Annotated in this window: 37 protein-coding genes, 1 tRNA gene and 1 pseudogene; 19 read left to right on the plus strand and 20 right to left on the minus strand. The window is 62.3% G+C overall.

Going from position 1 to position 42,230, the window contains the following annotated elements; all coding sequences use genetic code 11:
- Positions 1-131 precede the first annotated feature (131 nt).
- Entirely contained in the window at positions 132-863 is a 732-nt protein-coding gene (locus B4E36_RS21805) for a helix-turn-helix transcriptional regulator (protein ID WP_345900823.1), read from the minus strand.
- Between the two features lie 407 nt (positions 864-1,270).
- Positions 1,271-3,595 (minus strand): NADP-dependent malic enzyme, encoded by a 2,325-nt coding sequence (locus B4E36_RS21810; protein WP_292053075.1) that lies wholly within the window; start codon positions 3,593-3,595, stop codon positions 1,271-1,273.
- A 238-nt stretch (positions 3,596-3,833) separates the two neighbouring features.
- Between B4E36_RS21810 and B4E36_RS21815 the strand changes: the two genes are divergently transcribed.
- Both B4E36_RS21815 and B4E36_RS21820 read left to right on the plus strand, forming a co-directional pair.
- Positions 3,834-4,223: a DoxX family protein gene (locus tag B4E36_RS21815; protein ID WP_292053079.1), complete on the plus strand. Its 390-nt coding sequence runs from the start codon at positions 3,834-3,836 to the stop codon at positions 4,221-4,223.
- Positions 4,224-4,355: 132 nt separating this feature from the next.
- On the plus strand, positions 4,356-5,651 hold the full coding sequence (locus tag B4E36_RS21820; RefSeq protein WP_292053168.1) for an alpha/beta fold hydrolase: 1,296 nt from the start codon (positions 4,356-4,358) through the stop codon (positions 5,649-5,651).
- A gap of 52 nt (positions 5,652-5,703) precedes the next feature.
- Here B4E36_RS21820 and B4E36_RS21825 read toward each other — a convergent pair whose 3' ends face one another.
- The 3 genes from B4E36_RS21825 to B4E36_RS21835 form a co-directional block, all read right to left on the minus strand.
- Positions 5,704-6,987 (minus strand): GGDEF domain-containing protein, encoded by a 1,284-nt coding sequence (locus tag B4E36_RS21825; protein WP_292053081.1) that lies wholly within the window; start codon positions 6,985-6,987, stop codon positions 5,704-5,706.
- Positions 6,988-7,097: 110 nt separating this feature from the next.
- Positions 7,098-7,808: an RlmE family RNA methyltransferase gene (locus B4E36_RS21830; protein WP_292053084.1), complete on the minus strand. Its 711-nt coding sequence runs from the start codon at positions 7,806-7,808 to the stop codon at positions 7,098-7,100.
- The gene (locus B4E36_RS21835; protein WP_414673813.1) at positions 7,809-9,323 is read right to left on the minus strand and encodes a Ppx/GppA phosphatase family protein; all 1,515 of its coding nucleotides are present in this window, start codon (positions 9,321-9,323) and stop codon (positions 7,809-7,811) included.
- 405 nt (positions 9,324-9,728) lie between these two features.
- Here B4E36_RS21835 and B4E36_RS21840 point away from each other — a divergent pair.
- The 9 genes from B4E36_RS21840 (at position 9,729) to B4E36_RS21880 (ending at position 19,133) form a co-directional block, all read left to right on the plus strand.
- Positions 9,729-9,802, plus strand: a tRNA-Gln gene (locus B4E36_RS21840).
- A gap of 172 nt (positions 9,803-9,974) precedes the next feature.
- The gene (locus tag B4E36_RS21845; protein ID WP_235726873.1) at positions 9,975-10,643 is read left to right on the plus strand and encodes an SGNH/GDSL hydrolase family protein; all 669 of its coding nucleotides are present in this window, start codon (positions 9,975-9,977) and stop codon (positions 10,641-10,643) included.
- Between the two features lie 122 nt (positions 10,644-10,765).
- Positions 10,766-11,500, plus strand: coding sequence for a FadR/GntR family transcriptional regulator (locus B4E36_RS21850; protein ID WP_026173886.1), 735 nt, complete (start codon positions 10,766-10,768; stop codon positions 11,498-11,500).
- A gap of 431 nt (positions 11,501-11,931) precedes the next feature.
- Positions 11,932-13,095 carry a mandelate racemase/muconate lactonizing enzyme family protein gene (locus tag B4E36_RS21855; protein WP_292053092.1) on the plus strand — a complete coding sequence of 388 codons (1,164 nt, stop codon included), beginning with the start codon at positions 11,932-11,934 and terminating at the stop codon, positions 13,093-13,095.
- 345 nt (positions 13,096-13,440) lie between these two features.
- Entirely contained in the window at positions 13,441-14,379 is a 939-nt protein-coding gene (locus B4E36_RS21860) for a tripartite tricarboxylate transporter substrate binding protein (RefSeq protein ID WP_292053095.1), read from the plus strand.
- A 54-nt stretch (positions 14,380-14,433) separates the two neighbouring features.
- Positions 14,434-14,943, plus strand: coding sequence for a tripartite tricarboxylate transporter TctB family protein (locus B4E36_RS21865; RefSeq protein WP_292053097.1), 510 nt, complete (start codon positions 14,434-14,436; stop codon positions 14,941-14,943).
- A gap of 9 nt (positions 14,944-14,952) precedes the next feature.
- The gene (locus B4E36_RS21870; RefSeq protein WP_292053099.1) at positions 14,953-16,443 is read left to right on the plus strand and encodes a tripartite tricarboxylate transporter permease; all 1,491 of its coding nucleotides are present in this window, start codon (positions 14,953-14,955) and stop codon (positions 16,441-16,443) included.
- A 28-nt stretch (positions 16,444-16,471) separates the two neighbouring features.
- Positions 16,472-18,211 carry an L-arabinonate dehydratase gene (gene araD, locus B4E36_RS21875; RefSeq protein WP_292053101.1) on the plus strand — a complete coding sequence of 580 codons (1,740 nt, stop codon included), beginning with the start codon at positions 16,472-16,474 and terminating at the stop codon, positions 18,209-18,211.
- A 13-nt stretch (positions 18,212-18,224) separates the two neighbouring features.
- Positions 18,225-19,133: a dihydrodipicolinate synthase family protein gene (locus B4E36_RS21880; protein ID WP_292053103.1), complete on the plus strand. Its 909-nt coding sequence runs from the start codon at positions 18,225-18,227 to the stop codon at positions 19,131-19,133.
- A gap of 134 nt (positions 19,134-19,267) precedes the next feature.
- Here B4E36_RS21880 and B4E36_RS21885 read toward each other — a convergent pair whose 3' ends face one another.
- The 3 genes from B4E36_RS21885 to B4E36_RS21895 form a co-directional block, all read right to left on the minus strand.
- Entirely contained in the window at positions 19,268-20,806 is a 1,539-nt protein-coding gene (locus B4E36_RS21885; RefSeq protein WP_292053105.1) for a tripartite tricarboxylate transporter permease, read from the minus strand.
- On the minus strand, positions 20,806-21,279 hold the full coding sequence (locus B4E36_RS21890; protein WP_292053107.1) for a tripartite tricarboxylate transporter TctB family protein: 474 nt from the start codon (positions 21,277-21,279) through the stop codon (positions 20,806-20,808). The genes B4E36_RS21885 and B4E36_RS21890 overlap by 1 nt, the downstream gene beginning before the upstream one ends.
- Positions 21,280-21,360: 81 nt before the next feature.
- Entirely contained in the window at positions 21,361-22,332 is a 972-nt protein-coding gene (locus tag B4E36_RS21895) for a Bug family tripartite tricarboxylate transporter substrate binding protein (RefSeq protein ID WP_292053109.1), read from the minus strand.
- 262 nt (positions 22,333-22,594) lie between these two features.
- Here B4E36_RS21895 and B4E36_RS21900 point away from each other — a divergent pair, with 262 nt between their 5' ends.
- A complete protein-coding gene (locus B4E36_RS21900) occupies positions 22,595-22,921 on the plus strand; it encodes an NIPSNAP family protein (RefSeq protein WP_292053111.1) in 327 nt (108 codons plus the stop codon).
- 102 nt (positions 22,922-23,023) lie between these two features.
- Here B4E36_RS21900 and B4E36_RS21905 read toward each other — a convergent pair whose 3' ends face one another.
- Both B4E36_RS21905 and B4E36_RS21910 read right to left on the minus strand, forming a co-directional pair.
- Positions 23,024-23,929 carry a dihydrodipicolinate synthase family protein gene (locus B4E36_RS21905; RefSeq protein WP_292053113.1) on the minus strand — a complete coding sequence of 302 codons (906 nt, stop codon included), beginning with the start codon at positions 23,927-23,929 and terminating at the stop codon, positions 23,024-23,026.
- Positions 23,930-24,012: 83 nt separating this feature from the next.
- Positions 24,013-24,729, minus strand: a complete 717-nt coding sequence (locus tag B4E36_RS21910) for a GntR family transcriptional regulator (protein ID WP_292053115.1) — start codon at positions 24,727-24,729, stop codon at positions 24,013-24,015.
- Between the two features lie 229 nt (positions 24,730-24,958).
- On the opposite strand from B4E36_RS21910, the gene B4E36_RS21915 reads away from it, so the two are divergent.
- The 5 genes from B4E36_RS21915 (at position 24,959) to araD (B4E36_RS21935) (ending at position 30,553) form a co-directional block, all read left to right on the plus strand.
- On the plus strand, positions 24,959-25,174 hold the full coding sequence (locus B4E36_RS21915; protein ID WP_292053171.1) for a hypothetical protein: 216 nt from the start codon (positions 24,959-24,961) through the stop codon (positions 25,172-25,174).
- Positions 25,175-25,247: 73 nt separating this feature from the next.
- Positions 25,248-26,153, plus strand: a complete 906-nt coding sequence (locus B4E36_RS21920; protein ID WP_292053117.1) for a 5-dehydro-4-deoxyglucarate dehydratase — start codon at positions 25,248-25,250, stop codon at positions 26,151-26,153.
- On the plus strand, positions 26,153-27,109 hold the full coding sequence (locus tag B4E36_RS21925; RefSeq protein WP_292053119.1) for a 2-hydroxyacid dehydrogenase: 957 nt from the start codon (positions 26,153-26,155) through the stop codon (positions 27,107-27,109). The genes B4E36_RS21920 and B4E36_RS21925 overlap by 1 nt, the downstream gene beginning before the upstream one ends.
- 34 nt (positions 27,110-27,143) lie before the next feature.
- Positions 27,144-28,820 (plus strand): thiamine pyrophosphate-dependent enzyme, encoded by a 1,677-nt coding sequence (locus tag B4E36_RS21930; RefSeq protein WP_292053121.1) that lies wholly within the window; start codon positions 27,144-27,146, stop codon positions 28,818-28,820.
- Positions 28,817-30,553: an L-arabinonate dehydratase gene (gene araD / locus B4E36_RS21935; RefSeq protein ID WP_292053123.1), complete on the plus strand. Its 1,737-nt coding sequence runs from the start codon at positions 28,817-28,819 to the stop codon at positions 30,551-30,553. Before B4E36_RS21930 ends, araD (B4E36_RS21935) begins: the two co-directional genes overlap by 4 nt.
- A gap of 236 nt (positions 30,554-30,789) precedes the next feature.
- On the opposite strand, the gene B4E36_RS21940 is transcribed toward araD (B4E36_RS21935), so the two are convergent.
- The 6 genes from B4E36_RS21940 to B4E36_RS21965 are packed head-to-tail and all read right to left on the minus strand — an operon-like array spanning position 30,790 to position 37,644.
- Positions 30,790-31,794 carry an ABC transporter ATP-binding protein gene (locus B4E36_RS21940; protein ID WP_292053125.1) on the minus strand — a complete coding sequence of 335 codons (1,005 nt, stop codon included), beginning with the start codon at positions 31,792-31,794 and terminating at the stop codon, positions 30,790-30,792.
- Positions 31,787-32,794 carry an ABC transporter ATP-binding protein gene (locus tag B4E36_RS21945; protein WP_292053127.1) on the minus strand — a complete coding sequence of 336 codons (1,008 nt, stop codon included), beginning with the start codon at positions 32,792-32,794 and terminating at the stop codon, positions 31,787-31,789. Before B4E36_RS21945 ends, B4E36_RS21940 begins: the two co-directional genes overlap by 8 nt.
- Positions 32,791-34,218, minus strand: coding sequence for an amidase (locus B4E36_RS21950; RefSeq protein WP_292053130.1), 1,428 nt, complete (start codon positions 34,216-34,218; stop codon positions 32,791-32,793). The genes B4E36_RS21945 and B4E36_RS21950 overlap by 4 nt, the downstream gene beginning before the upstream one ends.
- Before the next feature lies 1 nt (position 34,219).
- A complete protein-coding gene (locus B4E36_RS21955; protein WP_292053132.1) occupies positions 34,220-35,095 on the minus strand; it encodes an ABC transporter permease in 876 nt (291 codons plus the stop codon).
- Between the two features lie 2 nt (positions 35,096-35,097).
- A complete protein-coding gene (locus tag B4E36_RS21960; RefSeq protein ID WP_292053135.1) occupies positions 35,098-36,039 on the minus strand; it encodes an ABC transporter permease in 942 nt (313 codons plus the stop codon).
- A gap of 33 nt (positions 36,040-36,072) precedes the next feature.
- A complete protein-coding gene (locus B4E36_RS21965) occupies positions 36,073-37,644 on the minus strand; it encodes an ABC transporter substrate-binding protein (RefSeq protein ID WP_292053137.1) in 1,572 nt (523 codons plus the stop codon).
- Positions 37,645-37,846: 202 nt separating this feature from the next.
- Here B4E36_RS21965 and B4E36_RS21970 point away from each other — a divergent pair, with 202 nt between their 5' ends.
- Complete coding sequence (locus tag B4E36_RS21970) at positions 37,847-38,752, plus strand: LysR family transcriptional regulator (protein ID WP_292053139.1); 906 nt, start codon at positions 37,847-37,849, stop codon at positions 38,750-38,752.
- A 104-nt stretch (positions 38,753-38,856) separates the two neighbouring features.
- On the opposite strand, the pseudogene B4E36_RS21975 reads toward B4E36_RS21970, so the two are convergent.
- Positions 38,857-38,949: pseudogene (locus tag B4E36_RS21975) on the minus strand (transposase); the annotation flags it as partial.
- Between the two features lie 88 nt (positions 38,950-39,037).
- Positions 39,038-39,598, minus strand: coding sequence for a phosphatase PAP2 family protein (locus B4E36_RS21980; protein ID WP_345900824.1), 561 nt, complete (start codon positions 39,596-39,598; stop codon positions 39,038-39,040).
- A 268-nt stretch (positions 39,599-39,866) separates the two neighbouring features.
- Between B4E36_RS21980 and B4E36_RS21985 the strand changes: the two genes are divergently transcribed.
- Complete coding sequence (locus B4E36_RS21985; RefSeq protein ID WP_292053143.1) at positions 39,867-41,054, plus strand: helix-turn-helix domain-containing protein; 1,188 nt, start codon at positions 39,867-39,869, stop codon at positions 41,052-41,054.
- 21 nt (positions 41,055-41,075) lie between these two features.
- Here the strand turns inward: B4E36_RS21985 and B4E36_RS21990 are convergent, their stop codons facing one another.
- Together B4E36_RS21990 and B4E36_RS21995 are read right to left on the minus strand one after the other, a co-directional pair.
- Positions 41,076-41,285, minus strand: a complete 210-nt coding sequence (locus tag B4E36_RS21990; RefSeq protein ID WP_292053145.1) for a hypothetical protein — start codon at positions 41,283-41,285, stop codon at positions 41,076-41,078.
- A gap of 64 nt (positions 41,286-41,349) precedes the next feature.
- Complete coding sequence (locus B4E36_RS21995) at positions 41,350-41,601, minus strand: hypothetical protein (protein WP_292053147.1); 252 nt, start codon at positions 41,599-41,601, stop codon at positions 41,350-41,352.
- Positions 41,602-42,230 lie beyond the last annotated feature (629 nt).

Raw genomic sequence — 42,230 nt, forward strand, 5'->3', positions numbered from 1 at the left:
GGCAACGCGCTGCTCGAAGGCCCCCAGATCGAGGTCGGCGGCAATGACCGCTATGTCTCCTATTGCCGCCTGCACTGGAAGGAGAAGACCGGCCGCCGATAGCGCGTTTCCTGCTGCGCCGCTCGGCGCGCTTATTCGATCAGCTTGAGACGGATCGCCTTTGCCACCAGCTGGGCCCTGTTGACGCATTCCATCTTGCGGATCGCGTTCGCCAGATAGGCGTTTATGGTGTGGTCGGAGAGGTTGAGGATCCGGCCGATCTCGTGCGAGGTCTTGCCCTCGGCGGTCCATTTGATGACCTCCAGTTCCCGTGAGGACAGGCTCTTCAGGTGGTGGGCGGAAACCGGACGCAACTGCTCGAACCGGCGGCAGGCAGCAACCGCCAGCCGGTCGAGCTCCGCCTTTTCCGCGTCGTCGAGCGGTTCGCGATCCCCGAACAGCAGAAACGCCAAGGGCTCCGGCTGACAGTCCGGCGCCGTGAAGACAACCCCCATGCGGACATGGATCGTCTTGAGGCGCTGGCCGAAAGCCGCCTCCGTGTCATCCAGTTCGAACTGGTCGATATCCCACTCGATCGGCGAGGTCGCCGCTCTCCACGACCGGACGAAGGCTGAATTTTGCAGGATCTCCGCCTGGTCATAGGCCGCGATGAGGGGATAGGGAAGCGAGGTAAAGTGAATCAGCGACTGCAGCAGCGCGTCCCTGCTCTGGGGAATGTCAGTCAACGTAAAGTGGTTAAAACCAAAGGTTGATGTAATTTCTCCAAGCGCTACGATAAGCTCTGTGGTTGTGTCCGAACGCGCGACCCGCGCCCGCAATTCCAGAATTCTGGATCCGTCCATCATCATCGCTATTTCTGCCATAAATTGGTTGATCTAAAGCATTTTCTGCATTTCAGTCCAAGGCGGCCGATGAAGGTGGCGACCTCCCGAGGAAGCATGACGGGAATAATGTTCGTGGATTATTCCCTCATGAGTTGACGCGGAAACTCTTTGCAGGTGAACATTGTCCTTAGTTTGATAAACCTCTCGACATGTATAAATCAAGCTTAGGTTGTAAAATGAATTGTGAATATCCCTGTTCGGGCTGCGATCTGCCCATGGTTTGATGGTGCGGAGGGATTCCGGCCGGACTTCCTCGCCCTGACGCAAAGCGCGGCAAATGCGCAGGCCCGCGCGCCGCCGGCAGCGACAAGGGCCGCCGGGAAACTGTCAGGGGTGAGCGTCTGGCCCGACGCCGGATAATCGCTGATCGGAGCCTGCTATATTGCCTACTCGGCCGCCCGGCGCTTCTCCGAGGCCGCGACATCCGCCTCGACCACCGCAAGGCTCGCCATGTTGACGATGCCGCGCGAGGTTACCGAGGGCGACATGATGTGCGCCGGGAGCGCGCTGCCGAGCAGGATCGGCCCGACATGAAGCGCCTCGAGCATGCTCTGGACCACCGTCATGGTGATATGGGCGGCATCGAGCGAGGGGAAGATCAACAGATTGGCTTCGCCCGTCAGCGTACTGTTGGGCATGGCGCGTTCGCGCAGCAATTCGGAAATCGCGGTGTCGCCGTGCATTTCGCCGTCGACCTCGAGCTCGGGCATGCGGGCGCGCACCAGCGCCAGCGCTTCACGCATCTTTGTCGCGCTCTCGGAATCGCGCGAGCCGAAATTGGAGTGCGAGACGAGTGCTGCCTTCGCCGTGATGCCGAAGCGGGCAACGGCGCGGGCGGACTGTATCGTCGTTTCCGCGATCTCTTCCGCGCTCGGGCAATAGGTCACGTGGGTATCGGCGAAGAAGGTCGCGCCGCGGTTGGAGATCAACAGACCAAGGCTCGAGAAGTCGCGGACATCCTCATGCTTGCCGATGATGCTGCCGATATCGCGCAGGTGCTTCTCGAACCGGCCCTCGACGCCGCACAGAAGCGCATCCGCATCGCCGCGCTTGACCGCGAGCGCGCCGATCACCGTGGTGTTGGTGCGCACGATGGTGCGCGCGCGCTCCGGCGTGACGCCCTTGCGCGCGACGAAGGAGAGGTATTCTTCGACATATTCGCGGAATCGCGAGTCGCTTTCCGGGTTGATGATCTCGAAATCCTCATGCAGCTTCATGCGCAGACCGTAGCGCTTCATGCGGGTTTCGAGCACGTTCGGTCGCCCGATCAGGATCGGCTGCGAGATGCCTTCCTCGATCAGCACCTGGGCGGCGCGCATCACGCGCTCGTCCTCGCCGTCGGAGAAGATCACGCGCTTGCGCGCCGCGGCCTTGGCGGCGGCGAAGACCGGCTTCATCACCAGGCCGGAGCGGAAGGCGAAGCGCGTCAGGTTTTCGTAATAGGCCTGGTAGTCCGGGATGGGACGTTCGGCGACGCCGGTTTCCTCGGCGGCGCGGGCGACGGCCGGCGCAATGCGCAGGATCAGGCGCGGGTCGAAGGGCGAGGGGATCAGATAGTCCGGGCCGAAGATCAGCGGTTCGCCATTGGCCGATGTTCGCGAGGCTTCCCAGACCTCTTCCTTGGCCAGCCCCGCGATGGCGCGCACGGCGGCCATCTTCATTTCCTCGTTGATCGTCCGTGCGCCGCAATCCAGCGCGCCGCGGAAGATATAGGGGAAACACAGGACGTTGTTGACCTGGTTGGGGAAGTCCGAACGCCCGGTACAGATCATCGCATCCTCGCGCTCGGCGCGGGCGAGATCGGGCATGATTTCCGGCACGGGGTTGGCGAGCGCCATGATCATCGGGCGCGGGGCCATCTGCTTGAGCAGCGACGGCTTCAGCGCGCCGGCGACCGACAGGCCGAGAAACACGTCCGCGCCGGCGATATGGTCGGCCAGCGCATGGGCGTCGCTCTCCTGCGCGTAGATCGCCTTCCACTGGTCCATATTGGTCTCGCGCCCGGGATAGACCAGGCCGTCAATGTCGAAGACCCAGATATTCTCGCGCTTGGCGCCGAGCGAGACCAGCAGGTTGAGGCAGGCAAGCGCGGCGGCACCGGCGCCCGAGGCCACGATCTTGACGTTCTCCAGCGCTTTTCCGGCAAGCTCCAGCCCGTTCAGGATCGCGGCGGCGACGATGATGGCGGTGCCGTGCTGATCGTCGTGGAATACCGGGATCTGCATCTTCTCGCGCAGGATCCGCTCGACCTCGAAACATTCCGGCGCCTTGATGTCCTCGAGGTTGATCCCGCCGAAGGTGGGCTCCAGCGCGGAAATGGTGGAGACCATGCCATCGATCGACGGCGCGTCGATCTCGATATCGAAGACGTCGATGCCGGCGAATTTCTTGAACAGAACGGCCTTGCCTTCCATCACCGGCTTGGAGGCGAGCGGGCCGATATTGCCGAGACCGAGAACGGCCGTACCGTTCGAAATCACGGCGACCAGATTGGCGCGGGAGGTGTATTGCGCGGCGTCATTGGGATTTTCGTGAATGGCGATGCAGGGCGCGCCGACGCCGGGCGAATAGGCAAGGGCGAGGTCGCGCTGGTTGCCGAGCGGCTTGGTCGCCTGGATTTCCAGCTTACCGGCACGCGGATAGCGGTGATAAAAAAGAGCCTGCTGCTGGAGGTCTTCCCCGGCGGGCTTCTTTCCTGTCGGTTCGCTCATCGTCTGGTCTCCTTGCACGGCGAAAAATCCGGTCCCCATAAAGTCGGGCGACTATATGGTCGGAAAAAAGGAACTGCAATCCATCCGGATCGCTTCAAGCGTTTTTGGATTGCGGGAAGCGGTGCGGTTGGCGACGCAGTGTTTACACATCCTCGTCTTCCGCGAACTGCTTTTTCGCGTATGTTAGCGGCTTCTGAAACCGCGCCCGCGCGGCAAACCATTATCACGGAGCTGATTTATGAGTACAAACCGCATGTTGCAGCCGATGGCGCCGATTTTCCTGGCCGTTCTGCGTGTCGTGACCGGCATTCTTTTCTTCGAGCACGGCACGCAGAAGATCCTGCATTTCCCGGTCTCGGAGATGCATCCCCCGATGTTTTCACTGTTCTGGATCGGCGGCATCCTGGAAATCGTCGGCGGCGCGCTGATCGTGATCGGGTTGTTCACCCGCATCTCGGCCTTCGTGCTCTCCGGCATGATGGCGGTCGCCTATTTCATGTTCCATGCGCCGTCGAGCCTCTATCCGGTCAATAACGGTGGCGATGCGGCGATCCTGTTCTGCTTCATCTTCCTCTACCTCGTCTTCGCCGGCCCCGGCTCCTTCAGCCTGGACGGCAAGCGCAAGTAAGCCTCAGCGCATTCAAGACACACTAAAGCGGGCCCTGGCGCCCGCTTTTTTGTTGTCCTGGCGGGACATGGTTGCCCTTGGACCCGAACTGCTCTAGGCCACGGCAGAGACAGAAGGAGATAGGCCGCCATGATGCCGAAGCAATATATCATTCCCGGCATGATGATCCGGGACATGCTGGTGCCGGTGCCGCTCGACTGGAGCCGTCCGGAGGGGCCGGTGCTGCAGGTTTTCGCCCGCGAGATCGTCGATCCGGTCAAGCGGCGGGAGAACCTGCCGGTGCTTGCCTTCCTGCAGGGCGGGCCGGGCGGCAAGTCGCCGCGTCCGGTCGCTGGTGGCCCGCCATGGCTGAAGGCCGCGCTGAAAACCCACCGGGTGGTGCTGATCGACCAGCGCGGAACCGGCCGCAGCAGCCCGATCGATGGCCATGTCATCTCCCGCTTTGAAAGCGGCGAGGCGGCGGCGGACTACCTGATGCATTTCCGCGCCGACAGCATCGTCGCCGACTGCGAGCACATCCGCAAACAATTGCTGGGCGATGTCAAATGGGAGACGCTCGGCCAGAGCTTCGGCGGTTTCATCACGCTCACCTATCTGTCGCGCGCGCCTGAGGGGCTCGCCGCCTGCTATGTCACGGGCGGGCTCGCGGGGCTCTCCGCCGAGGCGGAGGAGGTCTATCGCCGCACCTATCCGCGCGTTCTTTCCAAGAATCGGCGCTTTTACCAGCGCTATCCCGAGGATGAGCGGCTTGCCGGCCGCATTGCCGATTTCATCGAAAACAACGCGGTTCACCTGCCGGACGGCGACCGGTTGAGCGTGCGCCGGCTGCAGACCCTGGGTCTGGGGCTCGGCATGGGCCCCGGACATGAGGCGCTTCATTTCCTGCTCGACGAGGCCTTCGCGGACCCTGACGAAACGCGCCTGTCGGAGAGTTTCCTGTTTTCGGTGATGGCCGAGACCGGCTTTGCCGGCAATCCGCTGTTCGCGGTGCTGCAGGAAAGCATCTATGCCCAGGGGCCCCGGCCCACCGCCTCCGCCGCTGAACGGATAAGGGGCGAATTCCCGCGCTTCGATCCGGCACGCCGGCCGCTGCTGTTCACCGGCGAGATGATCTATCCATGGATGTTCGAGGAAATCCGTTCGCTGCGCCCGTTTTCCGCCGCCGTCGAGGCGCTTTCGGCGAGAACGGACAATCCGCCGCTTTATGACGCCACGCGGCTGTTCGCCAATGACGTTCCGGTGGCCGCCGTCGTCTATCACGACGACATGTATGTCGATGCGGGCCTGTCGCTGGAGACCGCGAACCGTCTCGGCAATTGCCGGACCTGGGTCACCAATGAATATGAGCATGACGGCGTGCGCCAGAGCCCGGCGGTTTTCGAACGGCTGCGGGAAATGGTGATGGCCGAGGGCGGTCCGCACGGGTGAGCGCCGCAGGGCGCAGCGGCGACGACGCGCGTTTTGCCCCCCACAAGCAGTCTCAGCCAGATTGCGGCAGTCCCTGCTTGCGCCGTTCGCCAACGCCTGCGGGCGGTGCGCCCGGCTTGTCGACCAGCCGGAACCGCGCCGGAAACGGGGCGTCATCATCCCTGACGTTCCGCTTGTCGAAGACGGTATAGCGGCTCCGCCCGGCATTCTTGGAGCCGTAGAGCGCCACGTCCGCATGGGCCAGAATATCGTTGTAACCGGCCTGGCTGCCGGGCATGTAGACGGCCACGCCGACGCTGACCGTCAGGTGCAAGACCTTTCCATTGACGCACACCGCGCGGGCGCGAACCTGCTCGACCAGCGTTTTGGCAATCTCGGCCGCCTGTTCTGCGCCTTCGCCCGGCAGGAGGAGCGAGAACTCGTCGCCGCCGGTGCGGGCAAGGAGCCGGGTATCGCTGTGCAACTGGTCAAGGGCCGTGCGGGTGAAGTGGCGCAAGGCCTCGTCGCCAACGGCGTGACCGTAACTGTCATTCCAGTTCTTGAACTTGTCGATATCGATCAGGAGCACGCTGTAAGGCATATTCGCGGCCGCGCACAGCGCGTGAACGCGCTCGATCTGAAACATGAAATCGCGGCGGTTTGAAATGCCCGTCAGTTCATCGCGCTTGGCCATATTTTCCGCCTCGTGCAGCAGGTGCTCGATGATCATCAGCGCGATGCCGAAAACCAGAAGCGACGCGCTGACCATGCCGAGAAGCAGCCCATAGGTCTGAACGTGCTCGAGCGACGGGATGGCGTAAAGCGCGAGACCCTTCGCCGCGCAGGCGAGGCCGATCGTCAGATAGGAAAATATGCCGATGACGGCGCCCGCTGCCGCAAGCTGGATGCCGAAACTGTTGCGGCTGCCATGTTTCACGAACAGCGGGAGCAACAGGAACAGCGGCAGGATCTGCGCGAACACGAAGATCGCCTCGCGCAGCAGCCAGCGTTGGTTAAACACGATCAGCAAAGCTAGGGTGACGAGCAACGCCGCGGCCGCCTGTCGGGCGCGGATCGGCCGGCCGAAGAAACTCCGCACGCCGCAATAAAGCAGCCACAGGCCGCACACGATGCTTTCCAGGGCGAGAATGCTGATCCATGCGGCACTATCCGGCGACAGGCCCGTCTTCAGCGCGGCGCCAAAGGCAACCGCCAGGCTCGAGCCGAACAGATAGCGCGCGGCCGGAAGACCGCGATAGGCAAGGCCCGTCGTCGCCCAGACCACCGCAGCGATGATCGCGACCACGAGGTTCACGACTTCGAGGGTCTTGAAATCCAGTAGAGGCAAAGCCTGCATCAAACGCACCGCAATCGGTTACTGGGCCGACTGCCAGTGAGTCTGTCCATAAGCTGCAAATCCTCAACGAGGAGGATGGTTCCCTTGTTTACCAAAAAAGTCCTGCGTATTCAGGTCTTCCGGCCCTTGAAAGATTTGGCCAGCACGAACATCTCAACGGATTCCGAGCGCGAGGCCGCGGGCTTGACGTGGATCACCTGACGGAAGTTCTGCTTGAGCATGGTCAGAAGATCGTGCTCGGCGCCGCCCTGAAAGGTCTTGGCGAGAAAATGCCCGCCTTCGGCAAGCGTTTCCACCGCGAAATGGGCCGCGACCTCGCACAGATACATGGTGCGCAGGTGGTCGGTGCGGCGGTGGCCGGTGGTGGGCGCGGCCATGTCGGAGATGACCACGTCGGGCGGTCCGTCCAGCGCCTCGCGCAGAAGGGCAGGGGCGGTCTCATCGAGGAAATCCATCTGGAAGAACTTCACCCCCGGCACGCCGTCCATTTCCAGGAAGTCGATGGCCGCGACGCGAATGTCGGTATCGGTGGAACCCGTGACCTTGGCCGCGATCTGCGACCAGCTTCCGGGTGCTGCCCCCAGATCGATGATCCGGCGCGCGCCTTTCAGAATCTGGTGCTTCTCGTCGATCTCCAGCAGCTTGTAGGCCGCGCGGGCGCGAAAGCCCTCGGTTTTCGCGCGCTGCACATAGGGGTCATTGATATGACGTTCGAGCCAGCGGCGCGATGAGGCCTTCAGCTTGGTCTTCTTGACCTTCTGGCCGATCTTGCGACCTGTTCTGGCCGGCTTGGCGGGTGGTTTGGTCACGTTCGGTCCCATTCAGTCATTGTTTGCGGCCGCGCCCTGGCGGCGGCTGAAGCCGCCGCGGCGGCGCTGTTTGCGCCAGACCCCGTCATGCATCATCATATCGGTCAAAAGTCCCTCGCGCAGGCCGCGGTCGGCGACCCGCATACGCGAGGACGGCCAGCGCCGGCGGATCGCCTCCAGGATGGCGCAACCGGCGAGCACGAGGTCGGCGCGGTCCGGGCCGATGCAGGGATTGGCGGCGCGGCCGGCGAAATCCCATGACAAGAGCTTGGACTGCATGGCCGTGACCTCGTCATCGGAGAGCCAGATGCCGTCGACCTTGCGGCGGTCATAGTGCGGCAGATCGAGATGGACGCCTGCAAGGGTCGTGACGGTGCCCGACGTGCCGATCAGGTGAAAGCCCTCATCGTCCTTTCCGCCGCCGATGCCCGGACAGTTGAAATCGCCGAGCATCCGGGTGACTTCCGCCACCATCTTCTCGAAGATTTCCGGCGTCACGTCATGGCCGCCATAGCGTTCCGACAGCGTCACCACGCCCACGGGAAGCGACGTCCAGTGCGAGATATGGTTGGCAAGCCGGTAGGACCGGTTCTCGTCGAGCTTTATCACAGCGATTTCGGAGGAGCCGCCGCCGATATCGAACAGTACGGCCGAGCGCGTCTCCCGCCCGATCAGCGATGCGCAGCTCGATACGGCGAGCTTTGCCTCGGTTTCACGGTTGACGATCTCAAGCTCCAGCCCGGTTTCCTCGCGCACCCGTTTGAGGAAGATCTCGCCGTTATCGGCCGAGCGGCAGGCCTCGGTGGCGATCAGCCGCATGCGCCGGACGGAACGGCCCCTGAGCTTGGCCGCGCACATGGCAAGCGCCTCGATGGCGCGGTCCATCGCGGCGGGCGAAAGGCTGCCGGTGGCGGCAAGGCCTTCGCCCAGGCGCACGATGCGCGAAAAGCCGTCGACCACGCGAAACTGATGGTGACGCGTGGGTTGGGCGATCAGCAGCCGGCAATTATTGGTGCCGAGATCGAGCGCGGCATAAAGGCCATGGCCGGGCGCGCGTTGCGGCGCGGCGGGGTCGCCCTGCCGCGCCTCGCGCCGGGGCGGCGGCGGAGAGGGCTGTGCGACCGGTTCGGCGCTGGCAGCGGGTTTGTTGCCGGCTATATGCTTGCAGCCATCGGCGCCGAGCGGGCCCTTGGTATGCGCCCGGCGGCCGCGCCGACGCTTGCGTTTGCGCCGCGCCGGCTTGTCGTCGTCATGATCGGGGCTGTTGGCGAGGGTCTCGCCGGTTTTCTGGTCCGAAGAGGGATGACGCGCGGCCTTGCCGTTGCGGCCATGCTTCGCTTCGCCGCTCTCCGGCGAACGCACCTGTTCGCTGCCGTCTGCAACGACGGCATCATGCGATGCGGGCACTCCGGCGGCGGCCTTGCGGCGACCTTTCCGGGATCGGCGGCGAGCGCGTTTGCCCTTGCCGCCATTGTTCAAGCGCGCCCCGCCATCGGACAGCTCAACGCTGTTTTGGGGGTCTTCCACTTTGCCAATTCCATCACGCCGCGCAAACCGCAGTGGCAGTTCGCAGCAAGGCGCTCATATGATTTTCAGTTGACGTGATCATAGCAGCGTAAGGCCGCAAGGCCAATGACTTTTCTGCGAGGCCGTCGGCCGCGCCCGATGCCGCCCGGTTCACGCGCGTTTACGCGACGCCACAGCCTGCCTGCTACAAGCCTTTGCCGGCACGACGGATGACGCGGCGACACCCGGTTTCGGGCAATCCTGCTCCGTCAGAACCGTAACGGGCGGCGGGAAAGGCATCATTCGCCCGATGCTGTTGACAGCGACCGCGCCGAAGCACGGAAAATTTTGCCTCGCCCCCTTGGCAAAGCCCGGCCTTTCTGTTTATAAGCCCACCACATCCACGGTGCCCCTCGGGCGCCGCGTTGGGGAATAGGTTAACGGTAGACCCACGGACTCTGACTCCGTTAGTCCTGGTTCGAATCCAGGTTCCCCAGCCAAATCAATCTTCAAAGTATTTAAATTAAACACAGTTTCATCTGTTGCTCTGCGAAGCCACACCGCAGTGTTACACATGACAGTTCTCTGTCATTTTCGTGCTCATGCCGACCATATTCCCATTGCCTTATCTGCCAATCAACGCCTTCGGTTGACAGAAGCCAGGATGGCCCTATGAATGTTTTTGTAAGGAATAAGGACAAATATATGTCAAAAACAATCATGGCCTTTGGCGATAGCCTGACCTGGGGCACGAACCCCGTTGCCGGCGGAAGGCACGACTACCATGATCGCTGGCCGAGCGTTCTGGAGGCGGGGCTTGGCGCAACCCATCGGGTCGTGGCCGAGGGGCTGGGCGGTCGCACGAGCGCGTTCGACGACCGAACGGCAGCGTTCGATCGCAACGGAGCGCGCGCCTTGCCGATGCTGCTGGCGACGCATTCCCCGCTTGATCTTGTCATCATCATGCTCGGCGCCAATGATCTCAAGCCCTATATCTCGCCCACGGTCGATGGCGCCTTTGCGGGAATGTCCAGACTAATCGAGATTGTTCGTTGTTTCCCGTATAATTGGGGGATGACGCCGCCGAAGATCATGATTGTTTCGCCGCCGCATTTTTGCATGCGGTCCGATAATCAGGGGCCACAGTCGGGCCGGATTGTCGAGCACAGCCATTTGCTGGCTTCGGGTTACCGCGCAATTGCCGAGGCGCAGAATTGCGCCTTTTTCGATGCCGCGCAGGTGGCCAAGGCCAGTGATGTCGACGGCGTGCACTTGGATGCCGCCAATACCCGTGCGATCGGCGCCGCGTTGATAGAACCGGTCCGCAAGCTCCTTGCTTGACGATGACAGGCGCTTTCTGACGCTCGGACAGTCTGCAGCCGCCGTTCGTTTATGTCTCCGGTTGCGAATTTACAAATTCGTCGTTATTCTCATGATAACTTAACAAATTTCCAGAGATCAACGTGGCCGCCGAAGTGAGCAAACTTGACACCCCTCTCGCTGTTGCGCCCGTAAGAAAGCGCCGGTACGCGGACGAAGTCTATGCGCAAATTCTAATGCAGTTGTCGACAGGACGGTATGCGGTAGGCGACCGATTGCCGACCGAAAAAGAGCTGTCGTCAATGTATAATGTCTCGCGCCCGATTGTGCGCGAAGCGCTTCAGAATTTGCAAAATGACGGGCTGATCAATGCCCGGCGCGGATCCGGAACATTTGTGCTGCGCCTGCCGCCGCGTGAAATAGCGCACTATACGGATGACGCCAGATTCGCCCAATATATGCGTGCCTATGAAGTGCGCCAATGTCTTGAATCGGAGATAGCGCGTCTGGCCGCCCTTCGCATCACCCAGTCGAGATTGCGGCGTCTCCATCAGGTTCTTGAACAGATGGAGGTCGCGCTTCGCACTGGCGAAGGGGCGCTCGAAGCCGACTTCGAATTCCATATGGAGATCGCCCGAGCCAGCGAAAACGATCTTTTCGAAAAGCAGATGATGCTGCTCAAACCCGACATGCTGGGCACCATGCGCATTGCCTCGACGATCACCGGAACCCGTTCGGAGGAGCGGAAAAACAAGGTGCTCAAGGAGCATCGCGACATTTATGACGCCATCAGCACGGGCGATGGCGAGTTGGCGAAACTCTACATGAAATATCACCTCGTCAGCGTTCGCCATCGCATCATCGATCAGGGCAACTGATCCGCATTTCCAAATATCTGATCGCTTCCGCCGTCCTGGGCGGCGTGGTTGTCTACGGCATGCTGAACCCGGCCAAGGAATATGCGACGAGCCAAATAGGTTATTTAAAATAACAAATAATAGGTCCTTTTCGCTACGAACCTGGTGCTAAAGCTTGCAGAGATAGCTCGGCGCGAAACCAGTAATTTTCTGTTTTTATTAGTTTATTTATACCGACCATCGGTGTGGCTTTCGGCGTGATTGTACGACCAGCGTGACTTGTTATAAAATTTATTGACAATTATTGCGGCGGCAATAAGGTGCTGCTCGACTCGAGCCAGCCGACCATCAAATACGGTCGTGCAAAAGGCGGCTCACGAAGAGCTTGCGTGGAAAAACGATCCGACCCGTCAAGGCAGGGCGCTTCCAAGGCATCAGAACAGGACAAGTGCATGAAAATATCGTCGATAACCCTGACGCCCATTCAAACCCACCGCCGCACCGGATCGATCAGTTCCCATCTTATTCTCCAGGTCCATACCGATGAGGGTCTGACCGGTCTGGGCGAGATTTCGGATCTCGATTGCTATCGCATGTACATGCCCGATGTGGACGCCGTCAAAATCGGCATTGAAAGGATCGCGCTGGGGAGGGATCCCTTTGCTGTCCAGGCACTCCACAATGAGATGGCAAAGTACCTCCATAATTATTTCCTTTCCGCTCCAAGCTATCCGCCTTTCACGCCGGCTTCGCAGATTGCGGCGGGGATCGACATGGCCTGCTTCGATATTATGGGCAAAGCGCTCGACACGCCGGCGCACACGTTTCTGGGCGGCAAGACCCGGGACGCGATCGAGATCTGCTACCCTCTCTTCCAGGTGAAGGCCGAAGCCGATTATGAGCGCAATCTTGGCTTCATCCAGACGCTTCTGGAGCAAGGCATATCGCGCTTCCGCTATTATGTCGGCGTCGACTTCGCCAAGGATGAAAAGTTCCTGGCGGCCGTGCGCGATCGCTTTGGCGACGCCGTCTTGCTGAAGGCGCTCGATTTTCAGGCGAAGCACTACTGGAAGGATACCCTTCGGGCCTATGAACGTCTCAAGCAATTCGGATTCGAAGTCATAGAAAGCCCCAGTTGGCGCGAAGACTTCGAGGGAATGGCGGAACTGCGTCGTCGTGTCGAAGCCGACGTTTGCGAGCATTGCTCATCCGCGGCGCAAGCCATGGCGATGGTGAAGGCCGGGGCGGTCGATATTTTCAACATCACGGTCAACTCGGGCGGGTTGCTGCAGGTCAAGAAACTGGCAGCGCTGGCCGAACTGGCGGGCATCCGCACACTGCTCGGAACCACGCAGGAGCTCAGTATCGGTACCGCCGCGCACGCGCATCTCGGGGCCTCCATCTCCGAGCTATCCGTCGCCTCCGACCCTGTGGGGCCATTGCTCTATGCTGAAGACGTGGTGAAGGATCGCATCCAGATTGCGGGCAACCGGATCGCGGTCCCGACAGGGCCGGGGCTGGGCGTCGAGCTGGACGAGGATGCGCTGGAGCGATTGCGCGCGCCCCTGGTCGAGTGGGACCGGGCCGCCCACGGTGCCGGATATGTCTCGGAATGAGTTGACCAATTGAATCTAAAAAGGAAATATGTTTTGCAAATTCTTGGTCGAATTCAAGGGTAATGCCGCTCGAGATGTTCTAAAATAAATTTATAAAAACAAATAGTTATTTATAAATTGACACTTTTATGTTTCGGTTGTTTAGGAAGAAAAAGGAGCCGAAATTTATCATTATAAGTGATAAAAATGTAATTTTTGTTTACAACATTTGTGATTGGCAGTAAGGATGAAACGCGCGTCTGGTTTCTGGTTTGGCAAGGCAGTTTTGCTCAAGACAGAAGAGAAGACGTGGTTCGTGAGGAGCCAAATGACCGTCCACGAAACCGGTTGATTGAGGAGTAAACCGTGAACAAAATTCTGAAAACATGTCTGCTTGCTTCAGTTCTTTTCGCGCCTGGAATGGCAATGGCTGAGGTGGACTATCCCGCCGATACGGTACGCATGTTCGTGCCCGCGAATCCCGGTGGCGGCACGGATGCCGGCGCGCGCGTTTTTGCCGAGTTCTTCGAGAAACACTCGGATGCAACTGTTGCAATCGTGAATCAGCCCGGCGGTGGCGGCGTCATTGCTGCGCAGTCGGTTGCGCGTGGTCCGGAAGATGGTTCAGTGCTGCTGTTTTTCCATGCGGCGTTGCATACAGCCAATCTCTTCGGACAATCCCCTTTTTCCTGGGAATCGTTCACGCCATTGGCAACGACCTCCGCGGTGAACGAAGTCTATGCCGTGCGCTCCGATGTGCCGTATGCATCGATGAAGGAATTTATCGACTATGCGAAAGCCCATCCGGGCGAACTCAATATCGGCTCGCAGCTCGGCGGCACCACGCAGGTCAAGGGTGAAGCGCTCAATGCTGCCACGGGCGGCGCCGTGCGTCTTGTCGACGCGGGAACCGAGAGCGACCGTATTACGGCATTGTTGAGCGAGCAGGTCGATGTCATTTCGATGAGCGTTGCCAATGCGAAGCAATATGTTGAGGACGGCCAGATGAAAGTGCTTGCCGTGATCAACAGTCAGCCCGATCCGATGGCGCCCGATTTTCCGACAACCACGGCCGAAGGTCTGGATTTCTCGTTGCCGCTGGTGATGACGGTCTACGGTCCTGAGAAGGTCGATGACGACGTGAAAACGGCGTTCACCCAGATCGTCAAGGAGATCGAGGCTGATCCTGAATTCGCAACGGCGTTGCAAAAGCAGGCGCAGGTTCCGGCATTGCGCACGCCTGAGCAGGCATCTGAATTCCTCAGCGCCGAGCAGAAGACGATCGCCGGACTTCTGGGCAAATGAAACGTAGCTCCACCGCATTTTCGTGCGGTGGAGCCATTCAGGGAGTTACCGGTGATGGCGGATCGCATCTTTGGCGGTTTCTTTGCGTTGCTTGGATTGGCAATCATTCTCACCACACAGCAGATCGTGCAGAACTTTCCGGGCACTGGCGACCCGGGGCCGCGCATTCTTCCGTATATTATCGGCGCACTTCTGCTGGTCCTGGGGCTGGCGCTTGCGGTTCAACGCAGAAAGCCGCGAACGGCCGATGATCTTTCCGAAGAGGTGCTCGAGGCGATCCGGTCAGGTCCGGATAATCCGAATGTCGGCATTCAAAAGCCGCCGAGCCCGGTTCGCCGGGTTGGCATCATGCTCGGCTTCGTTGCCTTCATTCCGCTGATTGACGTCCTGGGTTTTTCAATTTCCGCGACGCTTTTCCTGGCCTGGGTCATGAGCCTGATGGACGAGATAACGCTGCGGCGCGTCCTGGTGCGCAGTGCGGCCGCGCTGGTTGTCACCGTAATCCTTGGCCTGCTGATGTCGCACGCTCTCAACCTCTCGGTCCCTGGCGTCTGGTTTTCATAAGGAAACGGCATGTTTGATCTTTTCTTCTCGAGCATGGTCCATCTCTTTGAACCGAAGCTGCTGCTGCTCATGATGATCGGCGTTTCCGTCGGCCTCGTTTTTGGAGCGCTTCCCGGACTGAGTGCGACAATGGCAATCGCCATCATGCTGCCCGTGACCTTCGCGATGCAGTCTGATGCCGGCATAGCCATGCTCATCGCCACCTATATTGGCGGCGTATCCGGCGGGCTGGTCTCGGCCACGCTTTTGCGTATCCCCGGGACCCCGAGTTCGATCGCCACCACGTTTGACGGTTATCCGCTTGCCCGCAAGGGCCAGGCCATCAAGGCGCTGGCGACCGGCATGGTGGCAAGTGCGGTGGGTGGTATCCTTGGCCTCATGATTCTTGTGGCATTCGCTCCGGTAATTGCTCGCTTTGCAATTGACTTCGGCGCGGCGGAATATACCGCGTTGACGATCGCCGCCCTCGTATTGGTCGTGGTCCTTTCCGAGGCCAACCTGATAAAAGGTCTGATCGCATCCGTTCTGGGCCTGGGTTTGTCGACTATCGGCTTTGCACCGATCGGCTCGGCCCAGAGGTTCACCTTCGGCAATATCGATCTTTTGTCGGGCATCAGCATTATCCCCTTCATGGTCGGGCTGTTTGCCGTCGCTCAGCTCATCCGCGACATTTCGGAGACCTCCCCGAAGATCGAAGAAAAGCTGGATTTGCGCGGCGCCGGCGTCAAGCTCGCCGAATTCGTTTCCAATGGCGTCAACATGCTCAGATCGGCGGCGATCGGTATTGCCATCGGCGTTCTCCCGGGCATTGGCGGCTCGGCGTCGAATCTGGTGGCCTACGGCGCCGCGCGTTCGGCATCGAAAAAGCCGGAGGAATTCGGCAAGGGCAGTCTGGAAGGCATCTATGCGGCCGAGACCGCCAACAACGCCTCGGTTGGCGGCGCGCTTCTGCCCCTGCTGACGCTCGGCATTCCAGGCGACGGCGTCACAGCCATCCTGATCGGCGGCTTCACCATTCATGGGCTGCAGCCAGGCCCGCTGCTTTACAAGAACGAGCCGGGATTGATCGCCACGATCTATGCGGCCTTTCTGCTGGCAACCCTCGCGCTGCTGCTGGTCCAACTGCTCACCATCCGTATTTTCCCGCGCGTGCTTCTTATTCCACGCCACTATCTGATCCCGGTGCTGGCGCTGTTGATGGTGGTCGGCGTCTATGTTGGCGAATACCGCACATTCGACCTGTGGATCATGCTGGGCTTTGGCGTGGCAGGCTATGTGCTGGAGCGTTACGGCTTTCCGCTCAGCCCGCTGGTTCTGGGTTTCGTGCTTGGCACGATTTTTGAGACCAATTTCAGGCGCGCATTGATGTACTCCGACGGCGACTGGAGCACATTCGTAATCCGGCCAGTCTCCGCCGTGCTGCTCGCTATGGCACTGGCGCTACTCAGCTATTCGCTTTGGCGCATTTTCAGGCGGCGCAATGGCGTCAGGGCACGCTGACCCCTTCCTCTTTCTCAAGGAGTGTTCAATGACACAAGATCGCCTGAAGCCGGGGGATCTGCGTTCCTCGCGCTGGTTTGCCCCCGACGACCTGCGCAGCTTCGGCCACCGGTCACGGATGATGCAGCTTGGCTATTCCGAAGCTGATTTTCGCGACAAGCCGATCATCGGCATTCTCAACACATGGTCGGAGTTGAACACCTGCCACAGCCATTTTCCCGAGCGGGTCAAGGACGTGAAGCGCGGGGTGGCCCAGGCGGGGGGGCTGGCGGTCGAGATCCCGTCGATTTCGGTTGATGAGAGTTTCAGCAAGCCGACATCGATGCTGTATCGCAATCTTCTCGCCATGGAGGCGGAAGAGAATATCCGGGCCCATCCGCTCGACGGCGTTGTGCTGATGGGCGGCTGCGACAAGTCCACGCCAGGGCTCGTCATGGGCGCGATCTCGGCTGGCGTGCCGATGATCTATCTGCCGGCCGGGCCGATGCTGCGTGGCAATTATGCGGGCAAGATTCTCGGTTCCGGTTCGGATGCGTGGAAATACTGGGATGAGCGGCGTGCCGGGAATATTTCGGACGCCGAATGGCTGGGGATTCAAGGCGGCATTGCCCGCTCCGCCGGTGTCTGCATGACCATGGGCACGGCGTCGACCATGACGGCGATTGCCGATGCGATGGGGCTCACCTTGCCGGGCGCCTCGTCTATTCCCGCGGTGGATTCGGGCCACATGCGCATGTCTGCCGATTGTGGCCGCCGCATCGTCGAAATGGTCTGGGAGGGGCTGACCCCCGACAAGATCGTAACCGGCGCCTCGGTGCGCAATGCCGCCATCGTGGCGATGGCGACCGGCTGTTCGACCAATGCGGTCGTTCATCTTATTGCCATGGCCCGCCGCGCCGGAGTTAAGCTGGAGCTTGATGAACTCGATGCGCTGGGACGGATCACGCCATTGATCGCGAATGTGCGCCCCTCCGGAAAAGACTATCTGATGGAGGATTTCTACTATGCCGGCGGATTGCGCGCCTTGATGAAGCAGATCGAGGATCGGCTCGACACCAGCGCGATCACCGTGACCGGCAAGACCATGGCCGAAAACCTCGAGGGGGCTGTGGTCTATAATGACGACGTCATCCGCCCGCTCTCCAACCCGGTGTACCGGGAAGGCTCGCTGGCGGTTCTGCGGGGCAATCTGTGTCCGGACGGCGCGGTCATGAAGCCCGCGGCCTGCGATCCGAAATATTATCAGCACCAGGGCCCGGCGCTGGTGTTTGACAGCTACCCCGAGATGAAGCGGGCGGTCGACGACGAGACCCTCGATATATCGCCCGACACGGTGATGGTCTTGCGCAATGCCGGCCCATTGGGCGGGCCGGGCTTTCCGGAATGGGGCATGCTGCCCATCCCAAAAGCCCTGATCAAGCAGGGCTATCGCGACATGTTGAGAATCTCTGACGCGCGCATGTCCGGCACGTCCTATGGCGCCTGTATTCTGCATGTCGCGCCGGAGTCATTTGTCGGCGGACCGCTGGCTCTGCTGCGAACCGGCGACATCGTTCGGCTCAATCTTGATGAACGACGGCTCGACATGCTCGTCGATGACGCGGAAATCGCCGCCCGCCGCGCCGCCTGGATACCGCCGGAACCGCGATGCGGGCGTGGCTATGGCCACATATTTTCCAAGCATGTGACCCAGGCGGACAAGGGGTGCGATTTCGATTTCCTGCAGACGGATTTCGGTCCCGGCGCCGGTGAGCCAGACATTTTTTGAAGGAATTGAACACATGACGCTTGAACTCGACACACTCGACAAGGCACTGACTGGCATCTCCGGGATTTTGGTGACCCCCTATGACGCCAAGGGCGACATAGCGCCGGAAAAGCTTCAGCCGATCATCGATCATGCCTTGGATGCCGGGCTGCATATGCCCGTGGTCAATGGCAATACCGGCGAGTTTTACGGCCTGACGACAGATGAAGCCTGCACCATGGCGCGGGAGGTCGTGGCAATGGTCGGCAAGCGCGCCCCTGTGCTGGCCGGCGTCGGCCGTTCGATCCGCGATGCCTGCCGCCTGGCGGAAGCTTCCGCAAAAGCCGGCGCCGCGGCATTGATGGTTCACCAGCCGCCGGATCCTTTCGTGTCGCCACGGGGAACGGCCTCCTATCTGCGACAGATTTCCGCCGCGTCCGGGGGAATGCCGATCATGGTCTATCTGCGCAATGACGCGATCGGGACCGACAATATTCGCGCTTTATGCGAGGTTGAAGGCGTTAAGGGCGTGAAATGGGCGACGCCCAATCCGCTGAAGCTGGCCGCCGCAAAGGCCGCCTGCGACCCGTCAATCGTATGGGTGGGCGGGCTTGCCGAAGTCTGGGCCCCGGTATTTTACGCCGTGGGCGCACGCGGTTTCACGTCCGGCCTCATCAATATCTGGCCGGAACGCTCGATGGCGATCCATGCGGCGCTGGAAAACGGCGATTACCCGCTCGCCAACCAGCTCATTGACGCGATGAAGGCTTTTGAAGATGTGCGCGCCGAGGAGATGAACGGGACCAATGTGACCGGCGTAAAGGCGGCGCTTCAGGCCATCGGCAAGGATTGCGGCAGCACCCGAGCGCCGTCCGCCTGGCCCCTGACCGCGGGGCAGCAGGCGCAGATGGAAAGTTTTCTGAAAGAAAACGGCCTGATCTGATGTCGCCCTGCTGTGGTGCGGTGGTTTGAAAATGCTTGGGATTTGATACCTGACCGCCGCTTGGCCGCATGATGCCGCGCTGAAAACGATGAACGGCCGGACCGCCTCCGACCGTTCATGCTTCTGAGGATTATTTATTCGGCATCTTGCGTGTCATGCACGGTCCGGCCGCGCTTGGGTTTGCGGATCAGGATGGCCCAGACGAAGAGCGCGGTCAGCGCAAGGAAGAAGAGGCTGTCCGGATTGGTGAGGAATACCATCGGGTTGCCGTCGTTCAGCGACAGCGAGCGCCTGAGATATTCCTCAAGGTCAGGACCGAGGATGAAGCCCAGCAGCATCGACACCGTCGAGTAGTTCTGCCTGCGCATGAAATAAGCGAGGATGCCGAACAGGGCCGCCAGCGACATCTGGAAGGTCGAGTAGGTGGCCACGTAGCTGCCCACCAGCGCCACCACCGCGATGCCGGTGTAGAGCAGGCCCTTCGGGATCGAGACAATCTTGATGAACCATGGGCCGAAGAGCCAAAGCGTCAGGGGAATCAGGATCAGCGCGGAGAAGAACAGCGAGCCCAGCATCGGCCCCAGCAACTCGGCCTGATTCTCGAGCAGGCGCGGACCCGGCTGCAGTCCGTTGATCACCAGCACGCCGAGGACGATGGCTGTGGTCGGGTCGCCGGGAATGCCGAACATCAGCATTGGCACGAAGGCGCCGCCGCACATCGCGTTGTTGCCGGTCTCGGCCGCGGCGATCCCTTCGCGCGAGCCGTTGCCGTATTCCTGGGGCTTCCTGGAGGACGAGCGGGCCACGGCGTAGGACACGAACGCTGCCATCGAGCCGCCGGCGCCGGGCAGGATGCCGATGCCGTAGCCGATGAAGGACGAGCGCAGATAGGTCAGGAGACCGATCTCGCGGATCTCCGAGCGCGGCGGCAGGAAATCCCGGCGGCGGATCTTGAGACCCTTTGCCTTTTCGAGGGTCGAGCTGAGATTGTCCTTCCAGTTCTCCGACTGCATGAGCACCTCGGAGATGGCGAAGGCGCCGATCACCAGCGGCATGATGTCGATGCCCTCGACCAGCGTTTCCGTGCCGAAGTTGAAGCGCGGAATGGGCTGAAGCACGTCGATGCCGACGGTGGCGATCATCACGCCGAGCAGCGTCGCGACGAAGCCCTTGGCGATGTTGTCCTTGTCGACGATGACGATGACGACGAGCGCAAACAGGACGAGGGAAAACTTGCCGGGCGTGCGGATCAGCAGCGAGACCTCGGCCGCGACGGGCATGAAAGCCATGAGCAGCACCGCGCCGATCGCGCCGCCGATCATCGACCCCAGTGCCGCGTGGCCGAGCGCGTTGGCGCCGAAGCCCCTTTTCATCAGGGCATTGCCCTCGATCGCGGTCATCACCGAGGAGGGAGCGCCGGGAATGTTGATGGTCGTCGCGGTGATCGAGCCCGAATACATCCCCGCCATGAAGATCGAGGCGCACATGACCAGCGCCGGCACAACATCGATGGTGTAGGTGATCGGCAGCAGCAGCGCGATGGCCAGCACCGAGGTCAGGCCCGGCATGGCGCCGAAGAAGGTGCCGACCAGGAAACCACCGACCATGAAAGCGATAACGTAGGGATCGGCGAGGGCGGTCATGCCACTGAGTATGTCAACGAAAATGTCCATCAGAAGAAGCCCTGGGTGAGGGTTGGCAGCCGGACGCCGAAGATGCCTGCGAAGAGCCCGTAGAACAGGGCGGTAACGCCGATGGCGCAGATCGCGAATATGTGCGGCTTGCGTAACTGGAAGTGGAAGATGAAAAACAGCACGCAGGTGAAGGCAAGCGTCGACAACCAGTAGCCAAGCAGGCGGAACAGCGCGATGTACCCCGCCGTCGCGACGATCACCAGCAGCGGGCGCAGCAATTCGCGAACAGGACCATCGGGTGTGGGTTTGCGGAACTCGCCGACGAACACCGCCGCGAGTGCGACATACATCAGGCAGGCCATAAGAATCGGCACGGAGCGCGGACTCATCTCGCCGGGACCCGCGAACTGCGAGTGGATGTCGAAGGCGGCAGCGAGATAGACGGTCGTGACGATCAGGAAAAACAGCGGCAGCAGGACGCCTGTCCTGCAAAGCGGCGCACGGTCGGGCATCATGGTCTCCGGATTGGAGGCGGCACCTGAACGGGTCTGGTGCCGGCTGTTGTCATGGCTGCGAGGACGGCGTCGCGTCGGTTATTTCGTCAGAACGCCAGCTTCGACAAGTCCGTCCATCTGGGTAAAGAGCCCCTGCGCCGTGTCCTCGGCCCAGGCATCGAGCTCATCGCCCGCCAGCCAGTTCGGCGTCACGCCGATTGTGGCGAGCCAGTCCTGGAACTCGGGGCTGTCATAGGCCTTATGATAGGCCGCCTCGAGCGAGGCCACCACGTCCTCCGGGGTGCCCGCGGGAGCAACCAGCACGATGAAGGAGCCGTTGAGAAGATCGATACCGGCTTCCTCGGCGGTGGGCACGTCGTAGGTCGGATTCTTGGCGTCCGAGAACTCGACGATGCCGCGCGCGGTGCCGTCCTCGATCAGGTTGGCGAAATCGCCGAGCGAGGTGAGGACCACGTCCACCTCGTCGGAGAGAAGCGCTTCCTTCTGTGGCGCCGCGCCGCCCGGATAGGAGACGATGCGGAACTCGGCGCCGGTCAACTGCTGAAGCTGCAGCAGCGTGAGGTGCACGCGGCCGCCGAGGTTTTGAACGCCCACGCGCACATTGCCGGGGTCGGCCTTGGCGGCTTCGATCAGGTCGTCCAGCGTCTGGTAGTCCGAATCGGCATCGACGATGATGGCGTCTGCCTCGCTGGTGATACGGGCGATAAGGTCGAGCTTGTCCATCTGGTAGCTCGGCAGCATGCCCTGCCACGGCACGGTCACGATGCTGTCATAGGTCAGTGCGCCGATGGTGTAACCATCCGGCCGGGCGCTCATCACCTGGCCGACGCCGGTGGCCGAGTTGCCGCCCTCGATATTCTCGACATAGATCGTGCCGCCAAGCGGTTCTTCGGCCAGCGTCGTTACCTTGCGCACTATGCCGTCAGTGCCGCCGCCGGCGCCCCACGGCACAACCATGCGCACGTCGCGCTCGGGGTATTCGGCGAGGGCGGCAACCGGCGCGAGGGCCGTGGTGATGGCGGCAATGGCGCCGATGAAGCTGAGTTTCATGGTTTGTCTCCTCCTAGACTTTTCGGGACCGGCTTCGGCCGTCCCGATTCTCCCTGTGTTCTGACCTTCCGGCCCCTTGCCACGGCGCTGGCGCGCTGTGGCTCCGCTCCGCAGGTCCTTGCCCGGGGCGGGATTTGCCGGCAGCGCTTGCGCCCCAACCAACTAATACATTACTATATGAATTCACGCACGGTTGGCAAGCCTCCTTGGGACAACCATGGCGAGATCGACACAGGTTATTGAAATAAATGGAGAAACTTACATGATTTATGACCACCGCACCTACACCTGCCGTCCTGGAACCATCAGGAAACACCTGGCGCTCTACGGCGAGCACGGGTTCGAGGTGCAGCGTCGCCACCTGGGCGAGCCCATCGTCTATGGCGCGGTCGAGACCGGCGATGTCAATTCCTATGTGCATATCTGGTGCTATGACGATGCCGCCGACCGGGCGGCGAGGCGCGCGGCGCTGGGGGCGGACCCCGAATGGCAGGCATATCTCAAGAAGAGCGCCGAGGCGGGCTACCTCGTCTCACAGGTCAATCAGATACTGACCCCGGTACCGTTCTTCACGCCGAAGCGGGGCTGAGGGACCTATTCATCCAGCCTATAATCTTCGCATCGGCCAAAAAAACGGTTCCGGGTTTCGGGCCGATGCGCATCTTTCACTCGTGACGTCGGACGGCGTGAGTCACCCTTCCGGCAGATTCATACGGCCAATGAGGAAGTCGAGCTCGGCGAGGTCGGTCTCGGTCAGCTTCGGGCCCGGTCCGCGCAGCGCGTTGGAAGTCAGAGCGCCGCGGCGGCGCATCATCTCCTTGCGCAGGGCGATTCCCCACTGGCCCTGCGCCTCGTGCTTGAGCAGGGGCAGGTAGCGGTTGAAGAGGTCGTGCGCTTCGGCCCGCTTTCCTTCGGTCATCAGATCGTAGACGCCAGACAGCATTTCCGGGTAGGAGAAGCCGGCCATCGGTCCATCGGCGCCCCGTTCCATTTCCTGAACAAGGTACTGACCGTTGTTGCCGGTCAGGATGCGCACCGGGCGCGATAGCTCGGCCCGCATCCGCGTGACCTTGATGGGAGACGGGAAATCCTCTTCCTTGATGACGCCGATCTGGGGGAAGGCGGTGATCAGCCGATCGATGGCCGGTACCGACATCACCACGCCGGAAGCGGCGGGGAAATCCTGCAGCACCGTCGGCACATCGCCGATCCGTGCGTAGACCGCCTCGAAATACCGCAGCAGGTCCTCGTCGGTGCGGATGCCGGCGGGCGGGCAGATCATCACCGCGTCGGCGCCTTCGGCCATGATCTGGGCGGTGACCTCGACCAGCGTGGCGAGGTTGGGGTGCGAGACGCCGGCGATGATCCGGTGCCCGTCCGCCGCCGCGACGTAGCGGGCGGCCACGGCGATTGTTTCGTCCACTGTCAGTTTCTGCGCCTCGCCCGAGACGCCGAGCACGGTCAGTCCCTCAGCGCCGTGGCGGTAGTAGAAGGCTGACAGCGTGTCGATGCTCTCAAGGTCGAGCGTTCCGTCATCGAGAAACGGCGTCTGTGCAACAACGTGCAGGCCGCAGGTGTCGGCAAGTGTTTTGGACATGATCTCTCCCTTCGCGAACCGGTACGGTCCGCGCTTCCACTGGTGGTGTCGATGTATCTGACGACGCCCGAACGCGCCGGGCGTCAGATGAAGTAGTCCTCGTGCAGGGCGCGGTATTCGTCGGCCCAGTCATCGGGCTTGTGGGTGTGGAAGCGGATCTCGCGGATCGCGGCCTCGACGATGCCGGATTCGATTGCGGCGACGATGCGCTCGTGACCCTGCAGGATCAGACCGAGCCGTTCCTCGGAGTGGGTCTGCAGGCGGCGCACCCGGTCCATGTCGCCGGTCTGCGAGCGCAGCAGGGCATGCAGGTTCGGATGGCCCGCGCCCTCGAACATGACGTAGTGGAAATACTCGTCGAGTTCCTGGAAACGGCGCAGTTTGGTGTTGTCGGCGGCGACCAGGCGCTGCATGGCGATGACTTCGCGCAACCGGTCCATGGTCGCCGGCGAAGGGGTCGTGGCGAGCTTCATTGCGACTTCGGTTTCAAGCGCTTGGCGCAGGAAAAGCGCCTCGCGGATCTGATCGAGGTTGATGCGCGTCACCAGCGTCTTGGATTGCGGGTAGATGCGGATCAGCCCGTCCTGCTCGAGCCGCTGCATGGCGTCGCGAAGCGGCGTCTGGCTGACATCGTATTCACGTGCGAGGTCGGCGCGCGTCAGCGCGGTCCCCGGGGGAAGGTCAAGCGACAGGATTCGCTGTCGCAGATCGTTATAAATCCGCGAAGAGGCCATTGGCCGTCCGATCGACGTCTCCTGCCGCATCATGTCGAATGCGAGGGTCATTGTTGGTGTTTGCATCCCGAGATTCTTGTCCGTGCCGTGATTGTCCGCATTTAACCGCATGTACAGGCCTGTTGACCATACTGATAAACTAAAATATTAGTGCATGACAAGTTCCGAGACGCGACAGCTCCCTCCACAATGCGGCCAGGGCTTTGCGGCGGCGCGTGATTCGCGCCGGATCGGACTTGTGAGACAAACGCGGACGGGCAGGCGCCCGACTGCACGGCGAGCGAGGGTCGAGGTTATGGAAGGCAGGAAATCCGGGTTTGATCCGCACGGCAGGCATCTGGTCGCGAGCAAATGGGTGACCGCAGAGGCGGCCTTCCGCTCTGAGCCCGCCCGCGGCGATGCGCATGACGTCGGCGCGACCTCGGTCGGCATTATGGCGATCCATCGCTTCCAGCGCCCGGTGAGCTACCAGAACCTGCCGGACGCGCTGATGCCCGCCGGTTGGCAATAACATCCAGCCCCGCATCGACCGGACATGCTCCGCGACAGGCTGACAATATATCCAGATTGAGGAGACACACACAATGATCGCACCCGACGCGCTGCGCGAAATCATTCGCCACGGGCTTCTGTCCTTCCCCGTGACCCCCTTCGATACGGAGGATCGTTTCGCGCCGAAGCCGTTCCAGGCGCATCTCGAATGGCTCAAGCCCCACAAGGTGGCAGGGCTGATCGTGGCGGGCGGTACCGGCGAGATGTTCTCGCTCACCCCGGAAGAGATCGTCAGCGTGGTGCGCGCGGCGCGCGAGACGGCTGGCGACGCGCCGGTGATCGCGGGCTGTGGCTATGGCGTGCGCATGGCCTGCGATCTCGCCCGCGCGATAGAGGCGGCCGGCGGCGACGGCATCCTTCTTTTGCCACATTACCTTACCGAGGGACCCCAGGAGGGAATTGCCAACCGCATCCGCGCGGTTTGCAGGGCCACGAAAATGGCGGTCATCGTCTACAACCGCGGCCAGGCGCGGATCTCGGCCGAGACGCTCGAGCAACTGGCCGACGAATGCCCGAACCTCATCGGCTTCAAGGACGGGACCGGCGACATCGACAACGTCCGCCGCGTGACCGTGCGTCTCGGCGATCGGCTGGCCTATATCGGCGGCATGCCCACCCACGAGCTTTTCGCGCAGGCCTATCGCGGCGCGGGCATGGCGACCTATTCCTCGGCGGTGTTCAACTTCGTGCCCGAGACCGCGCTGGAATTCCACGGCGCCTTCCTGGCCGGCGAGGATGCCAGATGCGAGCAGTTGCTGAAGGACTTCTACTACCCGTTCACGAAAATCCGCGACCGCAAGCCGGGTTACGCCGTCTCGGCGATCAAGGCCGGCGTCGCCCTGCGCGGCTTTGACACCGGGCATGTGCGCGCGCCGCTTACCGATCTGACCGGCGAAGAGGTCGATATGATGCGTGAACTGATCAAGGGACGCAACTGATGCCGATCGGACCCGTCGCCGTTCTCGAACCCGCCAGTGCGCAGATGCGCGCCCGGATCGAAACGCTGTGCGACGGTTTCGACCTGCGCTTCGTCAGCAGCATCGAGACCGACGATATGCGCACCGCGCTTCAGGGCGCGACCTACGCGGTAACGCGGGGACTGCGCTTTCCGGCCGAGCTTCTGGCCGGGGCCGGGGCGCTGAAGATGGTGCACCAGTGGGGAACCGGCGTCGACGGTATTCCGCTGGACGTCGCCCGGGAGCGCGGCGTGACCGTCGCGCGCTCGCCCGGCGTGAACGCGCCCACCGTGGCCGAGGCGACGCTGGCGCTGATGCTGGCGACGCTCAGGCGCCTGCCGCAGGTGCAGCAAAGCTTCCGCGGGGGCGCCTGGAACCAGCCGGACCTCTGGCGCGAGGCGCGCGATCTCGGCTGCTGCCGGGTCGGTCTCGTGGGCATGGGCGCTATCGGCAGGGAGGTGCTGAAACGGCTCTCGGGCTTTGGCTGCGCGGTTGCCTATACGAAACGCTCGGGCCCGAACAATGTGCTCGAAGTGCCGTTCATGGATTTCGACGCGCTGATCGGCTGGGCCGACGTGATCTCGCTGCACCTGCCGCTCACGGCCGGGTCGAAACACCTCATCGGCGCTACGACGATCGCGGCGATGAAACCGGGCGCGGTGCTCATCAACACCGCGCGCGGCGGGCTGGTTGACGAGGCGGCGCTGATCGACGGGCTGCACTCGGGTCAGGTCGGGGCGGCGGGGCTGGATGTGTTCGAGACCGAGCCGGTGACCGGGCCGAACCCGCTGCTGGACATGCCGAACACGGTGACGCTGCCGCATGTGGCGGGGCGCACGCTTGACAATTTCGACCGCATGGTGCGCCACTGGGCGGGCAATATCCGCGCGCATGCCGAGGGCCGGGCCCTCGACCCGGACTGCATCGTGGTGCCCTGAGGGCAACAACATTGGACAATCATGGGGAGAATACATGGCTGAGACCGTCAAGCGCAGCGGCGGCCAGGTGCTGGTCGATCAACTTCTGATCCACGGCGCCGACTGTGCCTATTGCGTGCCGGGCGAGAGCTACCTCGAAGTGCTCGACGCGCTTTATGACGTGCGCGACCGGTTCACGCTGTACAATGCGCGCCACGAGGCCGGCGCCGCCGATATGGCGGAAGCCTATGGCAAGCTGACGGGCAGGCCCGGCATCTGCATGGTTACTCGCGGTCCCGGCGCCTGTCAGGCCGCGGTGGGCGTGCACATCGCCTACCAGGATTCGACCCCGATGATCCTGCTCGTCGGTCAGGTCGGGCGCGAGACCATGGATCGCGAGAGTTTCCAGGAAATCGACTACCGCCAGATGTTCGCCCCCGTGGCCAAGTGGGCGGCGCAAATCGACAGCGCCGCGCGCATCCCCGAATACATGGCCCGGGCGTTTCGCGTGGCGACCTCGGGCCGGCCTGGCCCCGTGGTGCTGGCGTTGCCGGAGGACATGCTGACCGACGTGGTCGAGGTCGCCGACGCCAGGCCCTATACGCCCAGCGTCCCGGCGCTGAACCCCGGTGACGCCGCCGCCGTGATGGCTGTCCTGTCGAAGGCCGAGCGACCGCTGCTCCTGGCAGGCGGCCCCGGCTGGAGCGACGCTGGCTGCGCGGCGCTGCTGCGTTTCGCAACCGACAACCGGCTGCCGGTCGCCACCAGCTTTCGCCGTCAGGATCTGATCGACAACCGCTCCGACGTTTATGTCGGGGATTTCGGGACCGGCGTCGCGCCGAGCCTCGTCAAGCGGCTGGCCGAGGCCGACCTGCTGCTGGTCATCGGCGCGCGTCTCGGCGAGATCACGACAAAGACCTATTCCACGCTGTCCGTGCCGACGCCGGCGCAGACGCTGGTGCACATCCATGTCGACGCCAACGAGATCGGCCGGGTCTATTCGCCCGCCGTCTCGGCGGTCTCGGGCCCGGATGCGGCGCTCTCGGCGCTCACAGCTCAGCCGGCCGCCGCAGCGCCAGAGGGCTGGTGCGCCGGGTTGCGCGCCGAGTATCTCTCCGACAGCGAGCCGCCGCCGCACGACTATCCGCTCGACATGGGCCAGGCGATGGTCGACATGCGCGATCTGATCCGGGCGAATGCGGTGATCACGCTCGATGCCGGCAACCACACCGGCTGGGCGCAGCGCTTCCTGCGCTATGGCCGGCCCGGGCGGCAGATCGGTTCGACCTGCGGCTCGATGGGCTATGCCGTGCCCGCCGCCGTGGCGGCCTCGCTGGCCGATCCCAAGCGACAGGCCATCGCGTTTGTCGGCGACGGCGGTTTCATGATGTCGGGAATGGAGATCGCCACCGCCGTGCAGCATGGCGGGCGGCCCATCGTGCTGGTGTTCAATAACGGCACTTACGGCACCATCCGCATGCATCAGGAGCGCGAGCACCCCGCACGGGTCTCGGGCACGGACATTGCCTCCTCGGACATCGGGATGATTTCGCGCGGGCTCGGAGCCGCGCATGAGCGGATCACCGAGACGGCTGAGTTCAGGCCCGCCCTTCTGCGCGCCTTCGACCATGACGGCCCCACGGTCATCGAGTTGATGACCGACCCCGAGCAGATCTCCACCCGCACGACAGTCAGCCGTCTGCGTGGCCAGCAAGCCAGGACGACCCCATGACGACCGAAAAAACGCCCGAGACCCTGCGATCGTCGCGCTGGTTCGCGCCCGACGACCTGCGCAGCTTCGGCCATCGCTCGCGGATGATGCAGCTCGGCTATGCCGAGGAGGATTTCCGCAACAAGCCGGTGATCGGCATCCTCAACACCTGGTCCGAGCTCAACTCCTGCCATGGCCACTTCCCCGAACGGGTCCAGGACGTGAAGCGCGGCGTGCTCGCCGCCGGCGGTTTCCCGGTCGAGATGCCGGCGCTGTCGGTGGACGAAAGCTTCACCAAACCGACCTCGATGCTCTATCGCAACATGCTGGCGATGGAGACCGAGGAGATGATCCGCTCCCATCCGCTCGACGGCGTGGTGTTGATGGGCGGCTGCGACAAGACCACGCCCGGTCTCGTGATGGGGGCGATCACCGCCGGCGTGCCGATGATCTTCCTGCCCGCCGGACCGATGCTGCGCGGCCATTACAAGGGCCGCATCCTGGGCAGCGGCTCGGACGGCTGGAAATACTGGGACGAGCGCCGCGCCGGCAATGTCTCCGACGAGGAATGGCTGGGCATACAGGGCGGCATCGCGCGCTCGGTCGGCACCTGCATGACCATGGGCACGGCCTCGACCATGACCGCCATCGCCGACGCCATGGGCCTGACGCTGCCTGGCGCCTCCTCGATCCCCGCCGCCGACAGCGGACACAAGCGCATGGGGTCAGCCTGCGGGCGGCGCATTGTCGAGATGGTCTGGGAGGATCTGACGCCCGAGAAGATCATCACCGACGCCGCCGTCAGGAACGCCGCGATCGTCGCCATGGCCACCGGCTGTTCGACCAATGCGGTGGTGCACCTGATCGCCATGGCCCGCCGCGCCGGCGTGGAACTGACGCTCGACGATCTCGATGCGCTCGGGCGCGTCACGCCGCTGATCGCCAATGTGCGACCTTCCGGCAAGGACTACCTGATGGAGGATTTCTACTATGCCGGCGGCCTGCTGGCGCTGATGAAGCAGATCGAGGAACGGCTCGACACCTCCGTCACCGGCGTCACCGGCAAGCCGCTTTCAGAGGCGCTGGCAACGGCCGAGGTCTACAATGACGACGTCATCCGACCGCTGTCGAACCCGGTCTACCACCAGGGCTCTCTGGCACTGCTGCGCGGCAATCTCTGCCCCGACGGCGCGGTGATCAAGCCCGCCGCCTGCGATCCGAAGTTCCATGTGCACGAGGGGCCGGCGCTGGTGTTCGACAGTTATCCCGAGATGAAGGCAGCGATCGACGACGAGGATCTCGACGTCACCCCCGACACGGTGCTGGTGCTGCGCAATGCCGGACCCAAGGGCGGGCCGGGCATGCCGGAATGGGGCATGCTGCCCATCCCCAAAGCGCTGATCAGGAAGGGTTATCGCGACATGCTGCGGATTTCCGACGCGCGCATGTCCGGCACGTCCTACGGCGCTTGCGTGTTGCATGTGGCACCGGAGAGCTTCGTCGGCGGACCGCTGGCGCTGCTGAAGACAGGCGACATCATACGCATGGACCTGCCGAACCGCAGCCTGAACATGCTGGTGGACGAGGCGGAACTCGCGCGCCGTCGCGCCGCCTGGTCGCCGCCCGAACAACGCTTTCAACGCGGCTGGGGCTACATGTTCTCGCAGCATGTGACCCAGGCGGACAAGGGCTGCGATTTCGACTATCTCGAGCGGGGCTTCGGCAAGGCTGCGGGCGAGCCCGATATCTTCTGATCCGCACAGGCGCGACGGCGCCTGGCGACTTGAGGTTCTGTGCCGGAGCGCTGAAACTGAAATGTTCCGGTGGACTGCCGCAAATTTAGCGCCGCGGGCTTTCTTTCCCGGCTCTTTTGCGGCTCGTGCTTCCGCCATACCCGTCGACCGCCATCGGCAGATGGTTTGAATCAGACCGCGTCTGATTTGCAAGGACCCGAAGATTCGTTCAGGCAGGAAAGCACGAGGCTTGATCGTCAGCGGCAAATCTCTGACTGCGCATGCCTGCGGGGAAAATGGCAGGCCGTCAGATGAACGGAGCCGGCCCCATCTTCCGCCTTGTGTTCCAGAACCGGCGTTTCCGCCGCGCATCGCGGCTGCGCAAACGGACAGCGTGTATGGAAATGGCAGCCGGAAGGCGGATCGATCGGGCTCGGCACGTCGCCGGAAAGCGCGACGCGCGTCCTTTTCGCAGCCTGCATGTCAGGCTCGGGGATCGCCGACAGAAGCGCTTCGGTATAGGGGTGGCGCGGTCGCGTCATGATATCTCCTGTGCGTCCGATCTCGACGATTCTGCCAAGATACATGACCGCGATCCGATCGCTGATATAGCCGACAGCCGCCAGATTGTGACTGACGAAGACATAGGTCAGCCCCAGTTCCCGTTTCAGATCGCCCATCAGGTTGAGAATCTGCGACTGCACCGAAACGTCGAGCGCTGAGATCGGTTCGTCGGCAACGACAAGGCGCGGCTGCATGATCAGCGCCCGCGCGATGCCGATGCGCTGCCGCTGCCCGCCGGAAAATTCGTGCGGAAAGCGGTCCATCGCGTCGGCTGGCAGGCCAACCTGCCGCAGTACGCCGGCAACCCGTTCCTCGACCTCGCGCCGGGAAATGCGGCCCTGCGCCCGAAGCCCTTCCGAAACGATCGAGCGCACCTTCATGCGCGGATCGAGCGAGTCATTCGGATCCTGGAAAATATACTGCAATTGCTGCCGAAGCTGCCGGCGCGCTTGGCCGACGAAACCGGCGACGTTGCGGCCGTTGAAAATAACGTCGCCCCTTGTCGGCTCGGCAAGGCCCACGATCATGTGCGCGGTCGTGGATTTGCCGCAGCCCGATTCCCCCACAAGCCCCAGCGTTTCGCCTTCATGGATGTCCAGGGAAAGATCATCGACCGCATGAACAACCGCGCGGCCGCCCTTGGCGCGTACGCCGAAATGCTTCGTCAGACCGATCAGTTGCAATAATGGTTTAGCCATGCGCTGTCTCCCGGTCGTCAGCCTCTGCGTCGCCGAGCCAGCAGGCGAAAAAGCCTTCGCCGCGCTGATATTTCGGCGGTTGTTGTTTACGGCAGCGTTCCCTGACGCTGGCGCAGCGGTTCGCGAAGCGACAGCCTTGCGGCCAGGCCTTCGGGCTCGGCACGATACCCGGTATCGAATTCAGTTTTTCGCTCCGGTCCATGCCGAGCCGCGGTATGCAAGCCATCAGCGCGCGGGTATAGGGATGGCCGGGCGCGGCCAGCACCTGCCCGACCGGACCAGCCTCGACGATCTGGCCGCCATACATCACGGCCACTTCGTCACATATCTCGGCGACGACGCCGAGATCATGGGTGATGAACATCACTGCCATGCCGAACTGATCGCGAAGCTTGACGATCAGATCGAGAATCTGGGCCTGGATCGTCACGTCGAGCGCCGTCGTCGGCTCGTCGGCAATCAGCAGGCTCGGGTCGCAGGTGAGCGCCATGGCGATCAGCACGCGCTGACGCATGCCGCCGGAAAGTTCGTGGGGATAGCTGTGAAAGCGCTTCTCGGGCGATGGTATGCCGACAAGCCGCATCAGTTCGACAGCCCGGTCATGCGCCGCACGCCGCGATGCTTTCCGGTGCAGCGCCAGATTTTCGACGATTTGCGTCCCCACCGTAAACACCGGATTGAGCGAGGTCATCGGCTCCTGGAAGATCATTGAGATCTCCCGCCCGCGCAGACCGCGCAGCTCACGCTCGCCGGCCTTGACCAGATCGCGTCCGTTGAAGACGATCTCGCTGCCCGCCTCGATCCGCCCCGGCGGATCGATCAGCCCCATGATCGCGTTTCCGGTCACGCTCTTGCCGGAGCCGGATTCGCCGACAATGCCGACGATCCGCCCCTTGCTGATCGTCAGGTCGACGCCGTCCACGGCTTTGGCGACGGCATCGCGGGTGCGGAAATAGGTTCGCAGGTTTCGAACCTGCAACAGCGGCGCGTCGTCACTCATGATGCAAGGTCCATCTCGCCTTCCGGATGGCGGGCATTCCAGTTCAGCGCCTTTTCATACTGGCGGCTCGCCCGCAGCACGAGGTCCTCCTCGTTTGGCCGTCCGATGATCTGCAGTCCGACCGGCAGGCCGTTGACGAAGCCGCATGGAACGCTCGCCGCGCAATAACCGGCGACATTGACTGGCAGCGTGTAGGAAACGAGCGCCGGTATCCGCTGGGTGATGTCGTTCGGGTTGACCACAGGCGAGGTAATGCCCATCGTCGGAGAAAGCAGCAGATCGGTCTCGGCGAAGACGGCGTCGAGATGACGGACAAACCGGGCGCGCCGCATGACCGCGCGCGAATACTGCGCGCCGCTCACCTGATCCGCCCATTCGAAGCGGGTGCGGGCGTAGGGGGTCAGCTTGCCGGCAGTTTCGGGATCGCGCATCAATTCTTCGCCGAGATTGGCGTGGCGGTCCACGAAATCGAGCACGCGCCAGGTTTCGTCGATCATGTCCGTGTCAAGAACGACGCTTGCGCCGGAAAGCAGCGCGCCGAATTCGACAATGCGGTCTGCGGCGGCGCGCACGGTCGCGATTACATCGGGATCGGAGAATTCCGCTGCGACGGTGTTGTCCCACCATGCCGCCCGCACGCCGCTGATGCCGTCATCGAGGCGGGCAAGATAGTCCGGCGGCGGGTCGGTGCGGCAGAAGGGATCGTCAGTCAGCGGGTCGGCGATGACCTGCAGCAGCGTTGCGGCATCGCGAACGTCGCGCGCCATCGGGCCGATGGCGGAGAAGAACATTGCCGAGCCGAACCCGCCATGGCGCGGGACCCTGCCATAGCTCGGAAGCAGACCCAGAATACCGCATTGCGCCGCCGGAAGGCGGATCGAACCGCCGGAATCGCTTCCGATCGCAAGCGGACCGAAACCGGACGCAAGCGCCGCGGCAGCGCCCCCGCTCGAACCGCCGGATGTCCGTTTCAGGTCCCAGGGATTGCGGCATTCCTCCGCGATCAGCCCGACGGTCCGCCAGTACATGCCGAATTCCGGTGTATTGGTCTTGCCGAGTATGATGCCGCCGGCCTCGCGGATGCGAGCGGCATAGACGCTGTCGTGATCGGGAATGTGGTTTTCCAGCGCTTTCGACCCTCCGGTCGTTCTCAGGCCGCGCGTCAGGAACTGGTCCTTGATGGTCACCGGCACGCCGGCCAGCGCGCCAACCGCATCGCCGGCGGCAATCCTGCGATCGATCGCCCGCGCCTCATCGAGCGCCATCTCTCCTGCAACCGTCAGGAAGGAATGGATGCCGCCGTCATGATTTGCGATCCGCTCCAGCAGACGGCGGGCGATTTCCTCGGCGGAGATTTCGCCATGGACAACGCATTCGCGCAGACGCCAGGCCGGCAGCCAGTGGATTTCGTTTGCGAGGTTCATTTCATTTCTCCGCTTTGGGATCGAATTTGTCGCGCAGCCCGTCGCCCAGCAGCAGGAAGGCCAGAACGACGAGAATGATCGCGGCGCTCGGCGCCAGCACAAGCCAGGGCGCATGGGTCATGACCGAGCTCGATTCCGCAATCATGCCGCCCCATGTCGGCGTTGGCGGCTGGATGCCCATTCCAAGAAAGGACAGCGCCGATTCGGTGAGAAGCGCGATGGTGAAGGTCGAGGTGGTCTCGATGATCAGCGGCGTCGAGATGTTGGGCAGGACATGGACGAGCAGGCTGCGCCAGGCCGGAACCCCGAGCACGCTGGCCGCCTTGATAAACTGCCGCTGGCTCACCGCCATCGTCGCCCCGCGCGCCACCCGGGCGAATTGCGGCACGAAAAGCACGCCCATGGTCAGGATCAGATTGTGCAGGCTGGTGCCGAGCACCGTGACCAGCGCGATCGCGAGCAGCAGCGGCGGGAAGGCCTGCAGGACATCGAGGAGGCGCATCAGCAGCATGTCGGTGCGGCCGCGGGCATACCCTGCCGCCATGCCCCAACTCGTGCCGACAACCAGAGCGAAGAGTGTTGCCGCGGCGGCCACGGTCATGGAACTGCGGCTGGCATAAAGCGTACGCGCCAGCACGTCCCGTCCAAGAAGGTCCGTGCCGAATGGATGTTCGGGCGATGGCGGCCGCATCGACATGCCGGCTAGGTCCGTCGGCCCGTAGGGCAGAAGCAGCGGAATGAAGGCCGCCGCCGCCAGCAGCAGGAAGATCAGGATGGCGCCGCTGGCAACCAGGAGGTTTTGATGAAGGAAGCCGGGGAAAATCAGCCGATTTGGCGGCCGGATGTCCTGCTCGGGTGGAACTGTCTGATCGGCCATGGTCAGATCCTCGGATCAAGAAAATGGTAGGTGAGGTCGACCGCCAGGTTGATCAGCACGACCATCGCGCCAACGACGATCACGGTCCCCTGGACGAGGGTGTAGTCGCGGCTGCTGATGGCGCTCAGCATCAACTGGCCGAGGCCCGGCAGACCGAAGATCTGCTCGACCACCACAACGCCGGAGATAAGCTGCGCGGCGATCAATCCGGATGCCGTCACCACTGGCATCAGCGCGGTGCGCAGACCGTGTTTGATGAGTATCCGCATCCGGCCGGCGCCCTTGGCGCGCGCCGTGCCCATATAGGGCTCGCGCATGACCTCCAGCATCGCACCGCGTGTGTAGCGCATGATCGTTGCCGCCGCCGACAGCGACAGAACCACGGATGGAACGAGCAGCAGGCCGAGCGAGCCGAAGAAATCCGACCTGAAATCGATGGTGCGGAACAGTTGCACGTAAGGGAAGAACAGCGAGAAGATCAGCACTGCCATGACGCCCGCTACGAAGGTGGGAACCGCCATGCCCGCAAGCGAGGCGATCCGCAGCGCAAAATCCGAGGAGCGCCCCTTGCGCGCGGCGGCCAGAACGCCGGCCGGAATGCCGATCACGACCGAGATCAGCAGCGACATCAGCGTTAGCGCCAGCGTGACCGGGATGTGGGCGAGGATTTCATCGGAAACCGGCACATTGCGCACCAGCGACCTGCCGAAATCGCCCCTGGCGACGCCGGAAACCCAGGCGAGATACTGCTCGGGCAAGGGCTTGTCGAGATTGAGGCTGCGCCGGATATTCTCGGCCTCCTCGGAATCCGAGGCGATCTCCGCCCCGGCGATGACGGTAACCACATCGCCGGGGATGAGATGAACGAGCGAAAAGCTGACAATCGACATCCCGATCAGAACGGGGATCAGAAATGTCAGTCGTCTCAGGAAATAGGCCACCATGCTAGTCGTTCCGTTGCGTTGTCGGCCGCTGGCTCATTGCGCAAGCCATGCCTTGCGCAACAGTACGCGCTGGGCAAAGGGCGTGGCCTGGTATCCCTTCAGGGTGTCGCTCCAGACCTCGAACCGCAACGGCATCGCGGCGGGAAAGATCGCATAGGCCTGATCGGCGATATATTCCTGGAGCTGACGGTAGATTTCCGCGCGTTCGGCGACATCGGTCGTCTGGCGACCTCTGACGAAGAAGGCATCGATCTCGGGATCCCTGGTCTTTCCCGGATTGACGCTGGAGGCGGAATCGAAGCGGATCTTCAGGTTGGCCTCCGGGTCGGGCGCCGGCGCGAGCCCCGCCATGCTGATCGGCACCAGCGTGCCCTGGAAATCCTTGATCAGGCTGCCCCATTCTTTCTGCTCGATCTTGATCTTGATGCCCACACGCTGGGCCTGCTGCTGCACGACCTGTGCAACGGCGACGTCGCTGAACGTCAGCGGAGAAACCGCAAAGACGGTTTCGAACCCGTCGGGATAGCCGGCTTCGGCGAGCAGGGATTTCGCCTGCTTCAGATCCTCGCCCTGATAGGGAAGCGCCGGAACGTCCGCGCTCGGTATGCCGAAGGGCTGCTGGGCGGGAGGAATTGCGGCTGAAAGGTTTGCGCCGCCGCGCCAGACGATATCGGCAATCTGCTGGCGATCGAGCGCGAGGCTCAAGGCGCGGCGGACGCGGACATCATCGAACGGGGCGACCCGTTGATCGAGTTCCATCAGCAACACGCGGTTGTCGGGCTGCTCCTCCGGAGCATCGAAACCCGGCGTTTTGGCAAGTTGGTCGACCACTTCCGGCGTCGTCAGCCAGGTCAGATCGGCGGAACCGCTGCGCATGGCCGCCACCCGGCTGCCCTCATCCGGGATGATGCGGAATTCGAGACCGTCGAGATAGGGCAGCCCTTCCTCGTAGTAATTCTCGTTGCGCGCCAGTTCGAGAGCCGAGTTGGACTGGAAGCTGACGAATTTGAACGGGCCGGTGCCCGCGCCTCCGGATACCAGATCCCCGCGCTGCTCGACATCGGCCTTGTTGACGATGGCCGAATATTTCACGCTTGCCAGATAGTTCAGCAGCGGCGAGAACGGCTCGGACAGATGAAAGATAACCGTCCTGTCATCCGGCGTCTCGATCTCGGCGATCGAGGCGAAGAGCGATTTCCACGGCGAGGCGGTCGCCGGATCGGCGATCCTGTCGAAGGTAAATTTCACGTCGGCGCTGGTGAGCGGCGCGCCATTGTGGAAGGTCACGTCGCCGCGCAGGACGAAGCGGTAGGTCAGTTCGTCAACAACTTCGTAGGATTGCGCGAGGTCCGGCTCAATGCTGGTGCCGGCCTCGTCCCAACGCAGCAGGCCGCCATAGATCTGCTCGGTGATATTGGTGGTCGCGAAAGCGGCGGATTTGTGCGGATCGAGGCTCGGCGGATTGGCATCCTGGGCGATCACAAGCGTGCCGCCGCTGACCGGCGTGCCGGCATCCGTGGCCGACGATTTGGCGGGCATGGCAAACTGCGTCATCGCAAGCATGGTCGCGCCGCCTAAAAGAAGCATGCGTCTCTTGATGGTCATGTCGTTATTCCCCTTGTTCTCGCGTCGGCCGGTTCCGGCTCCGCGCGGCTTATTCTTGTTCAGGACATCGTCCTCGCCGAGGCCAGCCATACGCTGGATCAGGCAGAAAGCGCGCCAACCTCTGCTGTTGCTTATTGGAACAGGAATGCCCATGTGAAACTATGGTAGGCCGCGCAAATAAACATAACCGAAAAGGCATAATATGGACTTGCAGCAATTGCGTTATTTTCTCGCCGTCGCCGACAGCCTAAATATTTCGCAAGCCGCCGAAAAATTGGGCATTTCTCAGCCGGCCCTGTCCAAAACCATGGCCAGGCTGCAGCAGCGGGTCAATGTTCAGCTTTATGTCAGAAAAGGCCGCGGCGTTGTGCTGACCGACGCCGGAAATGCTCTGCGGGGCCGCGCGGAGGCGATCATCTATCGTATAGATGAGGCCGAGCAACTGATGACGGACATGCGCGCCGGGCGTTCCGACCATGTGCGCATCGGCGCCGGCCCGTCCTTCCTGACACAGCTTCTCCCGGAAGTTCTGTCCGAACTCTCGGCCCGGCAGCCGGACGTGCGCTACACGATCCGCGAGGGCACCATCCAGACGCTTTATGAATGGCTGAAGATGCGCGAGATCGACTTCGCGCTGTTCGGCTGGGTCAAGTCGGATTATGGCCGGGGCGAGTCCGATGCCGCGCTGACCTATCATCGCCTCCTCGTCGACGAGCTTGTGATCGTGACCCGCAACGACCATCCCCTCCAGCGCAACCCGCCGACCTCCATCGCCGATCTTTCGCGTTACAACTGGGTGCTGCCGCGTATGGGCACCAAACTCCAGACCGAACTCAACCGCGTGTTCCTGCTGAAGGGCGAGGAGGTCCCCGTCGTCAACGTGCTGACGAGTTCGCTCTACACAACGCTGGCCTTCCTCCGACGCACGGACATGATGACGATCCTTGCCCGCAGCGCCCTGTCGGAGGAGGACACGGCCGGTATTGCCGCCCTGGAGCAACCCTGGCTCTCGCTCCAGCGCGAGGCTTTTCTGGCCACGCTGAAGGGCATGAAACTGCCTCCTGCGGCAAGCACCGTGACCCAGAAGGTTCGACGAATGATGGCATGATCGACGCCCACGCACCTATCTGAAGGTTAAGAAGAAAGACGCGCTCCATCCGTGATCTACAACCGTCGTGAACCACGAGGAAACAGGCTGGAATGGGTGGACGACAGTGACAGACCGAGGAACCACATGAACGAAAGCCGGTCCTGGATCACGAACTCGGCCTGGTCATCCGACAGGTTATAAAGCGCCTGCAGCACCGAGCGACCATCGACTATCTACGCGAAGGCTTCCCGCGGACTGTGCTGTCGTCCATCCCCATCAGCTTTTCCGCATATTCTGCAAATTTCATCGACCGGCGCTCTCCGTGTTTGTGCCTGCGGCCATCCTGTCGGTCTTTCGCTTGCGCGCCAGTCGCCGAATCCGGCCGGCGGCTTTCCTGAAGCCGCGCTCGAACAAGAGCGCCCAGAGCGCCCCGGCCAGAACCTGCCACAGCGTATGCGAATCCGATTCGATACGCGAGCCGCCGACAAAGAACGCCGCCAGGATGACGACGGTTTTCACCGCCGGCGACTTTTCGATACAGGCATTGACAAGGCTGCTCGCCCCGAAGCTGGCCGCCGCCATGTGGCCGGACGGAAAACCGTGAAGGCTGCCCGAGGGGCGGATGTTGATCCGGGCGTCGCCAAGCCCCCATTTTGTGAGGTGCACCGTGCCGAGCATCGCCAGAAACCGCACGGCATAGTCTCCGCCGCCGCCGGTTGCGATCCGGCAGCCGAACGCGGCGACCGGCAGCGCGATCTGCAGATTGTCGCCGTAGCTTTCGACCGTTCTTTGAGAGAGGCACAGCGCCAGCGCCAGCACGGCGACGATGAGAATGTTTCTGTGGTGGAGGAGCGTTTGCTTCAAATGTCCGAATCCGTGATCGCTTCAATCACGGGTGCGCTACGGCGAAGACGCCGTCGCGTCGTCCTGACCGGCAGGCGAGGACATCGGACAGGCTGGAAACCGCCTTTCTCCCCGGGCGTTTTCCCGAAAAGGCCGGAATTTGCGGTTACCGGAAGGGCGCTCTAACCCGTTGAATCTACGCATCGTGCTTTCCGAAAATCGATTCCGATTTGCGGGCCGATGCTGTAGAAAGTTCCCTCAACGCCCGACAGAAACGCCGACACCGCCCTTGATCGACCAGTTCAAAACCATTGCCGACACGGCCCTGCCGGTGGTCGCTTTCTATTCGGCGGTGCTGGCCTTCGGGCAGACCCGGTTTCACGCCAGCGCCCGGCTGCTCGGTGGCCTGTTCCTGCTGGTCTTCATCATCTCGCCGCTGCCCTTGCGCTTTGACGAGACCACGCTTGCCGGGCATCTCTATTCCTCGCTGGTGTGGGGGCTTTTCGCCCCGGCCAGCACATTGCTGGCGCCGCTCTTTTATTTCTACGTGCTGGCGCTGACTGAGGAAGGGCCGTTTCCAAGGCCATTGCGCAGGCATTTCATCCTGCCTGCGATTGCCGTCGCCGCCGGCCTCGCCATGGCTCTGCTGCCGGTTGCGGTGCGCAACGGCCTGTTTTCCGCCGCAGAAACCGGAGCGCCGCTGCCGCCAGCCCTTTCCGCTCTTGTCGTCATCTGGCGCTTGCTCGGTCCGGCGACGTTCGCCCTGTGGCTGGTCTATGTCGTGCTGATGTACCGGCGACTGACGGCCTATCGCAAGCGGCTCTGCGATCTCTATGCCAGCACCGAGCGGCTGGAACTGTACTGGATCAACTGGCTGATGGGCATGGTGGCCGTTTACGCCCTGCTCAATCTCGTCGATGCCGCCGTGTTCGATCCGCTCGGCTGGGCCGTCGTGCCGGTGATTGTCGACCGCCTTTGGTCTCTGCTGATTGTGATGGTTCTGGGCTTTTGGGGACTGCGCCAGCGACCGGGGCTGCTGCCGCCGGATGCGGCCCCGGCGGAGGCCGTGGAAAACGGCAAATATGAAAAAAGCGCGCTGTCGCCCGAGATGCAGCGACGGATCGCGGACAAGCTCGTTGCCGCCATGGCGGATGAACGGCTTTACCGGGACGCCAGTCTTTCGCTCTGGTCGCTGTCACAGCATATCGGCGTCGCGCCCAATTATATCTCGCAGACGCTGAGCGAAACGCTCGGCCAGTCCTTCTACGCCTTCGTCAACGGCCACCGCATCGGCGAGGCAAAGGACCTGCTGGTTTCGCAGGCACGCTCGGTTCTCGAGATCGCCTATGATGTCGGCTTCAACTCCAAGTCCGCCTTCTACACCGCGTTCCGGCGCGAAACCGGTAAGACCCCGGCGGCCTTCCGCAAGGCGCAACAGGCGGACTGTGGCAGAGACCCGAACGAGGCGGCCGGCTGAGACTGGCGGCTTGCCTTTTCTTCAATCGCGGGATGCGCTGCGAAGCCGCCGCACTGCCGAGAGGATCAGAAACAGGAGCAGGAGGCCGTAGGCGGCGCTGTCAAAGACGGACTTGGCCGTCGTCATCCGGCTGGCGGTTTCAACCTGTTCGGGCTGAAGGGCCGAGGGGCATGCCACAAGCATGGCCCTGACGGCGGCGTTCTCCAGATAGTCGAACACCATGCCGGCCACGGTATTGCGCTTCGTTGCGCGCCGCAGTCGCGGCTTCGCCGATGATTGCCCATCTTCTCCTGCGTCATCCGTCCGATGCGTTCCTGGAGGGGCCGTCGGTGTTGCCGGTATGCGAATTTTCGCCCCATTGCTGCGCTTCTGTCTCGGCGGCGCCGAGCGTGTCGCAGGCCATGAAGAGGTGGCTGGCCGTCCTGGCCAGGCCAAGCCGCATGGCGAACTGGAGAGCGATTTCGATCAGGTCCATAAGTTCATCCGGCGTCACCATCGCCTCAAGGTCATTGTTTTCCGCACTGCGGAATGTGTCGTGGTCCTGCATGTTCTGCCTCCTCTCGCGCGCTGCCGTGCAGTCATTGCCGACGGGGCGCAGGTTTCTACTCCGACTGCTGTGCGCGTCCGGCGTCGTTGACTCTGGTGCGGCGTGACGGGGTTGAGTCGCCTGACGTTTGCGGCGGCTTCCGACCGATGCCGGCGGATGTAGAGAACCATCGCGCCGGCGAATCTATCGGTCTTGCGCCGCCTCCCCTTCCATTCGTCCCGCGCGGATGCCGCTTCGTTTTCTTGTAATGTCAACGAAGAAGTGGTTTTGGCGGGTTACACGTAAGTATAAAACGCGAACAATACGATATTATTGTTCTTTATTTTAATTTTATACAATATCACTGGTAAATTTAAACGGATAATTCGCAAGGTGTTTTATATCTAAACTTAATCGTTCATTCGCCGAGCTTCAATGCGGTGTGGGCGATCACAGCGGTGCGCCATCGCGCGGCGCCTGCGCCCGGTTTCGTGGAAAGCCCTGGTCTCCGGCCATGCGACTATTGTTCTCGCTTCAACCCTGCCCAGTGGATTGTTTGGGTTGACGAGACGTATGAATGAATGTTTATATATTCATATGTGTAAAGCGGAGACCTGAAATGTCTGAGAGCCCGATCTGAAAGTTATTGA

This window comes from Martelella sp. UBA3392 (genome assembly GCF_002358775.1).
GTDB lineage: Bacteria > Pseudomonadota > Alphaproteobacteria > Rhizobiales > Rhizobiaceae > Martelella > Martelella mediterranea.

Coding starts and splice junctions, on each gene's coding strand:
- B4E36_RS21805 (WP_345900823.1), bottom strand. CDS start 863: ATGGCAGAAATAGCGATGATGATGGACGGATCCAGAATTCTGGAATTG.
- B4E36_RS21810 (WP_292053075.1), bottom strand. CDS start 3,595: ATGAGCGAACCGACAGGAAAGAAGCCCGCCGGGGAAGACCTCCAGCAG.
- B4E36_RS21815 (WP_292053079.1), top strand. CDS start 3,834: ATGAGTACAAACCGCATGTTGCAGCCGATGGCGCCGATTTTCCTGGCC.
- B4E36_RS21820 (WP_292053168.1), top strand. CDS start 4,356: ATGCCGAAGCAATATATCATTCCCGGCATGATGATCCGGGACATGCTG.
- B4E36_RS21825 (WP_292053081.1), bottom strand. CDS start 6,987: ATGCAGGCTTTGCCTCTACTGGATTTCAAGACCCTCGAAGTCGTGAAC.
- B4E36_RS21830 (WP_292053084.1), bottom strand. CDS start 7,808: ATGGGACCGAACGTGACCAAACCACCCGCCAAGCCGGCCAGAACAGGT.
- B4E36_RS21845 (WP_235726873.1), top strand. CDS start 9,975: ATGAATGTTTTTGTAAGGAATAAGGACAAATATATGTCAAAAACAATC.
- B4E36_RS21855 (WP_292053092.1), top strand. CDS start 11,932: ATGAAAATATCGTCGATAACCCTGACGCCCATTCAAACCCACCGCCGC.
- B4E36_RS21865 (WP_292053097.1), top strand. CDS start 14,434: ATGGCGGATCGCATCTTTGGCGGTTTCTTTGCGTTGCTTGGATTGGCA.
- B4E36_RS21870 (WP_292053099.1), top strand. CDS start 14,953: ATGTTTGATCTTTTCTTCTCGAGCATGGTCCATCTCTTTGAACCGAAG.
- araD (WP_292053101.1), top strand. CDS start 16,472: ATGACACAAGATCGCCTGAAGCCGGGGGATCTGCGTTCCTCGCGCTGG.
- B4E36_RS21880 (WP_292053103.1), top strand. CDS start 18,225: ATGACGCTTGAACTCGACACACTCGACAAGGCACTGACTGGCATCTCC.
- B4E36_RS21885 (WP_292053105.1), bottom strand. CDS start 20,806: ATGGACATTTTCGTTGACATACTCAGTGGCATGACCGCCCTCGCCGAT.
- B4E36_RS21890 (WP_292053107.1), bottom strand. CDS start 21,279: ATGCCCGACCGTGCGCCGCTTTGCAGGACAGGCGTCCTGCTGCCGCTG.
- B4E36_RS21895 (WP_292053109.1), bottom strand. CDS start 22,332: ATGAAACTCAGCTTCATCGGCGCCATTGCCGCCATCACCACGGCCCTC.
- B4E36_RS21900 (WP_292053111.1), top strand. CDS start 22,595: ATGATTTATGACCACCGCACCTACACCTGCCGTCCTGGAACCATCAGG.
- B4E36_RS21905 (WP_292053113.1), bottom strand. CDS start 23,929: ATGTCCAAAACACTTGCCGACACCTGCGGCCTGCACGTTGTTGCACAG.
- B4E36_RS21910 (WP_292053115.1), bottom strand. CDS start 24,729: ATGCAAACACCAACAATGACCCTCGCATTCGACATGATGCGGCAGGAG.
- B4E36_RS21915 (WP_292053171.1), top strand. CDS start 24,959: ATGGAAGGCAGGAAATCCGGGTTTGATCCGCACGGCAGGCATCTGGTC.
- B4E36_RS21920 (WP_292053117.1), top strand. CDS start 25,248: ATGATCGCACCCGACGCGCTGCGCGAAATCATTCGCCACGGGCTTCTG.
- B4E36_RS21925 (WP_292053119.1), top strand. CDS start 26,153: ATGCCGATCGGACCCGTCGCCGTTCTCGAACCCGCCAGTGCGCAGATG.
- B4E36_RS21930 (WP_292053121.1), top strand. CDS start 27,144: ATGGCTGAGACCGTCAAGCGCAGCGGCGGCCAGGTGCTGGTCGATCAA.
- araD (WP_292053123.1), top strand. CDS start 28,817: ATGACGACCGAAAAAACGCCCGAGACCCTGCGATCGTCGCGCTGGTTC.
- B4E36_RS21940 (WP_292053125.1), bottom strand. CDS start 31,794: ATGGCTAAACCATTATTGCAACTGATCGGTCTGACGAAGCATTTCGGC.
- B4E36_RS21945 (WP_292053127.1), bottom strand. CDS start 32,794: ATGAGTGACGACGCGCCGCTGTTGCAGGTTCGAAACCTGCGAACCTAT.
- B4E36_RS21950 (WP_292053130.1), bottom strand. CDS start 34,218: ATGAACCTCGCAAACGAAATCCACTGGCTGCCGGCCTGGCGTCTGCGC.
- B4E36_RS21955 (WP_292053132.1), bottom strand. CDS start 35,095: ATGGCCGATCAGACAGTTCCACCCGAGCAGGACATCCGGCCGCCAAAT.
- B4E36_RS21960 (WP_292053135.1), bottom strand. CDS start 36,039: ATGGTGGCCTATTTCCTGAGACGACTGACATTTCTGATCCCCGTTCTG.
- B4E36_RS21965 (WP_292053137.1), bottom strand. CDS start 37,644: ATGACCATCAAGAGACGCATGCTTCTTTTAGGCGGCGCGACCATGCTT.
- B4E36_RS21970 (WP_292053139.1), top strand. CDS start 37,847: ATGGACTTGCAGCAATTGCGTTATTTTCTCGCCGTCGCCGACAGCCTA.
- B4E36_RS21995 (WP_292053147.1), bottom strand. CDS start 41,601: ATGCAGGACCACGACACATTCCGCAGTGCGGAAAACAATGACCTTGAG.